Source organism: Taklimakanibacter deserti, from assembly GCA_003574785.1.
Window position 1 is genome coordinate 109763 of record QORU01000002.1, and the last position, 56654, is coordinate 166416.

Genomic DNA, 56654 nt, shown 5'->3' on the forward strand with positions numbered 1-56654 from the left:
CGATCAGCGCGCCGACCGTCCCGGCGCAAGCACCGAACATGAAACCGGGCCTGCGGCCGATCTTCTTCATCAGCATGGCGGCGGGAATGGTCGTCGCCGCGGTGCCGATGACGAAGGCCGATATCGGCAAAGTCGCCCAGGCTTTCGATGGCGCGATCTGCACGCCGATGAGGCCGGCCGTCGTGAACATGATGACGGTGGCCGAGCCATAGAGCGCCTGGCCGATCGCCAGCACGAGCGCATTGCGCCTGGCGCGCGCATCATCGAATCCGATGGCTATGTCGGCTGTGCTCAAATGGGGCCCTCTCTCCTCCCCGATGTGACATGAAGCGCTAGGGGCTGCAATGCCCGTCGGACAATTCAGCTATGACGACGAAAAGCTGTTTGTTTTGGGCATCGGCTTGTTCGAAAAATTTCAGAATTCTTCCGGCCGGCGCTGGCGCGCCAGCGTGTTGAGCACGCCATTCAGGAGCTTCGGCTCCTGATCGTCGAAGAACGCATGCGCGACATCGATATATTCATTGATAGCGACGCGTACCGGCACATTCTCCATGAACATGATCTCGTAAGCGGCGGCACGCAGGATGGCGCGCAAGGTGGCATCGAGCCGGGCCAGCGGCCAGCTCTTGTCGAGAATCCGGTTGACGGCGGGATCGATTGTGCGCTGCTCGCGCACCACGCCGTCGACAACCTCCTTGAGGAAGGGGAAGTCGGCCGGGCCACATTGCCCCTCATCGAAGGCATCGCCCGCGGCGCGCGAGGAAAATTGCGCCAGCACTTCGCCGACATCAGTGCCGGCGAGATCCATCTGGTAGAGAGCCTGCACCGCGCCAAGGCGGGCGGCGGAACGCGCGACGGGCGGCTTGCGGCGCGGAGTGGTCACGATCGGGCCCGCCTCTTCTTGATGGCGCGCGTGAAGCGGATCATCGCCAAAGCCGCATCGGCGGCACCGCCGCCCTTGTCCATCTCGGCGACCCGGGCGCGCGCCCAGGCCTGGGCCTCGGTCTCGCAAGTGAGGATGCCATTGCCGATGGCGAGGCCGGTCATGGTGAGGTCCATGATCCCGCGTGCCGATTCATTGGCGACGATGTCGTAATGCGAGGTCTCGCCGCGCAGCACGCAGCCCAGCGCTACGAAGCCGTCGAAGCGCTTCACCTTGGCGGCGGCCGTGATGGCGCCCGGGATCTCGAGCGCGCCCGGAACGGCGTGGCGCTCCCATGTGGCCCCTGCCCGCTCGATCGCGGCGATGGCGCCCCGCGCCAGCTCATCGCAAAGCTCGCCATAGAAGCGCGCCTCCAGAATGAGGAGATGCGCCTTGGTCCTGATCGCCGCCGTCGCGGCCTTGTCGCGTTTCACTGTCTCGTCTCCGAAAGCCGGGCGACATAGCGCGCCAGCATGTCGATTTCAACATTGACCTGGTCGCCTGCCTCGGCCTTGCCCCAGGTGGTGACGGCCTGGGTATGAGGGATGATGTTGACGCCGAATTCGCTACCCTCCACCTCGTTCACGGTGAGCGAGGTGCCGTCGATCGAAACCGATCCCTTGGGCGCAATGAAGCGGGCGATCTCGGGCGAGACCCGGAAGCGGAAGCGCAGGGAATCGCCTTCCGGCACGATCGAGACGATCTCGCCCACGTCATCGACATGGCCGGACACGACATGGCCGCCCAGCTCGTCGCCTATCTTGAGCGGACGTTCGAGATTGATCCGCGTGCCGATCCCCCAGGCGCCAAGGGTCGAGCGGGCCAAGGTCTCGGCCGAGGCGTCGACGGCGAAAAACCCCCGGCCGTCCTGCAGCCGGCCGGTCTCGACCACGGTCAGGCAGCAGCCGGAACAGGCGATCGAGGCGCCAAGGGCAATCGTGTCGGGGTCGTAGTTCGTCGCGATGGTGAGGCGCGTGTCGCCACGCTTCTCGATGGCGATGACCTCGCCGATATCGGTGATGATGCCGGTAAACATGGGGCTCTCGTGAACGGTCAGGCGCGTACATAGACGCTCATGACGTCATCCCCAAGCCTTTCCTCCCGATCCTTCCGGAAGGCTGCCATGACCGCATCGGGGGGCAATCCGGCAAAAGCATCAACTCCTTTGGCCCCCAGAAGCTTGGGCGAGCGGAACAGCATCAATTCATCCACCAGGCCCTTTTCCAGGAGACCGCGTGCCAAACGCGCGCCCCCTTCGGCCAGGACCCGGCTGATGCCACGCTCCGCCAGCCTCGCCAGGGCATCGGCAAGATCGACATGGCCTTGCACATCGGGCCTGCAGGCAAGGACATCGACACCGGGCGCCACCGTTCCTGGCTGCAGCGAAAGCAGCCAAACCGGGACCTGACCGGCGGTTTTGACCAGATGTGAGGATTTGGGTGTGGCGAGCGCCGAGTCGGCAACAACCCGGATGGGAGACCGGCCCTCCAGCCCGGGAAGCCGACAAGTGAGATCCGGATCATCGGCCAGCACGGTGCCAAGCCCCACCAGGATCGCATCCGACTGCGCCCGGAGCAGATAGGCGCGCGCCTTGACTTCAGGGCCTGTGATCGCGGTCCTGATGCCGGGCGCCTCGGCGATCTTCCCATCCGCGGAAAGTGCAAGCTTCAGAGTGACATAGGGACGTTTTTTGGCAATCCGAGTCAGGAAGCCGGCAAGATCGGGCCCGGCCGCTGTCGCGCCAATGCCGGCGTCGATCGCTATGCCCGCCAGCCGCAGGATGGCGAAGCCTCCGCCCGATACCCGGGGATCCGGATCCTCGAAAGCCGCCACCACCCGGGCGACGCCCGCCGCGACCAAGGCCTCGGCGCAAGGCGGGGTGCGGCCGTGATGGGCGCAGGGCTCGAGCGTCACATAGGCCGTGGCGCCCCGGGCAGCTTCGCCCGCCATCTTCAGGGCCTCGGTCTCGGCATGGGGCCGGCCTCCGGGCTGCGTCCAGCCCAGGCCGACAATGATGCCGTCCTTTACGATGATACAGCCGACGGGGGGATTTTCCCCCGTCGTGCCCAGGGCCCGGTGGCCGAGTCGCGCGGCCAGTGTCATGAAGGTCTCGTCCACGCTCATGTCGGGGACTTTCCGGAAATGCACCATGGTGCCGCCCTTGAACGGCTCCTCGCGCTCGATCTCGTAGCCAAGGCGTTCATAGAAACGCAGATTGGCGGCGAAGAGCTTGTTCGTATAGAGGCGGATCACGGCATAGCCGCGCATGAGCGCTATTTCTTCGGCATGGGCCACAAGCCGCCGACCCAGCCCCCCACCCTGCTCGTCCGGGTCGACACAGACATTCTCGATCAGGATATCGTCCTCACGCGGGATCATCTCGACGAGGCCGACCAGCCGTCCGGCGGTGAAAGCGAGGTCAATCACATGATGGCGCACGGCATGATCGTAATCGGCCGTCATCGGCAGAGGCTCGCGGCCCAGGATCTCGCACCATTTGGCATAGGCCTTGCGCGTCAGCGCGCGCACTCGAGCCGCGTCCTGCGGACCGGCGCGACGAAACTCGATAGTGCCAGGCATGATCAGTCGCGCTTGGGGCTCGCCTCGCCCTCTTCGCCCTCGCCGGTCAATTCGCCGAGCAGCTCCTCGAAATCCTTGGCCTCGCGGAAGTTCTTGTAGACCGAGGCGAAGCGCACATAGGCCACATCGTCGAGCACTTTCAGCGCCTCCATGATGAGCTTGCCGACGGTCTCCGACTTGATGTCGCTTTCGCCCAGGCTTTCGAGCCGGCGCACGATGCCCGACACCATGCGCTCGACGCGCTCGGGATCCACAGGCCGCTTGCGCAGCGCGATCTGCACCGAGCGCATCAGCTTGTCGCGGTCGAACGGCACGCGCCGGCCAGAGCGCTTGACGACGGTAAGCTCGCGCAACTGGACGCGCTCGAAGGTGGTGAAGCGGCCGCCGCAATCGGGACAATAGCGGCGGCGGCGAATGGCGGTCCCGTCCTCGCTCGGACGGCTGTCCTTCACCTGCGTCTCTTCATTGTTGCAAAAAGGACAGCGCATGGAGCCTTGCGACTAGGAATAGATGGGGAAGCGTTTGGTCAGCGCGGCGACCTTCTTCTTGACCGCCGTTTCGACCTTAGCATTGCCCTCTTCGCCGTGCTTCGCAAGCCCATCGAGAACCTCGGTGATGAGGCCGCCGATATCCTTGAATTCCTTGGTTCCGAAGCCGCGGGTGGTGCCGGCGGGGGTCCCTAAGCGTACGCCTGAGGTCACCATCGGCTTTTCCGGGTCGAAGGGAATGCCGTTCTTGTTGCAGGTGATCCAGGCGCGCCCCAAGGCCGCCTCCGCCGCCTTGCCGGTCAGGCGCTTCTTGCGCAGATCGACCAGCATCAGATGGGTGTCGGTGCCGCCCGAGACGATGTCGCAGCCGCCCTCGATCATGGCCTGGCTCAGCACCTTGGCATTGGCGACGACCTGGGCCGCATATTTCTTGAACGACGGCTGCAGAGCCTCACCGAAGGCCACCGCCTTCGCCGCGATCACATGCATCAGAGGACCGCCCTGCAGGCCTGGGAAGACCGATGAATTGATCTTCTTCGCCATTTCCTCGTCATTGGTCAGCACCATGCCGCCCCTCGGGCCTCTGAGCGTCTTGTGGGTCGTCGTCGTCACCACATGAGCGTGACCAAGCGGGTTCGGATGGACGCCGCCCGCGACGAGGCCGGCAATATGCGCCATGTCGACCATGAAGACCGCGCCCACCGCATCGGCGATCTGGCGGAAGCGGGCAAAGTCGATGAAGCGCGGATAGGCGGAGCCGCCGGCCAGGATGAGCTTCGGCTTGTTCTGATGCGCGAGCTCCTCGACGAAATCATAGTCGATGCGCTGGTCGTCCTGGCGCACCCGGTAGGGAACGACATTGAACCACTTGCCCGACTGGTTGACGGGAGCGCCATGGGTCAGGTGGCCGCCGGCGCGCAAGTCGAGGCCCATATAGGTATCGCCCGGCTGCATGCAGGCGAAGAACACCGCCTGGTTGGCCTGGGCGCCCGAATGCGGCTGCACATTGGCGAAGCCGCAATCGAACAGCTTCTTGGCGCGCTCGATGGCCAGCGTCTCGACCTCGTCGACATACTGGCAGCCGCCGTAATAGCGCCGGCCCGGATAGCCTTCGGCATATTTGTTGGTATTGACCGAGCCTTGCGCTTCGAGGACGGCGCGCGAGACGATGTTTTCCGACGCGATCAGTTCGATCTCATGCTGCTGGCGGCCGAGCTCGCGCTTGATCGAGGCGGCAACCTGGGGATCGGCCTTGGCGAGGTTCGACTTGAAGAAGCCGTTGCTGACCACTTTCCAAGACCTGGCCGCCTTTTTCGCGGTCTTGCGAGGCGCCGCTTGCTTCTTCGCCGCCTTCACCTTCTTCGCAACCTTACGGGCCATGATCCCCTCCGTGCTATCCGCAGACGAGCGACATAAGCGGAATTACCCCCCGGGTCCAGTGCCGGACCGGCATGCGACAATAGGTTTGCGTCAGGCCGCCCGCTTCAAGGTCAGCGCCGTCCACAGATGGTCGAGGGCGGCGACGAGACGGGCAATCTCGAGCTCGCCATGGAGCGGTCCGGGCGTCAGCCGGATGCGCTCGGTGCCCTTCGGCACGGTCGGATAGTTGATCGGCTGGACATAGATCTGGAACTCGGCCAGCAGCCGGTCGGTTAGCTTCTTGCACAGGACCGGATCGCCGACGATCACCGGCACGACATGGCTCGGGCTTTCGGCCACCGGCAGGCCCAGGCGCTTGAGCTCGCGCTTCAGCAGGGAAGCATGCTTCTGCTGCAGCATGCGCTCCTCAGCGCTTGCCTTCAGATGGCGAACGCTTGCGAGCGCGCCTGCGGCGAGGACAGGTGCCAGCGAGGTGGTGAAGATGAAGCCGGGCGCGGTGGAACGGATCGCGTCGATGAGGCTCGCCTTCGCGGCCACATAGCCCCCCATGATGCCGAAAGCCTTGGCGAGCGTGCCTTCGATGATGTCGACCTCGCAGAGGACATGATCGCGCTCGGCGATGCCGCCGCCACGCGGTCCATACATGCCGACGGCATGGACCTCATCGAGATAAGTGAGCGCGCCATAGCGCTTCGCCAGCGCGCAGATGCGGCCGATGGGCGCGATGTCGCCATCCATCGAATAGACCGACTCGAAAGCGATGACCTTGGGCCGCGCCAGGTCGAGCGTCTTGAGCTTGGCCTCGAGGTCGTCGAGATCGTTGTGGCGCCAGATCATCTTCTCGCAGCGGCCATGCTTTATGCCTTCGATCATCGAAGCATGGTTGAGCTCGTCCGAGAGGATCACGCATTGGGGCAGCAGGCGGCCGAGCGCCGACAGCGCGGCCTCGTTCGCCATGTAGCCGGAATTGAACAACAGGGCCGCTTCCTTGCCGTGCAGATCGGCGAGCTCGGCCTCGAGCAGGACATGATAGTGATTGGTGCCTGAGATGTTGCGGGTGCCGCCGGAGCCGGCGCCGATCTCGTCCAGAGCCTGGTGCATGGCCGCCACGACCTTGGGATGCTGGCCCATGCCGAGATAGTCGTTGGAGCACCAGACGGTGACTTCCCGTTCGCCCGAGGGACCGCGATGCAAGGCGCGCGGGAACCGGCCCCTGATCCGGCAGATATCGGCGAATTCGCGGTAGCGGCCTTCGCGGCGCACCTGTTCCAAGGCGGCGTCGAAGGCTGCGGAATAATCAAATGTTCTCGTCATGACGTAGCGCAATAGTAAAGGATCAGAGCCCTGCGGCCAGCGTCTCTATTACGCCCGAAAGGCGCCCTTTAGGCCATTGACGAATAGCCGCATGCGCAGATGCGCCGCAGGGCCGTTATCGCGGTCCTGCTGGTGGTTGAGGCCCGGCAGTCGCCGAGGCTTCTTCGACCTTCTTTTTCTTCTTCACCGGCTCGACCGATGCCGCGGGTTGGGGCTTCTTCTGCGCCGCCGCGGTCTGCGCGGGCTTCTTTTTCTTCGCATTCGCCGTCGCGGCAGGCTTTTTCTTGCCGGCTGCGGCCGCTTCCTTCTTCTTGATGTCGGCCTTCTTCTTTTTCTCGAAAAGGCTCTTCTTCTTCGCCTTGGACGAGGACCCGTTGAAGTTGAAGATCACATCGTCATCGTCATCGATATCGGCCAGGCTCTTCTTGGACGTGGTGCCCGTCGTGCCGAAGAAGAACGACTTCGACTTGCTGCGCGTCGTAGCCTTGCGCGGTTTGAAGAAACTGAACGGATCGTTGCTGCCGTAGGAGGTGCGCTCACCTCTCTCCGCGCGGCGCGGGCTGAAGATGCTGAAGGATTCCGGCCGATCGGGAACTTCCTCGACTTTGTACACCTGCGCCTTGAGCACATAGCGCTCGCCATCATCGCTGAGCTCGCCCGGCGCCAGAGGCTGGCCGACGACAAAGCTGGTGTTGTCGAGATCATAGACGTCGGGACGGAAGTTGACCTGCCCTGCCCCATTGACCCAAGAGGTCAGATAGACGGTGCGCACTTGCGGCGGATTCGTCACCTTGACGTCCATGCGTTCTTCACTGGCCGTGACCTGCTCGATACGGCCCGGCGACCACCCCTCCTGACCGTTCAGGATCCAGTTGATCAGTACCGAAACCTGCTCGACGCGCACGCAGCCGGAGCTGAGGTAACGCGCGGCGGTGGTGAACAGGCTCTTCGTCGGCGTATCGTGCAGATAGATGCCGAACGGGCTCACGAAATTGATCTTCACCGACGCCATGGAGTTTTCTTCGCCCGGATCCTGGCGGAAGAAATAGCGATCGGCAGCTACATATTTCCAATTGACGGTTCGCGGATCAACTTCCGGCCCGTTCCAGCCGTCATAGATGCGCATCTTCATCTCGCGGAAGACACTGGTGCCGTTCCTGCGGATGCGCGGCAGGAGATCGCGCTCGACGATCGAAACCGGCACATTCCAGTAGGGATTGAAATTGATGTCCGAGACCTGGGACATGGTCACCGGCGTCGGCCGCTTCGGGCTGCCGGCAATGACATTGTGTCGGGAGAAGACCGTATTGCGATTGACCGCCTCGAGCTGCAAGGCAGGCACGTTGACGATGATGTAGCGGTCCGCGAGCCCCTTGGAATATTCCTCGATGCGCGGGAGATTGGCGCGCATCGTCGCGAGCCGCTTGGAGACCGAGATATTGAAGGTATTGACAGTGGCCTTGTCGAGGCTGCCGGTCGCGGCGAGGCCGTTATTGGCCTGGAACTGGGCGACCGCCTTCTCGACCGCGGCGGTGTACCACCTCGCGGTCTCGCCTGTCAGAGCATCGGCCGCGAGATAGCCCTCGGCGATCAGCCGGCGCTTCAAGGCAACGACGGCATCACCATCATCGCCCTTCTTCAGGCTCTTGTTGGGAACCCCGGCCCAGCCGCCTTGCGCGGCGATGTCTTGATAGCGCGCGATCGCGTTGGTCATGGCGCTGACGCTGTTGACCGAGACCATGGGCGTGACGCTGCGATCGGCGAAAATCTCGGTCTTGGTGACCGCCTTGCCCGCCTTGCTGCCGAAGATGTTGGACGTGGTCGCGGACGGCAGGCTGTTGTTGGAAGCGCCGCTCTCCCGCTTCGCCTTCTGGCGCTGCCACCAGGAATTCTCTTCATTGCGTTCGGCATAGGCCGCAAGCGGCACCATGACCGTGAAGGAGGCCAGGAGGAGAGCCGTGAGGGCCAGTTTGCCGAAGCGGGTCCCGGACATGATACTGTTGATTTTCCCTTCAAATCCCAAGCGCATGCGCATCATCTCACACCAGACGGCCGGAACCAAGACCAAAGCTTCCCTGGCGTGTGGCTAACCACGAAACCGCAAATCGAATCAAGGGGATTGATGCCGGACCCGGCATTTCCCTAGCGGTCAAATGCGGCGCGACTGGGAAAGCCCCGAGATTCTCCGGCACTATGGCAAAAAAGCCACACCCGCTCGGCAGCGGGCATGGCTTTGATGTGGCCTATGACGCGGCTTTTTACAGCCGGTAGAGAATCTGGTCGGTCCAGAAGCGCTCGAGGCGGGTCAGCGCCTTGTTGATACGCTCGAATTCCTCAACCGAGAGGCCGACAACCTCCTCGACCGAATGAAGCTGGCGGTTATAGAGCTGATCGACCCGATCGCGAATCGCCTGGCCCTTGGGCGTCAGCCGCACCCTGACCGACCGCTTGTCCGAGTTCGAGCGCTCGTGATTGACATAGCCCGCTTCGACAAGCTTCTTGAGATTGTAGGAGACGTTCGAGCCCTGATAGTGCCCGCGCGTCTTGAGTTCGCCCGCCGTCAGCTCCGAATCGCCGATGTTGAACAGCAGCAGAGCCTGGACCGGGTTGACTTCCGGCGCGCCGGCACGCTCGAAATCGTCCTTGATGACATCGAGCAGCCTGCGGTGCAGACGTTCGATCAAAGTGAGAGCCTCGAGATAGCGATGCTTGATCTGCTCGCGTCCGGGCTCTGTTCCGGCAGGGCGCACGCCCCCTACGGTTTGAGTACGCATTTTACCACCTCAGCCTTGTTAGCGGAGACGGCTTCTTTTGGCCGTTCTCCTTATGGCGCGAGACTAAGGCGGCGGCCATTAAAAACGGATCAAAAAGGTGAGTAAATTTGTTCTTATATTTCGGCTGATTTGCCGCTTTGTCGAATAGAGTTGACGGAGTCTTGTTAAAGACTTTCGCTGGCCTTAACGGCCTTGCTCCACTGAGCAAACACAGCGGATTCAAGCCTTTTCCCAATACCAGGCGAATCGTCTGGGCCGCCTGGGATCGACGGGTTCAGGGCGCGTCACTGGGTAAGGTAAACGGTCTGGCCCTTGCGTGACCGGTTGCAGCCCTCATAGGCCGTCCCCAGGGGCCGGCTCATGGCACCTTCCGTCTTTATTTCTGACGTTGGGTTAGGCTGGGCGGCCGGCTCGATCACGACCGACGGCTGTGGAGCGGGAGCTGCTTCCACCGTCTTCATCGCGGCATGGCTCTGATGCTGTTCACAGGCCAAGGCGGGTGAGGCAAAGACCGCCGCCGCGGCGGCAATCGAGATAACAGGAAGGATCTTTTTCATGCCCGAATTCCTTTCCGTGATGTCGGTCAGCTTAACCCAGAACGCCGGCGAATGCTGCACCGATGACCTCAACTGTCCGTGATCAGGGAGCCACCTTCACCGTCGCCTGCATATTGGGATGGCGCTTGCAGAAATAGGTGAAGCTGCCGGCTTCGCCGAATGTGTGGCTGAAGCTGCCGCCTTGGGTGAAGAAGCCCGAATCAAAAGCGTTCGCCGGCTTACCGGGCTTGCCGGAGGTGACCGAATGCTCGATGGCATCGCCATTCATCCAGGTCACCGTGTCGCCCTTCTTCACATCGAGCTCCCTTGGCTTGTACTGGAAGAGCTTGATGTCGACGCTCGTCGTGCCCGCGGCAAAGACGGGCGCCAGCGTCAGACACGTCGCAGCAAGGAACGCTGCCAGAAAGATCCTGCTCGGCATCGTAGCGTCTCCGTAAAGCTGGAGCGGCGGTGGCCGCTCCAGCTGCTTTGTCGTTGCTCAGTTGGCCGCGAACTTGTCGGGGAATTGCGCGGCAATGGCATCGGCCAGCGGATCGCCGATCATCTGCATATGATGCGATGCCGTCCTGATCTTCTCGAAGGCCAGCTTGTAGTTGCGCTGCGCCTGCGCATCGATCACTTCCTTCAGGCTCACGATATGGCCCTTCACCAGATCGGCGACCGCATCCTTAGGCAGGGCCGGCGTCGCCGAGTTGAGGAACGCACCGAAGTCCTGAGTGTATTGCAGGAGATCCTGCACCGCCTTGTCCTGCTTCTTCTTCGAGCCGGTCGCCTTGGCGGTCGTATAATCGACGACGAAGCCGATATGCTTGCGCCACAGCGGCAGGAACGCATCGCCCGCATCCTTGCCATAGACCGATGCGATGGCGGCGGCGAGATCCTGCGAATTCTGGTCGAGCGCCCCGGCGGCGGATTCGAATTCGACCTTGCGGCCGCGCAAGGCGGCCTGGGTCGCGGCTGCGGCCAGCGTCACATGCTCGGCGAGAAGCCCGTTGAGCGCGACGCGCAGATCAATGGCGGCCTTGCCTTGCATTTCAGCGGCAATGGCGGAGGAAGCGCCGGTCACATCGCCGCCGGTTAGGCCGGTGACGGCGATGGCGGTTCCGAGCGCCAGGGCCGCAAGCGTTGATTTGAAAGTCTTCATGATCCTCTCCTGATCTCTCGATGATGTGTGGTTTCACCCCGCACATCGCCGATAACGGAGCGATCGCCGGCGCGGACGCTCAAATAACGTTCACAAATTTTTGCGGAAAGAGATCGCAACCTTAGTCGCGCTTGCGCCGTATCTATTCGGGTTAGCAGGTGGGCGCGGAGTTCGCCCCCTCAGACGAACCCCGCGCCATAGATCACGATCAGGTCAGATCGTTCCGATCTGACCTGATGAACGTGATAGAAATCTAGAGTGGGCGCGCGATCGGACGGAAAACCGGTTTCCACTTTTCCTGATCGCGCGCCTCCCCCCGCTCTCCCCTTGGAGCTTGTCAGTTCCCGGCCAGCCTTGTGTATTCGGACCGCACCAGACGGCGGCCTGCCGCATCGCAGCCGATATCGTCGGCCTGCGCCCGCGCGCGGCGCAATGCGCGCGCGACCGCCGGCCCGCCATAGGTGCCGAGTGCGGCTCTGTGCTCGCGGACGATGGCCGTCCAGAAAGTGCGAATGTCGCGGCGCGAAAGATATTCGCAGCGGCGCTCGACATAATAGGCAGAAGCCTGCCGGCCATAGGCGGCAAGGCTGTTGCGGCGTGTCGGCTCCTGCGCAACACGCCCCGCGCGGCGCGGTGAGGGATCGTCCACGGCCTCGGCCTCTTCCTCGGCCGGGCGCGGCTGCTTTGCCGACGCCATGGCCTGGCGGGCGGCGGTGAGCGTGGCGCCGATCTCATCTGTCGTCGCGGCCGAACATGATGCGGTGCCGCCCAGCGCCCTGCCGAGCGCGATGGTCGACTGGACCTCGGAGACCGAGTTGCGGCTCGCAGCAGCGATCTCGGCGCGCGCCAGATAGCCATTGAGCTCGTCCGCGTCAGCGGCCGGGAGAATCTTGCATTTGCCATTGGCGGCCCGGCTCTTGGCCAGGAGCCTGAGCGCATCCAGCTGGGTCATCACAGCCTCGGCCTGAGCCTCCGGCACGACGTCCGAGAGCGGCAGCGCCACCAGCGGCAAGGTGATGAGGAAGTGGGAGAACCGCAGCATTCCGTCCGATCTACGCCCTTGAAAAGGCCCTAATCCATTGCAACGGAGAGGTTAGAGGGCATCGGTTAATTCGATTCAAAAGCGAGGGGCAAGTTCCTCATTTGGTTAACGATTTGCATGTGCGGGACCGGAAGGCCCGGGCCCTTTTCCTGGCCCTGGCCGGGCTCGCTCTTGCGCTGACCCCGGCCCTTGCCACGGCACCCATCCCGCGTGCCAAGCCGCCTTTGCCGTCCGAAATATCCGCGAGCCCCGACCCTGCCCTTGTCCCCTTGCCGCGCGCCAAGCCCGACAAGCCCATCGTTTCCGCCGCCCCTCTCCGGGCCTGGCCCAAGGGCACCGGCGCCTGGCCCAGGGCCGACGTCCTCACCGCCCGGGCAGCCTGCGAGAGGATGCTCCAGGGGCTCGATATCATCTGGCGTCCGGACCAGCCGATCGGTGAGCCCGGCGGCTGCGGCACGCCCGCCCCCATCGCCATCGCGGAAGTGGCCCAGATCCGCATCGATCCGCCGGCGACGGTCGGTTGCGACTTCGCCAAGGCGCTCCATGGTTGGCTCTCGCAATCGGTGCAGCCGCTGGCGAAGAAGCAGGTGGGCGCCAACGTCATCGGCATCCGCAATGCCTCGTCCTATGCCTGCCGGCGGCGCAACAATGCATCGAGCGGCAAGCTCTCCGAGCATGCGAAGGCCAATGCCCTCGATATCGCCGCTTTCGATTTCAGCCGGAAGGCACAAATTACGGTCGCCGGCGGAACGGGCGGGCTCCTCCAGAAGATCGGGCTTTCGGGCAAGGGCAATTTCATGAAAGCGGTGCGCAAGAGCGCCTGCCAGTACTTCAATACCGTGCTGGGGCCGGGCGCCGACCGCCATCATGGCGATCATTTCCATGTCGACCTGATGAAGCTGCGCCCCGGCCGCTTCAAGATGTGCCGTTGAGACCGGGCGAAAACATCTCTATTTTCCTGCCGTCATGACCAATGCCCGTTTTCCCACCACCCGCATGCGGCGCAACCGGCGGACCCCCTGGTCGCGCCGGCTCGTCGCCGAGAACTCGCTCAGCTCTTCCGACTTCATCTGGCCGGTCTTCGTCGTCGAAGGCGCCAAGACCCGTGTGGCCGTCCCCTCGATGCCCAATGTCGAGCGGCTCTCGGTCGATCTCACCGTCAAGGCCGCAGAGGAAGCGGCCAAACTCGGCATTCCTGTCATCGCCCTCTTCCCCTATACCGATGCCGCGTTACGCAGCGAGAACGGCGATGAGGCGCTCAATCCGGACAATCTCGTTTGCAAGGCGGTGCGCACCATCAAGAAGAACGTGCCGGAGATCGGCATCCTGTGCGACGTGGCGCTCGATCCCTATACCAGCCATGGCCATGACGGGCTCCTGCGCGGCGGCGAGATCGTCAATGACGCGACCGTCGAGGTGCTGGTCAAGCAGGCGCTGGTCCAGGCCGAGGCGGGCTGCGATATCATAGCACCTTCCGACATGATGGACGGGCGCATCGCCGCCATCCGCCAGGGCCTTGACGCCAAGGCCTTCGGCGATGTGCAGATCATGGCCTATAGCGCCAAATACGCCTCCGGATTCTATGGACCCTTCCGCGACGCCGTCGGCTCGACGACAGCCCTCAAGGGCGACAAGCGCAGCTACCAGATGGACCCGGCCAATGGCGATGAGGCGCTGCGCGAAGCCGAGCTCGACATCGCCGAGGGCGCCGACATGATCATGGTCAAGCCCGGCATGCCCTATCTCGACATACTGACCCGCATCAAGCAGACCTTCCGTGTACCGACTTTCGCCTATCAGGTGTCGGGCGAATATGCGATGATCATGGCCGCCTGCCAGAATGGCTGGCTCGATCCCGACAAGGTCATCCTCGAAAGCCTGATGGCGTTCAAGCGGGCCGGCGCCGACGGCATCCTCACCTATTTCGCCATGGATGCGGCAAAGCGGCTGAAAGGCCGCTAGTGTGCTGAACGCGAGTTCCTGATACCTAGCCGCCGTTACCGACAGGAACTTCGCGTTCAAAAGCACACTAGACTCATTAAGTTTTCTCGTGTCCTTTCGAATCCGAAGTTCGCTCGGAAGGCGTTGCGGGACAATGCGAACTTCGGATTCGGGACACGAGCCCCTTTTCGCCGTTGTTGACCGCAATGGCGCGCGGGAGGATACTCGCGGGCATCCGCACGGGTGCCCGATGAAGCAGCAACCCGCCATCCAACGCCGTCTGATGGCGATCCTTGCCGCCGACATGGTCGGCTATAGCCGCCTTATGGAAATCGATGAAGCAGGCACGCTGGCGCGGCTCAAGACGCACCGGCTGGAACTCATAGATCCCGCGATCACCAAGACCCATGGCCGCATCGTCAAGACGACGGGAGACGGCATGCTGGTCGAATTTGCCTCTGCCACCGATGCGGTGGAATGCGCGGTCGAGGTCCAGCGCCGGATGGCGAGGCGCAATGCCGATGTGGAGGCGGCACGGCAGATCCGCTTCCGCATCGGGGTCAATCTCGGCGACATCATCGTCGAGGAGGACGATGTGCTGGGCGACGGCGTCAATATCGCCGCACGGCTGCAGACGCTGGCGGAGCCCGGCGGCATCGCGGTCAGCCAGGCGGTCAGGGACGAACTGGCTCACAAGCTCGATCTCAATTTCGAGGACCAGGGCGAGCAGCCGATGAAGAACATCTCGCGGCCACTCAGGGTCTTCCGCATCGCGCTCGACGAGACATTGGTGCCTTCCATGCCGCTCCCCGCTCCCTCCCCCGGCGACGGCGGCCATCTCTCGATCGCGGTCCTGCCTTTCGTCAATATGAGCGGCGATCCGGACCAGGAGTTTTTCGCCGACGGGCTGACCGAGGATATCATCACCGCCCTGTCACGCTTCCGCGACCTCCTCGTCATCTCGCGCAACTCGACCTTCGTCTACAAGGGCAAGGCGGTCAATGTGCAGGACGTCGCCAAAGCCTTCGGCGTGCACTATGTCGTCGAAGGCAGCGTGCGCAAGGTCGCCAACCGCGTGCGCATCACGGTGCAGCTCATCGATGCCCGGACCGACCGGCATGTCTGGGCCGAGCGCTACGACCGCGAGCTCGCCGACATCTTCGCCATGCAGGATGAAGTCACCGCCTCCATCGTCGCGACCGTGTCGGGCCGTGTCGAGGCGGCTGCGGTCGAGCGCGTACAGCGCAGCCCGACCACCAATATGCGCGCCTACGAATACCTGCTCGCCGCGAAGGTGCTGCACCACCGCTCGACCGCGGAAGACAATGCCGAGGCGCAGAAGATGGTCGACAAGGCGCTGGCGCTCGACCCCAACTATGCGCACGCGCATGCCTGGCGCGGCTGCATCGTCGGCCAGTCCTGGGTCTATAGCTGGTGCCCGGATCGTGACACGGCGTGGAACACCATCGTTGCGGAGCTGGGAACGGCGCTCAATCTCGACGACGATGACAGCGACGTCCACCGCATCCTGGCCGCGATCAATCTCAACCGCGGCGACCACGAGGCGGCGCAATATCACCAGGAGCGCGCGCTCTCTCTCAACCCCAATAACGATCTGATCGTCGTCCAGCATGGCGAATACATGACCTGGATCGGTCGCCCTGAGGAAGGCGTCGAATGGATCAGGAAGGCGATGCGGCTCAATCCGCACCATCCCGAGCGCTTCTGGAACCATCTCGGGCGCGCCTACTTCGTTGCCCGCAAATATCCGGAAGCCATCGAGGCGTTCCGCCACATCAGCAAGCCCGACGCGTTTCATCACGCCTTCCTCGCCGCGGCCGCGGCCATGGCCGGCGATCCGGCAACCGCCGAATTGCACCGCAAGCAGGTGCTCGCCGCCGATGCGAGCTTTACCGCCGAGAGCTATCTCGCTACGCTGCATTACAAGCGCCTGGAGGATACCGAGCATCACCGCGAAGCGCTGCTGCGGGCCGGCCTGCCACAGTGATGCACCGCTAGCCCAAGACCGCGTCGTAGATCAGCTTCAGCGAGACGAGAAACAAAGCCCCGATCACCAGGCGATAGAACAGATCTTGCGGGATGATGCGGGTGAGCCGGACGCCGGCGAAGGTCGCCATGACCGCAAAAGGGAAAAGTGCGGCGACGGTCTTGAGATTGACGAGCGAAAGCTGGCCGAGCGCCCAATAAGGCACGAGCTTCACCGCATTGACGACGGCGAAGAGGATCGTCGTCGTCCCGGCAAATATCATCTTGTCGAGCCGCTGCGGCACGACATACATCTGGTAAGGTGGTCCGCCCGCATGGCTCACGAAGCTGGTGAAGCCCGAGACCGTGCCCCAGAACAGCCCGCGCGGGACATCGGCCGAATGCGGTGTCGCGGCATGCCGGCCGCGCAGCCAGTAATGCAGGCTGAAGGTGAGGCCGATCAGGCCGACGATCAGCGTGACCAGGCTTTCCGGGACGATGGACGCCGTCGCCCAGCCGATGGCGATGCCGAGTGTCGTCGCCGGGATGAGAATCAGGAGGTTGCGGCGGGAGAATTCACGCCGATAGGCCAGGAGACCGAAGAAATCGGTGACCACGAAGATGGGCAGCAGCAGCCCCGCCGCATGGACGGGCGACGTCGCCAGCGCCAGCACTGGAACGCCGAGCATGCCGACGATCGGCAGGCCGCCCTTCGAGGCGCCGACCAGGACAGCGGCAATCAGCGCCACCGCATAGAAGAACGGGCCGCCATCCATGGCTCCGAGCCTAGCGCTGGAACCTCGCGATCAGGCTCGACGTGTCCCAGCGCCGCCCGCCCATTTTCTGCACCTCGGCATAGAACTGGTCGATGAGAGCGGTGACCGGCAGCACCGCGCCATTGTTCTTCGCCTCGGCGAGGCAGATGCCCAGATCCTTGCGCATCCAGTCGACCGCGAAGCCGAAATCGAACTTGCCGGCGATCATCGTCTTGTGGCGGTTCTCCATCTGCCAGGAGCCGGCGGCGCCCTTGGAAATCACCTCGACCACGGCGTCCATGTCGAGTCCGGCCTTCATGCCGAAATTGATCCCTTCCGCCAGGCCCTGGACGAGGCCTGCGATGCAGATCTGATTGACCATCTTGGCGAGCTGGCCTGAGCCTGGGCCGCCCAGGAGCCGGCACATGCGCGAATAATGCGCGATGAGCGGGCTTGCCTTGTCGAAATCGCCCGTCTCGCCGCCGCACATGACGGTGAGCACGCCATTCTCGGCTCCGGCCTGACCGCCCGAGACGGGCGCATCGATGAAGCCCACACCTTTCGCCGAGGCGGCGGCATGGAGCTCGCGCGCGACATCGGCCGAGGCCGTCGTGTGATCGACGAAGACGGCGCCCTTCTTCATCGCCTGGAAGGCGCCTTCGGGGCCGATCGTCACCTGGCGCAGGTCATCGTCATTGCCGACGCAGGCGAAGACGAAATCGACGTCCTTCGCCGCCTCGGCCGGCGTCGGGGCCGTCTTGTCCTTGAATTGCGCCGCCCATTTGGCGGCCTTGTCGGCGGTGCGGTTATAGACCGTCACCGGAATTTGGGCCTTGCTCTTGAGATGGCCGGCCATCGGATAGCCCATGACGCCGAGCCCGATCCAGGCTGCTCTTTGGCTCATTCTTCACTCCATGTCGCGGGTTGACGCCGGAACGGCGGATAGAGATGGTGGCAGGGTCGGATAAATATTAGAAAGTGGCGGCAAACACAAACGCTTATGGGAAAAACCCGCAATGGCGGTGACATTCAAGGACATCGAGAAAGCGCGCGCGACGCTCCACGGCAATGTGGTGCGCACACCCCTCCTCAGGGCGCCAAAGCTTTCGGACATCACCGGCGCCGACATCTATGTGAAGTTCGAGAACCTGCAGGTTACGAGCTCCTTCAAGGACCGCGGCGCCTATAACAAGATGTCGAGCCTGACGGCCGAAGAGAAGGCCCGGGGCGTCATTGCCATGTCGGCCGGAAACCACGCCCAGGCCGTTGCCTACCATGCCAAGCGGCTCCAAATCCCGGCCACCATCGTGATGCCGGAGACGACGCCCTCGACCAAGATCGAGCGCACCAGGGCGCACGGGGCGAATGTCATCCTGTCGGGGGAGACGCTGGCCGACAGCCAGATCACCGCCGAGGCGCTGGTTATGGAGAAGGGTTTTCTTCTCATCCATCCTTACGACGACGACAAGGTTATCGCCGGACAAGGCACGATCGGCATCGAGATGCTGGAGGATGCGCCCGACCTCGACTCGATCGTCGTGCCGATCGGCGGCGGCGGCGTCATCGGCGGCGTGGCCATCGCCGCCAAGCATCTGAGGCCCTCGATCGAAATCCTCGGCGTCGAAGTGAAGCTCTATCCCTCGATGTATCACGCCTTGCGCGGCCAGCCCGCCAGATGCGGCGGCTCGACGCTCGCCGAGGGCATTGCGGTGAAGAACGTGACCGAGCGCACCATCGCCATCGCCAAGCAATATGTCGATGACGTCCGGCTCGTCGGCGAGAGCGACATCGAGCGCGCCGTCATGGCCTATCTCAGCCATCAGAAGACGCTGGCCGAAGGTGCGGGGGCCGCCGGCCTTGCCGCCGTCCTCGCCGATCCCGCCCATTTTCGCGGCCGCAAGGTGGGTCTCGTCCTGTGCGGCGGCAATATCGATCCGCGCATCCTCGCTTCCGTCATCCTGCGCGAGCTCGAGCGCGAGCACCGAATCGTCAACCTGCGCATCCAGATCGACGACCGCCCGGGCGTGCTCGGCCGCATCGCCACGCTCCTGGGGCAGCTCGGCGCCAATATCCTGGAGGTCTCGCATCGGCGCATGTTCCTCGACGTGCCGGCCAAGGGCGCCGAGCTCGAGATCATGCTGGAGACCCGCGACGGACCGCATGCCGACGAGATCGTGGCCAGGATCGAGGCTGAAGGTTTTCCCACCCGGGTGCTCGATGCCCCGGGCGGCCGGGAGACCGGCCGGCGCTCCTGACGCAGGGCGCAAAGTTGTAACATGTCAAGCCTTGCATCTGGCAAAAGCCACGGCAAAATAGGCGTATTATGGTGACAGAAGCAGGACGGCCCAGGTGACGATCGAGCGGCGTAATTTTCCGCAGTTCTTCATTACGGCGCCGGCACCGTGCCCTTATTTGCCCGGCCGCATCGAGCGCAAGGTCTTCACCCATCTGATCGGAACCGATGCGCGGCAGCTCAACACGCAGCTGTCGCAGGCTGGTTTCCGCCGCAGCCAGAATATCGCCTATAGGCCCGCCTGCGACGGCTGCTCGGCCTGCGTGTCGGTGCGGGTCTGCGTCAAGGAATTCAAGCTGTCGCCGTCCTTCCGCAAGATCATCAAGGCCAATGACGATCTCACCGGCACGGTGAAGCCGGCCAAGGCGTCGAGCGAGCAATATTCCCTGTTCCGCGGCTATATCGACGAGCGTCACGCCGATGGCGGCATGGCCGACATGACGGCGCTCGATTTCGCGGCGATGGTCGATGACAGTTTCGTCGACACCCGTATCGTCGAATACCGGTCGTCCAACGATATCGGGGAAAATGCGCTGGTGGCCTGCGTCATCACCGATGTCCTGACCGACGGGCTTTCGATGATCTACAGCTTCTATGAGCCCTCTCTCGCCGACCGCAGCCTCGGAACCTATATGATCCTCGATCACATCGAGCGCGCCAGCAAGCTCGGCTTGCCCTATCTTTACCTCGGCTATTGGGTCCTGGGCTCGCGCAAGATGAGCTACAAGGCCCGCTTCATGCCGCAGGAGAGGCTGACGGCGGATGGGTGGGTCCGCCATCTTTGAACCGCCGGTACAATTTTACGAGTGCCTATCTCGTAACACCATTTTAACGTGTAGCATAGTAACGCTGACGCATTAGACCGGGACATTCATGCGACCGCCCCTGCCATCGGCCGGCGAAGGCCACCGCCGAGGACTTTTTCTGACTGCCATTGGCGCGGTCCTCTTCACCTTCGACGTGCCTCTGATCCGCCTCGCCGCGTCCGACAAATGGACATTGATGTTCGCCCGCGGCCTGCTTCTCTTCCTGGCCATGACCGTGCTGTGGATGATCTTCCAGCGCGGCTGGCGCGGCGGCGTGTCCTATATCAGCGGCCGCGCCGGCATCGTCGCGGCGATCTCGAGCACGCTCGCCAATCTCATGTTCCTGGCTGCCGTGACCGAAACCACCGCCGCCAATCTGGTGTTCATCATCGCGCTCAATCCGGTGATCTGCGCCGTGCTCGCCTGGTTCATATTGAAGGAGCGCATCTATTGGCAGACGGCGCTCGCCATCGTCCTGGCGCTCGTCGGTGTCGGCATCATCGTGTGGAACGGCCTTTCGGTGGGCACGACCACGGGCGACCTCCTCGCCTTCGGCGTCGCCACCTGCATGGCGGTCACCCTGACGGCGGCTCGCTGGAGCGGCAAGAACATCATGACCAGCCTTGCCGTCGGCGCCCTGGCCTCGGCCTGTATCGCCGCCTTCTGGGCCGAGCCCGCCACCCTGCCCGCAGTGAGCTGGGGATGGCTTGCCGTCAATGCCTTGCTCGTCGTCCCGGTTGCTATGGCGCTACTGGTCATAGGACCGCGCTACCTGCCGGCATCGGAAGTGGCGATGTTCTTCCTCCTCGAGCTCATCCTGACACCCTTGTGGATATGGCTGATCTTCGACGAGAAGCCGACGCCCCATGCTCTGCTGGGAGGTGCGATCATCTTCGTCACCCTGCTCGCGCACAGCCTGTGGCGACTCAATGGCGGACCTTCCGCTGCGGCACGTCCGCTTTCCCCGGCGGATCAATCGCTCTAGTTTTACCAAATATATAATCAATCGTTGAACGCCGCGCCGGTTAGGGTCGATATGCGCGTGGAGGAACTCGCATGCATTTGGGGCTTACCAACCCGCTCGGCACCGTACGGGTCATCACATCGCTCGTCGGCAAGGCAGAACAGCTCGGCCTCAAGGTGCGATATTCGACTGATTTCGACGAACTCGTCGAGCTCAGATTCAAGGTTCGCGGCGATCGCGTGTCGCCGATGTTCGATCCCGTCGCCTGTCAGCTCGATGAGGAACGGGCCTTCTGGCTGGGTGCCTTCGATGATGCCGGGAATCCCCATTCGCTCCAGGCCTTCAGGCTCGACCTCGTCCATCCCAATCTCGCCGAATGGGCGGTCGGTTGGATGACCGGCCTTTACGTCAAACGACATGAGCTGGTCATGCCGTCGGTGATCGAGCCGCCGCCCCATTCGCGATCCCGCACCTTGAAAGGCGCCCTCGTCTATCACGGCGAAATGTGGATCGACCGCACGGTGAAGAAGCGCGAATATTTCGACACGCTGCCCAAGATCGGCATGCTGCTCGCCCTCATCAAATGGCAGCCCGATGCCTTGTGGGCGCTGACCGGCAACATGTTCGCCACACATGGATTCGTCACACGTTCGGGCTACGCTTTGCAGGAGCACGGTTTCCTGCGCTGGCATCCCGACTGGAAGCCCGCCGGCGCCGATGAAAGCGAGTGGCTGATCATCGCCGAGCGCAGCCATCTCGAATATCTGGCGGCGATGGAAGGCGGCTGATCGCAGCATCGGCCCGAAAAGTTCATGGCCGCCCTTGAGGCGGCCATCCAGTCTTTAACTCGCGCGTGATCGGACGGAAAACCGGTATCCACTTTTCCTGATCACGCGCCGGCGCTTTTCGGATAAGCCGATGCGCCAAACTTCGATAAGCCGAAGATCAGCGTATTAGAGAATCTTGATATCCACCGGCGACTGCTTCGAAACGACGACAACGCCTTTCTTGTTGTCGGTGAAGCGGTGCGGCAGGATCACCCGCTGATAGGTGAACCAGATCACATTGGCGTCGCGCGCTTCCATGGCAGCGCAGACATGATCGTAATGCGGCTTGTTGGTCAAAACCACCTTGCGATAGGCGGCACTCACCACCTGATCATAGGAATGGCCGGTGAGGCAGGGGAAGGACACCGGATTGAGGCCCCACAACCTGGCGATTTCCGACTTCTGGCCGACGCGCTCGACATTGAACTTGCCCGAACTCTCGTCGAGCACGCAATCGACGCCAAAATTCGGGTTCACTTCACCATCGCTCAGGGCGCTCTTCAGCAGGTCCGGAATATTGGCGCGATAGGGATCGACCTCGGTCACGAAAGTGTGCCGCGTCAGATGAATGTCGCTCTTGCCGATGATGATATCGATGCGATTGCGGGCGGCGTTCACATCATTGTATTTCTCGTCGAACCAGCCGGAGAGGTAATAGCGCAGCGTATAGGGCCCGGGATAAGTGTGCAGCCACTCCATGGCGAAATAGAGCGAGGCCCAGTTGGGCGCGAAGACCGACCATTCGATCTGGGTGCCGCCGGAAGTGTTGGTGATCTTGACGAAGCCTTGGCGATCGAGGAGCTGGAAATCGGGCGTAGCGGCATGTGCAAGGGTCTCGTGAGGAGCCAAGGGCTGGCCCCTGTAGATCCAAGTGACTTCAGGCTCTGATGTTGCGCTCGTGCTGCGCATCAACCTTATTCTCCGACTCCCTGCCTAGCCTTCTCCGCGCCTTTTCCACTATCGCCTATGGCTGTAGTAAATACCTATGTTTTCCAGCAACGGATTGAATTTTCCATTAATGCCGACACGTTTAGGAAACGTTAACCGAACTTAGCGGCTCGGGATAGTGTCCGTCGTCCACTCATCTGCGCCATATACATCCAGTATGACTGTATCATTTCGGCCCCGCAGCTGAATGTGGTCCTAGTCACAGCCCCAGGTCTCTGCCGAACTTATTGACCCTGGGGAAGCCCTTCGGCGGCAGCCGTCCAGCTTGCGCCCGCTCGCCGATCCACTCCTTGAGGTCGTTCACGACAAAGGTCCGGCCGGAAGCATCGACCCATTTCAGCCCTTCCTTCAGGTTGAAACCCACGGCGTCGGACAGTCCACCATCTTTGTACTTCTGCAGCCGAACGCCCTTTCCTCTTGTCATTTCAGGTACTTCCGAGCGCTTGAAGATCAAGAGCTTGCGGTTCTCACCGATCGCCGCGATGTGATCGGCATCCTCGCCCAAGATGGCGCAGGCCTGCGCCTCGACCGGCAGCTTCACATTCAGCACCTGCTTGCCCTTGCGCGTATTGGCGAGGCACTCGTCCTCGGGAACGATGAAGCCCGAGCCGTCGGACGCCGCCACCAGGAGCTTCCGCCCTTCCCTATGCACGAACAGTGCCACGATCTGGTCCGTCGCCTCGAGATCGGCCATCAGCCTGACCGGCTCGCCATGGCCGCGTCCTCCGGGCAATTTTGCCGCGTCCAGGGTGAAGAACTTGCCGGACGAGGCGAAGAGCATGATGCTGTCGGTGGTCTCCGCCTTGACGATGAACTTGCCCTGATCGCCGTCCTTGTAGACGAGGCTTGATGTGTCATCGAGATGGCCCTTCATCGTCCGGATCCAGCCCTTCTCCGAGCACACGACGGTGACCGGCTCCTTCTCGATCATCGCCTGCTCGAGATCGAGGTCGATCTCGGGTGCGGCAGCGAAGTCGGTGCGGCGCTTGCCCAACTGCGTCTTCTTGCCGAACTTCTCCTTCGTCTCCTTGATCTCAGCAGCGATCTTCTCCCATTGCGCATCGTCCGACTTGACCAGCTTCTTGAGGCCCGACTGCTCCTTCTTGAGCGCGTCATGCTCGCGGCGGATCTCCATCTCCTCGAGCTTGCGCAGAGCGCGCAAGCGCATGTTGAGGATGGCCTCGGTCTGCGTGTCGGTGAGCTTGAAGCGCTGCATCAGAACCGGCTTCGGCTCATCCTCGTTGCGGATGATGCGGATCACCTCGTCGAGATTGAGATAGGCGATGAGATAGCCTTCGAGGATCTCGAGCCTGCGGGCGATCTCGGCCAGGCGGAAATTCGAGCGGCGGACCAGCACGACCTTGCGGTGATCGAGCCATTCGCGCAGGACGTCGCGCAGCGACATCACCTTGGGCACGCGGCCTTCCGACAGCACGTTCATGTTGAGCGGGATGCGCGCCTCGAGCTCGCTGTTGCGGAAAAGCTGCTCCATCAGGAGCTGCGGGTCGACGGTGCGGCTCTTCGGCTCGAAGACGATGCGGATGTCTTCCGCCGATTCATCCCTGAGATCGGCGAGCAGCGGAAGTTTCTTGGCCGCGATCAGCTCGGCGATGCGCTCGATCAGCCGGCCCTTCTGGACCTGGTACGGGATCTCGGTGACGACGATCTGCCAGGTGCCGCGGCCGAGATCCTCCTGGCTCCAGCGGGCGCGCACCCGGAACGAGCCGCGGCCGGTCTTGTAGGCCTCGAGGATCGTCGCGCGGTCATCGACGATGATGCCGCCGGTCGGGAAATCCGGACCGGGCATGAGCTGCACCAGCTTGTCGACCGTGGCATTGGGGAATTGGATGAGATGGAGGGCCGCCTCGCAGAGCTCGGCCGCATTGTGCGGCGGAATCGAGGTCGCCATGCCGACGGCGATGCCGGATGAGCCGTTGGCGAGCAGATTGGGGAAGGCGCCCGGCAACACCACGGGCTCGCGGTCCTCGCCATTATAGGTGTCGCGGAAATCGACCGTGTCCTCGTCGATGCCTTCGAGCAGCGCCATGGCGACGTCGGTAAGCCTCGCCTCGGTGTAGCGATAGGCGGCGGCATTGTCGCCGTCGATATTGCCGAAATTGCCCTGTCCCTCGATGAGTGGATAGCGCACGGCGAAATCCTGGGCCAAGCGCACCAGCGCGTCATAGACCGCCTGGTCGCCATGCGGATGATACTTGCCGATGACGTCGCCCACCACACGGGCGCATTTCTTGAAGCCGGAGGCCGGGTCGAGCTTCAAAAGCCGCATGGCATAGAGCAGCCGGCGGTGCACCGGCTTGAGGCCGTCGCGCACATCGGGCAGCGCCCGGTGCATGATGGTCGAGAGCGCGTAGGCCAGATAGCGCTCTTCCAGCGCATCGCGCAGATTGATGGATTCGATGTCTTTCGGCCCTTGCGGGGGTGTTACGTGCTTGCTCATGATTCGGTCAGTATAGCAGAGGCGAAAGGGCGGGAATTAGCCCGGATTCGGCCCCTTTTTTGAGGTTTTGCGCCGTTCGGAACGGCCTCTCATTCCCCTTCGGCCGGCCTGACCGACCTGTCGCACCTCTCCGCATTGGGACTGACGCAGACACGGGCCACGAGCATATCGGCAGCGGTCGTCGTCCTGTCGCGATAGTGGCCGAACTTGAACTTCACTTGATTGCCAGGCGGCACATCGGCCTGACGGGCATATTTGGCGCGCACGATGAAACGCCCATCGGCATAGATTTCATAGAGAGTGTCGTTTTCACCGCCGGCCTTGACACGATACGTCATCGTCACCCAGTCCTTTTTGGGATCAGGCAGTTGCTCGAGATCCCCTCGACTATAGGCATAGAGCTTCAGCCGGGGCGGCTTGCACTCCGTTGCCGGCTCGCCCTTTTTGTTCAGGCGGCATCGGAGCGGATCGACTTCACCGAGCGCCGATCCAGGCGCGTTCGCCATGTTCGGCAAGCTTCCGGCTTTCGCGATCATGCATCGGCAAAAGCCGTCCTCGACGGTCACATGAAGAATGCCGTCGTCGAACCTTTGCGCCAGGAGGGGGCTCTTATTGGGGCCCAGGTGCTTGTACTTCCATTGAGCTGTGATCCAGCGAATCGCGCCGGAACTGGGAATCTGATCGCCCTCGGCTCCTGTGACTTTGAAACGCAAGCTGTACCAATGCGTTTCCGCTGGTTTCTGCCAATCTGCCGTGTCGGCAAAGCGGAACTCGTTGCGCTGAAGCGGCGCGTTAGGCTCCGCTTCATCGCCCGCCGGCGCGACCAAGCTGGCCGAATAGCCGTCATCAAAGTCGGAGTCGGACTCCTTTTCGCACTTCTTGTCAGGTGTGCTTGCATCGATGCGGTTGCGCAAATAGGTCACGGGCTCGTGCTCACTCTTCTCGAACCAGAGCATATTCATCTCGGCCTCGCATAGATTCCACAACCGATACGAATAGTTCTGGTCTTTGAACGTATCATCCCTGTCTATCGCCCAGGCCCATGGCGCTATTGCAACAAACGAAAGCCCGGCAAGCAGGATCCGCCCTATCGTTTTCATCTGGAGCTCCCCAGGCCGGATGGCCTCTCCCACGTTAGCAGATCGGCGACCTCGCCCACAGGGGCGGCCAATGACCGGCTCCCTTGTCATTCGCCAACATAAACAGGCCCTAGAGAGCGATAGCGCTGGCGATCACCCCTGCCAGGGCAAGCAATATCCCCGACAGGAACCACTTGAGCGTCCGGCGATAGACAGGCTCATCATCGTCGGCCACCTGCAGCGACCGCCAGAGTGCGACAGCAAGGCACGCTATCGAAAGAATGGTCGGTACCGCCGCGCAGACGGACGCCCATGTCCAATCCCCCTCCGCTTCGAGCGACCAGAAGCGCAGGAAATACAGCGCGAAACCCAATATCACGGATATGGCCGTGACCACGCCCTGGCGATAGCCGGCCGGCAAGGGCTTGCCCGTGACCTGAGCTTCGGCTCTTGGTTCATCCTCGTTGCTCGCCATGTGACTCCTCCCCTTCGCCGCAATGGCGCAGATCGGCTCAGATCCTATGGACCAGCACCCGGCAGATTGGCTTCTTGCCCCATTCGGCATCGGCCGCCCGGCGGATGGCGGTGCGCAAGGTCTCGGTGACCACATCATCGGCTTGCCGGCGCGGCCGCGGCATGGATGAGAACGCTTCCTCGGCGGCCGCCCGGAGCTTGTCCTCGAGGCCCGCCGGCAGGCCGTCGGCGATGATGCCGATATCGGAGACGAGCGTGCCCTTGCGGTCGATCGCCAGGCTCGCCACCACGATGCCGACAAAGGAGAGCTTGCGGCGGAATTTCGCCGGCCCTTCGACCGCCGGCACGATGAGCTTGCCGTCGACATGGAGGCGGCCCGATGGCGCCTCATCGACGATCTGCGCCGGTCCCGGGCAGAGGCGGATCAGATCGCCATTCTCCGCCATCAGCGTCTCTTCGATGCCCGCCTCCTCGGCGAGCTCGACATGGCGCAAGAGATGGCGCGGCTCGCCATGCATGGGAATGAGCGCCCGGGGCTTCAGCCAGTCATAGAGAAGCTTGAGCTCGTCCTGGCGCGGATGGCCCGAAGTATGGACCAGCGCCTCGTCCGAGGTCATCACGTCGACACCGAGCCGGGCCAGATCGTTCTGGACGGCGCTCACCGCCTTCTCATTGCCGGGAATGGTTTTCGACGAAAAGACGACAAGATCGCCGTCATCGAGGGCGATGGTCGGGTGATTGTCCTCGGCGATGCGGGCGATGGCGGCGCGGGGCTCGCCCTGGCTGCCGGTGCACAGCAGCATGACCTTGTCGGGCGGCAGATAGCCAAAGGCCTCCTCGTCAAGGAAGGCGCCGGCATCGCGCAGATAGCCCGTCGCTTGCGCCGCCTCGATCGTCTGGCGCATGGCGCGCCCGGCCAGGACCACCTCGCGGCCGGCCTTGCGCGCCGCCGCCACGGCGGACGAGATCCGCTCCACATGCGAAGCGAAAGTGGTGATGGCGACGCGGTTCTTCGCCTCGGCGACGATGCGCCAGAGAGTGGCCGCAACTTCCGCTTCCGACACCGAAAAACCTTGGCGCAGCACATTGGTCGAATCGCAGACCAGCGCGTCGACGCCTTCTTCGCCGATGGCGCGCAAGCGCTGCTCGTCGAAACGGTCGCCCATCACCGGCGTGCGGTCGATCTTCCAGTCGCCGGAATGAACCACCCTTCCCTGCTTCGTTTCGATGAGCAAGGCCGTGGGCTCCGGGATCGAGTGGGTGACGCTCACATATTCGAGGTTGAAGGGACCGGCGGAAAAGCGCGTGCCGACCGGCTTGATGCGGACCGGCACGTCATTCTCGAGGCCCGCCTCCTTGAGCTTGTTGGCAAGGATCGCCGCGGCGAAGGGGGTGCAATAGACCGGACAGCGAAGCTGCGGCCACAGCCAGGCCACGGCACCCAGATGGTCCTCATGCGCGTGGGTCAAGACCAGCCCCGCGAGCCGCTTGCGCTCGCCAATGACATAGCCGAGCTCGGGCAGCACGATATCGATGCCGGGCTCGCTCTCCTCGCCGAACTTGACGCCGAGATCGACCATCAGCCAGTCACGGGTCTCGGCGGGGCCGATGCCATAGCAATAGCAGTTCATGCCGATCTCGCCGACGCCGCCCAAGGGCAACAGGACGAGGTCGTTGCTGTGATCGAACTTCTTCTTCGCGTTCATCGCCTGGCCTGCACCTCGCCGGAATGAATGGGCCTCAGGCTGCCATCGGCGAGAACGAGGATCATGGCGCCGTCATCGCCGAGATCGGTGAACCTGCCCTTGATTTCCTTTTGGTTCACCACGCCGACGAAATCTTGGCCGAGACCCGCAGCATGCGCCAGCCAGTTTTGCCTGATCTCGGCAAAGCCCTGGCCCTCGCGCCATTGGGCGAGCCAATGCGCCAGTGAACGGTCGAGCACATCGAGGCACGCCCTGGGCGTGATGCTGGCGCCATGGCGGGCCAAGGCGGTCACCGGGTAAGGCGTTCCCTCCGGCGCATGAGCGATATTGAGCCCCATGCCGAGCGCCACCGTGATCCGCCCTTCCGCTGCTTGCGCGACCGTCTCGGGCAGGATGCCGGCGAATTTGGCGCCGGCGAGCTGCACGTCATTCGGCCATTTGATCTTGATCGGACCCGTGCCCCTGGGCAGCAAGCCTAGCGCCGTATCGCGAATGGCAAGGGCCGCGACGAAGCCGATCTGGCTGGCGATCAGCGCCGAGCCCTGCAGCGTGAAGACGAAGGTCGCATAGAGATTGCCGGGCTCCGACACCCAATGGCGGCCGAGCCGGCCGCGGCCTTGCGACTGGAGGTCGGCTGCGATCCACAAGGGACCGCGCTCGCCCTCCTTGGCGAGGCGGTGCGCTTCCGCATTGGTCGAGTCGATGGCCTCGAAGTGAAGGAGTCTGCCCAGCAATCCCATCAGAACAGAGATGCCGCGGCCGCCTGTGCGAGGCTGCTCAAGGGCTGCGGGAAGAGCGCGAACAGCAGCACGAAGAGGCCCGCCAGCACGATCACCGCCTTGACCTCGGTCACCATCGGCTCGAACGCTTGTGCCGGCTCGTCGAAATACATGAGCTTGACGATGCGGATGTAGTAGACCGCGCCGACGACGCTGGCGAGGACGCCGATGATGGCGAGCGTCACCAGGTTCGCCTTGATGGCCGCCATGAAGATGAAATATTTCGCGAAGAAGCCCGCCAGCGGCGGGATGCCGGCCAGCGAGAACATGAACACGGCGAGGAAGAAGGCATGGAGCCCGTTGGTGCGGGCAAGGCCTGCGAGATCGCCGATCGTCTCGATCTGACCGTCCTTGCGGCGCATGGCGAGCACGCAGGCGAAGGAGCCCAGCGTCATGATCAGGTAGATCGCCATATAGATGATGACGCTCTGCACGCCCTCGGGGCTGCCGGCGGCGAGGCCGATCAGCGCATAGCCCATATGGCCGATCGATGAATAGGCGAGCAGCCGCTTGATGTTGGTCTGGCCGATGGCGGCGAAGGCGCCGAGCACCATGGAGGCGATCGAGATGAAAACCAGGATCTGCTGCCAGTCGGGCAGGATCGCGGGGAACGGCGCCAGCATGGCGCGGATGAAGAGCGCCATGGCGGCGATCTTGGGGGCTGCGGCGAAGAAGGCGGCGACCGGCGTAGGCGCCCCCTCATAGACATCGGGCGTCCACATATGAAAGGGCACGGCCGAGACCTTGAAGGCAAGGCCGGCAATGAGGAAGACGAGGCCGAAAATGAGACCGAGGCCGGGCTCGCCCGTCACCGCGGCGGCGATGCCCGGGAAGCTGACGCTGCCGGTAAAGCCATAGATGAGAGACGCGCCATAGAGCAGCATGCCGGAGGAGAGAGCGCCAAGGACGAAATATTTGAGACCGGCCTCCGACGACTTGGCCCGGTCGCGGTCGATGGCGGCGACGACATAGAGCGCGAGCGACTGTAATTCGAGGCCCATATAGAGAGCCACCAGGTCGTTGGCCGAGATCATGATCATCATGCCGGCGGTGGCGAGCAGCACGAGTATGGGATATTCGAAGCGCTCGATCTTCTCGGTCTTCATGAAATTGACCGAGAGCACGATGGCGACCGCCGAGCCGAAGAGGGTCAGAACCTTCATCAGCCGGGCGAAAGTGTCGATGACGAGCGAGCCGCCGAAGGCTTCCTGCCGCGCCCCTCCGCCCGTGATCACCATCACCACGGCGAGGCCAAGCACGACGATCGCCGCGATATTGATGATGTCGGCCGATTTCTCGCGGAACACGCCGAACATGAGCAGCGCCATGGCGGCGACGACCAGGAAGATTTCCGGCGCTGCGGCGGTAGCCTGGACCTGGTCGAGAAGTGACATCATCTTAGAGCCCCGCCGCCTGGATTGCGCCCGCCGCGGCAAGCGATTTCTGAACCCCCGCCATCAGGCCTTCGACCGATGCCCCGAAGACGTCGAGAATGGGCGACGGGAAGACGCCGAAGAGGATGGTGAGGATGATCAAGGGTATGAGAGCCGCCGCCTCGCGCGGCGTCATGTCGGTGATATGCGCAAGGCTCGGCTTCTCGAGATTGCCGAAGATCACGCGGCGATAGAGCCACAGCGCGTAAGCCGCCGACAGGATGACGCCGGTCGCGGCAAGGAAGGCGACCCACGTGTTGTTCTGGAAGGCGCCGAAGATGGTGAGGAACTCGCCGATGAAGCCCGAGGTGCCCGGCAGGCCGACATTGGCCAGGGTGAAGACCATGAAGGTCAGAGCGTAGAGCGGCATGCGGTTGACGAGCCCGCCATAGGCCGAGATCTCGCGCGTATGCATGCGGTCATAGACGACGCCGACGCACAGGAACAAGGCGCCGGAGACGAGGCCGTGCGAGATCATCTGGAACAAAGCGCCATCGATGCCCTGGCGCGTCATGGTGAAGATGCCCATGGTGACGAAGCCCATATGCGCCACCGACGAATAGGCGATGAGCTTCTTCATGTCGTCCTGCATCATCGCAACCAGCGAGGTGTAGACGATGGCGACGATGGAGAGCGCGAAGACGAGCGGCGCAAACTGGTCGGAGGCCAGGGGGAACATCGGCAGCGAGAAGCGCAGGAAGCCATAGCCGCCCATCTTCAGGAGGATGGCCGCCAGGATCACCGAGCCCGCCGTCGGCGCCTCGACATGGGCGTCGGGAAGCCAGGTATGGACCGGCCACATCGGCATCTTCACCGCAAAGGAGGCGAAGAAGGCGAGCCACAGCCAGGTCTGCATCTCGGCCGGGAAGTTCGCCGTCTTGTAGAGCACCGCGATGTCGGTGGTTCCGGAATACCAGTACATGGCGATGATGGCGAGCAGCATCAGCACCGAGCCCAAGAGCGTGTAGAGGAAGAACTTGAAGCTCGCATAGACGCGGCGCGGCCCACCCCACACGCCGATGATGAGGAACATCGGGATGAGGCCGCCTTCGAAGAAGAGATAGAAGAGCACCAGGTCGAGGGCGCAGAACACGCCGATCATCAAGGTCTCGAGCACCAGGAAGGCGATCAGATATTCGCGCAGGCGCGTCTTCACCTGCCAGCTCGCCAGGATGCAGATCGGCATCAGGAAGGTGGTGAGGATGACGAACAGCATCGATATGCCGTCGACGCCCATGTGATAGGAGGCGGTATTGCCGAGCCAGGCGAGCTTCTCGACGAACTGGAAGTCGGGATTGCGCAGATCGAAATAATACCAGATCAGGAGCGACAGGACGAAAGTGACGATCGTCGTCCATAAGGCGGCCCAGCGCATGTTGCGCAAGGCGACCTCGTCATTGCCGCGGATCGCCAGCACGAAGGCCGCACCCACCAAGGGCAGGAAGGTGACGACGGAGAGGATCGGCCAGCCGGACATCAATGCGCGCTCCCAAACATGAACCATGTCACGAGGGCGGCGACACCAATCAGCATGGCGAAGGCATAATGGAAAAGATAGCCGGTCTGCAGCCGGATCACCCTCTGGGTGACATCGACGACCCAGGCCGAGACGCCGTCGGGCCCGAAGCCGTCGATCAGCCAGCCGTCGCCCTTCTTCCACAGGAAGCGGCCGAGCCACTTGGCCGGATTGACGAAGATGAAGTCGTAGAGCTCGTCGAAATACCACTTGTTGAGGAGGAACTGGTAGAGCGGCCAGTTCTGCTCGGCGAGCTTGCGCGGCAGATCGGTGCGGCGGATGTAGAAGAGATAGGCGAGCGCGAAGCCCAGCACCATCGCCACGAAGGGCGACCATTTCACCCATGAGGGCACGTGGTGCATCTCCTCGATGATCTTGTTCCCGGGTGCCCGGAAGATCCCCTGCGCCCAGAAATGCGCCTCGTCATGGCCGATGAAATAGGGCGCGAAGAGAAGGCCGGCAAAGAGCGCCCCCGCCGCCAGGACATAGAGCGGCACCAGCATGACCTGGGGCGATTCATGCACGTGGCTCATGACTTCGGCCGAAGCGCGCGGCTTGCCATGGAAGGTCATGAAAACCAGGCGCCAGGAATAGAAGGCGGTGAAAAAGGCGGCGATCACCAGGAGCGCGAAAGCGAAGCTTGCGGCGGCGGCATGCGAGACGAAGGCCGATTCGATGATCGCGTCCTTGGAGAAATAGCCGGCGGTGTAGGGAAAGCCGGTGAGCGCCAGGGTGCCGATCAGCATCATCACCCAGGTGATGCGGATATGGGGTGCCAGGCCGCCCATCCTGCGCATGTCCTGCTCGTCCGACATCGCATGGATGACGGAGCCTGAGCCCAAGAACAGCAGCGCCTTGAAGAAGGCATGGGTGAAGAGATGGAACATGCCCACCCCATAGGCGCCGACGCCCATGGCGACGAACATGTAGCCGAGCTGCGAGCAGGTCGAATAGGCGATGACGCGCTTGATGTCGTTCTGGACGAGGCCGACGGTCGCGGCGAAGAAGGCGGTGATGGCGCCGATGACGATCACCACTTCCTGCGCGGTGGGAGCGAGCTCATAGAGCGGCGACATGCGCGCCACCAGGAACACGCCCGCCGTCACCATGGTCGCGGCATGGATCAAGGCCGAGACCGGGGTCGGGCCTTCCATGGCGTCGGGCAGCCAGGTGTGCAGGATGAACTGCGCCGACTTGCCCATGGCGCCCATGAACAGCAGGAGGCAGATCAGGGTCAGCACGTCGACCTGCCAGTTGAGGAACTGCATGGTCTTGCCGACCTGGCCGGAAGCGGCGCCGAAGATCGTGTCGAGCTCGATCGAGCCGAAGATCAGGAAGGTCGCGGCGATGCCGAGGATGAAGCCGAAATCGCCGACGCGGTTGACGATGAAGGCCTTGATCGCCGCCGCATTGGCGGAAGGCTTCTGGTACCAGAAGCCGATCAGGAGATAGGAGGCAAGACCCACCCCTTCCCAGCCGAAGAACATCTGCAGGAGGTTGTCGGCGGTCACCAGCATCAGCATGGCGAAGGTGAAGAGCGACAGATAGGCGAAGAAGCGCGGCTGATACGGATCGTGGCTCATATAGCCGATCGAATAGATATGGACGAGCGAGGAGACGGTGTTGACCACCACCAGCATCACCGCCGTCAGCGTATCGACCCGGAAGGCCCAGTCGGCGCTGAGCGCGCCAGAATTCACCCAGCGCAGCACCTCGACCTTGAAGGGTGCCGCCTCATGCATGTACTGCCACAGCGCCACCCAGGAGAGGATCGCCGAGACCACCAGGAAGCCGCAGGTCAGATAGGCGGCCCAGGGTGTCGGATAGACGTGATGGGCGTGATCGTCATGGCCGTGGCCGTGATCGCCATGGACCGCATGCCCGTCGCCATGGGGAGGATGCGAGTCGATCGTCGTGCCCATCATGCGGAACGCCTTGGTTCCGATGAGGCCCGCCAGTATGGCGCCGATGAGGGGAAGGAATACGATGAGCTGATACATGGTGCGGCGTCAGCCCTTCATGAGATTGATGTCTTCGACCGCGATGGTGCCGCGGTTGCGGAAATAGACGACGAGGATGGCAAGGCCGATCGCCGCCTCGGCGGCGGCGACGGTCAGCACGAAGAGCGCGAAGACCTGGCCCATCAGGTCGTTGAGATAGGCCGAGAAGGCGACGAAATTGATGTTGACCGCGAGCAGCATGAGCTCGATCGACATCAGGATGATGATGACGTTCTTGCGGTTGAGGAAAATGCCGAAGACGCCGATGGTGAAGAGGATGGCGGCGACGGTGAGAAAATGTCCGAGCGTGATTTCCATCGTCAGATCCCCTGCCCCGGCTTGACCTGGCGGACTTCGATAGCGGTGGCGGGGCCCCGCGCTACTTGATCGGCGACGTTCTGGCGCTTGACGCCCGCCTTGTGGCGAAGGGTGAGCACGATGGCACCGATCATCGCGACCAGCAGCACCAGTCCCGCCACCTGGAAATAGAAGAAGTATTTCGTATAGAGGATCAGGCCGAGCGCCTCGGTATTGGTCACCCCGTTCTGGGTGGCGATCGGCTCGGCGATCTTACCGCCCGAGCCTGAGAAATGCCAGGAGCCCAGCACCAGCAGCAATTCGACGAGCAGGATCATGCCGACGGCGCCGCCGATCGGCAGATAGCTCAGCATGCCTTCGCGCAATTCGGCGAAATCGACATCGAGCATCATCACCACGAAGAGGAACAGCACCGCGACCGCGCCGACATAGACGACGACCAGGATCAAGGCCAGGAATTCGGCGCCCATGAGGATGAAGAGGCCCGCGGCATTGAAGAAGGTCAGGATCAGGAACAGCACCGAATGGACGGGATTGCGCGATGAAATGACCATCACCGCGGCGGCGCAGGCCACCACGGAGAACAGATAGAAGAACAAACTCGCGACCGTCATAGTCCCCTCAATCCTTAAGGCCTGCCCTTAGCGATAGGGTGCGTCGAGCGCAAGATTCCTGGCGATCTCGCGCTCCCAGCGATCGCCATTGGCCAGAAGCTTGTCCTTGTCGAACAGAAGCTCCTCGCGGGTTTCCGTGGCGAACTCGAAATTCGGTCCCTCGACGATGGCATCGACCGGGCAGGCCTCCTGGCAGAAGCCGCAATAGATGCACTTCACCATGTCGATGTCGTAGCGCGTGGTGCGCCTGGTGCCGTCATTGCGCCTTGGCCCCGCCTCGATGGTGATCGCCTGGGCCGGGCAGATCGCCTCGCAGAGCTTGCACGCGATGCAGCGCTCCTCGCCATTGGGATAGCGCCTCAGCGCATGCTCGCCGCGGAAGCGCGGCGAAACCGGTCCCTTCTCGAAGGGGTAGTTCAGCGTCGCCTTGGGGGCGAAGAAGTAGCGCAGCGCCAGCCAGGTGGCGGAGACGAATTCGCGCAGGAACAGCTGGCGGCCAGCTTGAGCCAGTCTCATGACATCACCCATTCAGGAACATATTGCCCAGCAGGAACCCGGCGACCGGGAACAGCACGAGGCTCACCACATAGATAACCCGCGAGACCTTGATCGGATCCGGTCCTTGCGTTCCGGTCACCTTCGCTTTTTCGTACCTGGCGCTGAGTATGGGATAGATGAAGCGATGGAATATCCACAGGCACAGCAGGCCCAGGACCGAGAAAACCAGGAGCCCCAACACATTGCTGAAGGAGAAGTCCATGCTCCGCACCCCTCATGGCAGCCACCCGAAAGTCACCAGGACGCCCGCGGTCAGCGCCACCCAGAACAGCGACAGCGGCAGGAACACCTTCCAGCCGAGGCGCATGAGCTGGTCGTAGCGGTAGCGCGGGACGATCGCCTTCACCATGGCGAACATGAAGAAGACGAAGCACAGCTTGATCAGGAACCAGATGACGCCCGGCACCAGGTTGAGAGGCCAGATGTCGATCGGCGGCAGCCAGCCGCCGAGGAACAGGATGGTCGTCATCGCGCACATCAGGATGATGGCGATGTATTCACCCAGCATGAAGAGCAGATAGGGCGTCGATGAATATTCGACCATGAAGCCGGCCACGAGCTCCGATTCCGCCTCGCCCAGGTCGAAGGGCGGACGGTTCGTTTCCGCCAGCGCCGAGACGAAGAAGACGATGAACATCGGCAAGAGCGGCAGCCAGTACCAGTTGAGGAAGGCGAGCCACGGCAGGCCGATCATGGTGGCAAGCCCGGTCTCCTGCGACTTCACGATGGCGGTGAGGTTGAGCGAGCCGGCGCAGAGCAGCACCGTGATGATGACGAAGCCGATCGAGACCTCGTAGGACACCATTTGCGCCGCCGCACGCAGCGCCGAGAGGAAGGGATATTTCGAGTTCGACGCCCAGCCCCCCATGATCACGCCATAGACGCCGAGGGACGAGATGGCGAGGAGATAGAGGATGCCGACATTGAGGTCGGCGATCGCCCAGCCCTGATCGAGGGGGATGACGGCCCAAGCGGCAAGCGAGAGAAGTGCCGTGACCAAGGGTGCGATGATGAACACGCCCTTGTTGGAGCCATCGGGAATGATGACTTCCTTGAACACGAATTTGAGCAGGTCGGCGAAGGACTGCAGCACGCCCCAGGGCCCGACGACATTGGGACCGCGGCGCATCTGCACCGCCGCCCAGACCTTGCGGTCGGCATAGAGCAGGAAGGCAGTCACGATCAGAAGTGCTACGAGGAGCGCCACGCTCTGCAGCGCGATCAAGCCGACGGTGAAAATAATCTCGTTCATGTCACTCCGCCGCCTCGAGCCGGACCTCGTTCCGCAAGGCCGAACATTCGGCCATGATGCGCGATGCGCGCGCAATGGGATTGGTCTGATAGAAATCCTTGACCGGCGAGACGAAGGCCTCGCCCGACATCTCGCCGCCTTGGGCAAGCGCGTCGAGATCGCCCGCGTCTGCCTTCGCCACGTGATCGAGGCGGACGAGATGCGGGACTTTCTCATACATCGCGCGGCGAAGCTCGGCGAGCGAGTTCCAGGGCTGGGTTGCGCCCAGTACTTCCGACAGGGCGCGCAGGATCGCCCAATCCTCGCGCGCCTCGCCCGGCGGGAAGGTGGCGCGCCGCGTCATTTGCGGACGGCCTTCGGTGTTCACATAGGTGACCGACTTCTCGGTGTAAGCGGCGCCCGGAAGAATGACATCGGCGCGATGGGCGCTCCTGTCGCCATGGCTTCCCTGATAGACGACGAAGCACGACCCTTGCGGCGGCAATTCCACCTCATCGGCGCCGAGGAGGAAGAGCATGTCGAGCTCGCCCGCTTGGGCTGAAGCGAGAATGTCGCGCGTGGACTTGCCGCCATCGCCCGGCAGAGCGCCAACGTCGAGCGCGCCGACGCGGCCCGCCGCCGTATGCAGCACGTTGAAGCCGTTCCAGCCGTCCTTGACGGCACCCACGGCCTTGGCCGCCTTGAAGGCCGCGGCGAGCACGGCCGCGCCATCGGGACGGGCGATTGCGCCCTGCCCCACAATGAAGATGATCTTCTGGCCCTTCACCCGCTCGTCACTGGCAAGGCGGGCGAGGCTCTCGGGGCCGGCGCCCAGATGCGTGTAGCCATAATTGAGATCGGTCTTCTCGCCGATGACGCCGATGAAGACATTGCCCCTGATCCAGCGCTTGCGGATGCGGGCATTGAGGACCGAGGCTTCGAAGCGCGGATTGGTGCCGATGAGCACGATCGAATCCGCTTCCTCGATGCCGGCAATGGTCGTGTTGAAGAGATAGCCGGCGCGGCCACCCTTGTCGCCGAGCGGCGTCCCGTCCTGACGGCAGTCGATATTGGCGATGCCGAGAGACGTCGCGAGCTCTTTGATCGAGAAAGCCTCCTCGGCGCCCACGAGATCCCCCAGGATGATGCCGATGCGCTCAGGGCGCGTGCCTTTGACCTTTTCGTCGATGCGGGCGAAGGCCTCGGGCCATGAGGCAGCCCGCAGCTTGCCGATCTCGCGGATATAGGGCCGGTCGAGACGCTGGGTTCTGAGACCATCCCACACGAAGCGGGTCTTGTCCGAGATCCACTCCTCGTTCACGTCCTCATGGGTTCGCGGCAGGATGCGCATCACCTCGCGCCCCCTCGAATCGACGCGGATATTGGAGCCCACCGCATCCATCGCATCGATGGTCTCGGTCTTGGTCAATTCCCAGGGACGCGCCTTGAACTCATAGGGCTTCGACGTCAGCGCGCCGACCGGGCAGAGATCGATCACATTGCCCTGGAGCTCCGACGTCATGGCGCGCTCGAGATAGGTGGTGATCTCCATGTCCTCGCCGCGGCCGATGGCGCCCAGTTCCTCGACGCCGCCGACCTCCGTCGTGAAGCGCACGCAGCGGGTGCACTGGATGCAGCGGTTCATCGAGGTCTTGACCAGGGGCCCGATGAATTTGTCCTCGACCGCGCGCTTGTTCTCGGCGAAGCGGTTCTTGTCGATGCCATAGGCCATGGCCTGGTCCTGCAGGTCGCATTCGCCGCCCTGGTCGCAGATCGGGCAATCGAGCGGATGGTTGATGAGCAGGAATTCCATCACCCCTTCGCGCGCCTTCTTGACGACGGGGGTCCTGGTGTTCACTTCCGGCGCTTCGCCATTGGGACCCGGCCGCAAGTCGTTGACCGACATGGCGCAAGAAGCCTGCGGCTTCGGCATGCCCTTCACCTCGACCAGGCACATGCGGCAATTGCCGGCGATCGACAGGCGCTCGTGATAGCAAAAGCGCGGCACTTCGGCGCCCGCCATCTCGCAAGCCTGCAGCAGCGTCGTGCCGTTCTCGACTTCGATCTCGGTGCCGTCGACTTTCAGTTTCGGCATAGTGTCCTCACTCGGCGGCCTGAAGGCGCACAGCGCCCTCATGGTCGGGATTGGCCGAATATTGATCGATGCGCTCCTCGATCACATGGCGGAAATGGCGGATGAGGCCCTGGACCGGCCAGGCCGCGGCATCGCCAAGCGCGCAGATCGTATGGCCTTCGATCTGGTAGGTCACATCGAGCAGCATGTCGATCTCGCGCTTCTCGGCGCGGCCTTCGGCCATACGGGTCAGGACGCGCCACATCCAGCCCGTGCCTTCGCGGCAGGGCGTGCACTGGCCGCAGCTCTCATGCTTGTAGAAATAAGCCAGGCGGGCAATGGCGCGGATGATGTCGGTCGACTTGTCCATGACGATGACGGCCGCGGTGCCGAGGCCCGATTTGAGATTGCGCAGCGAATCGAAATCCATCGGGCAGTCGATGATCTGGTCGGCCGGCACGCAAGGCACTGACGCGCCGCCCGGGATGACCGCGAGCAGATTGTCCCAGCCGCCGCGGATGCCGCCGCAATGCTTGTCGATGAGCTCGCGGAAGGGAATGCCCATCGCTTCTTCGACATTGCACTGCTTGTTGACGTGGCCCGAGATGCAGAAGAGCTTGGTGCCGACATTGTTGGGCCGGCCGATCGAGGAGAACCAGGCGGCGCCGCGGCGCATGATGGTGCCGGCGACCGCGATCGATTCGACATTGTTGATGGTGGTGGGCGCGCCATAGAGGCCGACATTGGCCGGGAATGGCGGCTTCATGCGCGGCAGGCCTTTCTTGCCCTCGAGGCTTTCGAGCATCGCCGTCTCTTCGCCGCAGATATAGGCGCCGGCGCCATGGTGGACATAGAGGTCGAAGTCCCAGCCATGGATGTTGTTCTTGCCGATAAGGCGGGCCTCATAGGCCTGGTCGATCGCGGCCTGCAAGCGCTCGCGCTCGCGGATGAATTCGCCGCGCACATATATATAGCCGACATGGGCGGCCATCGCGGCGCCCGCGATCAGGCAGCCTTCGACGAGCAGATGCGGATCATGGCGCATGATCTCGCGGTCCTTGCAGGTGCCGGGCTCGGATTCATCCGCATTGACCACCAGGTAATGCGGCCGCTCGCCGATCTGCTTCGGCATGAAGGACCATTTGAGGCCGGTCGGGAAGCCGGCGCCGCCGCGCCCGCGCAGCCCCGAGGCCTTCATCTCGTTGACCATCCAGTCGCGGCCCTTGTCGATGAACGACCTCACGTCCACCCAGCAGCCGCGCTTCCTCGCGCCATCGAGGCCCCAGTCATGGAGGCCATAGAGATTGGTGAAGATGCGATCCTTATCTGCGAGCATCGTTCATCACTTTCCCGGTTTCTCGCCGACGGCATTGTCGGGCCGCCAGCCTGTCGCAAGCTTCTGCGCCTGCTTCACCCATTCGTCGCGCTCGGCCCGGCCCTTGAAGCCTTCGAGCCTGGCATCGACCCATTTGAGCTCCGCCCTGGTCCATGAGGCGATCTGGTCGAAATGCCACACGCCCATGTCATGCAGCATCTTCTCGAGCTTGGGACCGACGCCCCAGATGAGCTTGAGATCATCGCCCTTGCCCGAGCGCGGCTGTGTAAGAAGCTCGGGCTTGCTTTCCACTCTATCGGCCGGAGCGGCCGTTTCGGGCTTCTTGGGCTGCGCCCCGGCCTTCTCTTCCATCTTTGCCAGCGCTACCGGCGCCTCGGCGGTCTTGACCGGTGACGGCGACTTCACCGCGGGTGCCGTCTCGGCTGCGGCGGGCTGCGGCTTGGCCGCATTCGATGGCGGTGCCGCAGCCGCGGGCTGGGCCGGAGGCGCAGGCGGCGGCGCTTCCATGCGCGTGAAGGTCCGCTCCTTGCCGTAGAGCGCCTTGTCGGTGAGGCTCGTCAATTCGCCTTCGGGAGCCGAGAACTGGCGGCCATTCTGCGGGCCGGGCTTCGGCCTCTTGCCGTTCGCATAGAAGTCGAGCACCTTCTCGAAGGTTTCGGGCGTCAGGTCCTCGTAAGTGTCGCTCCAGATCTGCACCATCGGCGCATTCACGCAGGCGCCGAGGCATTCGACCTCTTCCCAGGAGAAATCGCCATCGGCCGAGAGATGATGCTGCTCGGGGCTGATACGATGACGACAGACCTTCATCAGCTCTTCCGAGCCTCTCAGCATGCATGGCGTCGTGCCGCAGACCTGGACATGCGCCTTCCGGCCTACCGGCGAGAGCTGGAACATGGTGTAGAAGGTCGCGACCTCATAGACGCGGATGAAGCTCATGCCGAGCATATCGGCGACATATTCCATCGCCGGCCTGGACACCCAGCCCTCATTTTGCTCCTGGGCGCGCCACAAAAGCGGGATCACGGCGGAAGCCTGCTTGCCTTCGGGATATTTCCTGATCGCCTCCTTGGCCCAGATGAGGTTCGCCGGGGTGAAGGCAAAGCTCTCCGGCTGAACGGGATCGAGACGGCGCACGCTCATCTATCAACCTCACCAAACACGATATCGAGCGAGCCGAGCACGGCGCTGACATCCGCCAGCATGTGGCCGCGGCACATGAAGTCCATCGCCTGGAGATGGGCGAAGCCCGGCGCCCTGATCTTGCAGCGATAGGGCTTGTTGGTGCCGTCGGAGACGAGATAGACGCCGAACTCGCCCTTGGGCGCCTCGACCGCGGCATAGACCTCGCCGACCGGCACCTTGTAGCCCTCGGTATAGAGCTTGAAGTGATGGATGAGCGCTTCCATCGAGCGCTTCATCTCAGCCCGCTTGGGCGGCACCACCTTGCCGTCCATCGAGGTGATCGGCGTCTTGCCGTCGGCCGAATTCAGCTTCTCGATGCACTGCTTCATGATGCGCACCGACTGGCGCATCTCTTCCATGCGGATCAGGTAGCGGTCGTAGCAGTCGCCGTTCTTGCCGATCGGGATATCGAAATCGAGCTCGCTGTAGCACTCATAGGGCTGCGCCTTGCGCAGGTCCCAGGCGGCGCCCGAGCCTCTCACCATCACGCCGGAAAATCCCCAGGCGAAGCAGTCATCGAGCTTGACCACGCCGATATCGACATTGCGCTGCTTGAAGATGCGGTTGTCGGTGAGGAGCCCCTCGATGTCGTCGAGCACCTTGGGATGATGCTCGCAGAAGGTCCAGATGTCGTCGACGAGCTTCTGCGGCAGGTCCTGGTGCACACCGCCGGGGCGCACATAGGCCGCATGCATGCGCGAGCCCGAGGCCCGCTCATAGAAGACCATGAGCTTCTCGCGTTCCTCGAAGCCCCAGAGCGGCGGCGTCAAGGCGCCGACGTCCATGGCCTGGGTCGTGACATTGAGGAGATGCGACAGCAACCGGCCGATCTCGGAATAGAGCACGCGGATGAGCTGGCCGCGCTTCGGCACGGTGATGCCGAGGAGGCGCTCGACGCCGAGCGCGAAAGCATGCTCCTGGTTCATCGGTGCGACATAGTCGAGCCGGTCGAAATAGGGCACGGCCTGGAGATAGGTCTTGTGCTCGATCAGCTTCTCGGTGCCGCGATGCAGCAGGCCGATATGCGGATCGACGCGCGTCACCACCTCGCCGTCGAGCTCGAGGACGAGGCGCAGCACGCCATGGGCCGCCGGATGCTGCGGCCCGAAATTGATGGTGAAGTTGCGGATGTCGGCTTCGGCGGTCGTCGCGGTCGTCATGGCTTGGCCTTCTCGTCGCCGGGAAGGACATAGTCGGTGCCTTCCCAGGGCGACAGATAGTCGAACTTGCGGAATTCCTGGACGAGCTTCACCGGCTCGTAGACGACGCGCTTCTGCAAGTCGTCATAGCGCACCTCGACATGGCCGGTGAGCGGGAAGTCCTTGCGCAAGGGGTGGCCTGAGAAGCCATAGTCGGTCAGGATGCGGCGCAGGTCCGGGTGCCCTGAGAACAGCACGCCATAGAGATCGAAGGTCTCGCGCTCATACCAGTCGGCGGCCGGAAAAACGCTGATGACGCTCGGCACCGGCGTTTCCTCGTCGGTCCTGACCTTCACGCGGATGCGCTGGTTCTTGTAGGGGCTGAGCAGATGATAGACGACATCGAAGCGCTTCTCGCGCTCGGGGTAGTCGGCGCCGCAAATGTCGATGAAGCAGACGAAGCGGCATTCGGCGTCATCGCGCAGGAAGCGCAAGGTCTTGATGATCTGCTGGGGCTCCGCCTCGATATTGAGCTCGCCATAGGTGATCGAGCTCTCGAGGACAGCCGGGCCCATCCGGCCGGCGATGTGGGCGCTCAAGGCTTTCAGGCTTTCCGACATCAGCGCTCCAATGTACCGACGCGACGGATCTTCTTTTGCAGCTGCAGGATGCCGTAGAGCAGCGCCTCGGCGGTCGGCGGGCAACCCGGCACATAGATGTCGATCGGCACGATGCGGTCGCAGCCCCTCACCACCGAATAGGAATAGTGGTAATAGCCGCCGCCATTGGCGCAGGAGCCCATGGAGATCACATAGCGGGGCTCCGGCATCTGGTCATAGACCTTGCGCAAAGCCGGGGCCATCTTGTTGGTCAGCGTGCCGGCGACGATCATGACGTCCGACTGGCGGGGCGACGCCCTGGGCGCGAAGCCGAAGCGCTCGACGTCATAGCGCGGCATCGAGACCTGCATCATCTCGACGGCGCAGCAGGCGAGCCCGAAGGTCATCCACATCAGCGAGCCGGTGCGGGCCCAGTTGATGAGGTCGTCGGAAGCGGTGACGAGGAAGCCCTTGTCGGCCAATTCGGCATTGATGCCGCTGAAATAGTCCTGCTGGCCCGGCGTGAGGATGCCCCCCTGCCCGGTTTTCGGAGTCTCGATCAATCCCATTCGAGCGCTCCTTTCCGCCACTCATAGATGAAGCCGATGGTGAGAACGATGAGGAAGATCATCATCGACCAGAAGCCGAGAATGCCGACCTTGCCGAGCGACACCGCCCAGGGAAACAGGAAGGCGACCTCGAGATCGAAGATGATGAAGAGGATGGAGACGAGATAGAATCGCACGTCGAATTTCATGCGCGCGTCGTCGAAGGCCTTGAAACCGCATTCATAGGCCGAGAGCTTTTCGGGGTCGGGCTTCCTGACCGCGATGATGATCGCCGACGCCATCAGGGCCAGGGCGATCGCTGCGGCAATGGCCATGAAAATGACGACCGGCAGATAGTCCTTGAACAGTTCGGGCATGTCCCTTGCCTCTTATTGCGCCTCAGTAAAGCGGCGTATTTCGCTGCCGTGGTAGCGCACCAAATGCTGCACTGCAAGCCAATTAGACCAATTCCAAAACTGGCGTCGGGAAAAGGTCCTTGTGACACTTTGTCATGGCCGCACAACGGTTTGGTGAAGCGCAAATCTTGCGCTTCCGATGCTTCGCCGGAAGCCCCTTAGGGTCATCCGGGACACTGCCGTCTGCTCTCCTTCTTGGACCTGTGAAGCAGATCGAATCGGCTCGCATCACCGCCTCAGCCTGTGCGGCCAAGACTCTGTGATATGAAAACGCCCGACCCGCCGCAAAGATCGATCGGCGGCATCGCGCAATGCTTGAATGGGAAGAAAGAGATAGCGCCTAAGCTCTTGAAATGCTTGGCGCGAGTGACGGGGCTCGAACCCGCGACCTTCGGCGTGACAGGCCGACGCTCTAACCAACTGAGCTACACCCGCTTTTGGCGTGGCGCGGTGATAGGGCAGGCTAACGCGGGTGTCAAGCAACGGCGCCTATTTTACCGGAACCAGCGGAATGCCCGCCTCCTTGAGCGTGTCCCAGACCAGGAAATGGACGTCCGAGGAATGTTTTTCGGCTCCCGATACCCAATAAGCCAGCTCGAATATGATGCCCTTGTCGCCGAACTGCCTGAGCGCGCAGGCGGGCCCCGCGGGCTTGGCCAGGATATGCGGATGCTTGGCCGCCGCCTCGGCGATCAGATCCGGGATGCGGTGGATATCGGCGTCATAGGGCACCGAGAACTCTACCTCGTGACGCTGCTCATGGGGCTCTTCGGTGCCTTCGGATTTCGCCCAGGTGATGAAGGCGGAGGTGATGAACTTCTCATTGGGCACGGTGATGGCCTTGCCGTCGCCGGTCTCGAGCGTGCTCGAGCGCATATTGATCTCGCGCAGCGTCCCCGCCATGCCGCCGCCGAGTTCGACATAGTCGCCGACCTTCATCGAGCGCTCGAACAGGAGAATCATGCCTGAGATGAAGTTGGAGGCGATCTGCTGCAGGCCGAAGCCCAGGCCGACGCCGACCGCGCCGCCGAAGATGGTGAGCGCCGTCAGATCGAGGCCCAGGACCTGCAGAAGCAGGATGAAGAGCAGCACGAATAGGATGATCTGGAAGATATTGGCCAGGAGCTCGCGAGTCGGGATATCGAGCGTCTCCTGCTTGCGGATGACCTTCTGGCCGGCATCGTTCGACAGCCGCCCGAGCCAGAACAGGATGCCGCCCGCGACCGCCGCCTTGATCAGGGTGAAGAGCGACAGCCGGATATTGCCGGCCTCGAGCGAGACCGAATCGAGATAGCGGGTCACGTCGCCCAGGACGCCGAAGACTTGCAGCGTCGCGATCGGGATGCCGATCCAGCGTACCGCCGCATTGACGAGCGGATGGGTGATGAAGCGGTTGATCGCCGCATAGAGGACGGCGATGACGCCGATGCTCTGGGCGATGCGGGCGAGCCAGGACGAGCCGACGACAGTTTCCAGCACCTGCACGGCGATGGCGAGCATCAGCACGCAAAGGATCGGGAACAGCAGGTCGCGGCAGCTATGGATCCAGCGCCTCACCTTGAGGAGCGCCCCCTGCTCGGGCGAGCTCCTGAAATAGGGCGTCTTCGTCTTGATCTGCCGGTTGGCGAAATGAGCGAGCGCCACCGCGACGATGATGGCGCCGACCTGGGCATAGAATTGCGGGCTCACCAGCCAGCCCACGAGAATTTGAAGAAGCTTCGTGGCTTCCAGCTCCGCTTGGTCGATGGTCATCAATTCTCTCGCAGTTTCAACGTTTTTTCGGCCATCCCAAGCCCGCTTAGAATGTTTCCAAATGGCTGTCGGGACAAGGTTTTTCTTGACGCTGACGCGCTTTTCCCTGAAAACCCGACAGTAACAGTCGGATTTATGCCCGACGCGGACTTTGAACTGGATTCGAGGGGAAGCTCAAGATGATCAAATCCTTCACGAAAACTTTCTCCCTTGCCGCAGCGGCACCGCTGGCCGCGGCTTTTCTGGCGACCAGCGCCTTGGCCGACGGGGTGGTCAATGTCTATTCCTACCGGCAGCCGGAGCTGATCAAGCCGCTGCTCGATGCCTTCACCGCCGATACCGGCATCAAGACGAACGTCCTGTTCCTCGATAAAGGCCTCGAGGAGAAGATCGCCGAGGAAGGCGCCAATTCGCCGGCCGATGTGATCCTCACCGTCGATATCGGCCGCCTCCAGGCCGCCGAGGACAAGGGCGTCACCCAATCGCTCACCAGCGATCTCATCAACAAGGACATCCCGGCGCAGTATCGTGATCCCGAGGGCAACTGGTTCGGCGTCACCACCCGCGCCCGCGTCGTCTATGCCTCCAAGGAGCGCGTGGGCCAGGACGCGATCACCTATGAAGAGCTCGCCGATCCCAAATGGAAGGGCAAGATCTGCACCCGCTCCGGCCAGCACGTCTATACGATCGGCCTCATCGCCTCGATGATCGCCCATAACGGCCCGGAGAAGACGGAGGAATGGCTGAAAGGCGTCAAGGCCAATCTCGCCCGCAAGCCCGATGGCGGCGACCGCGAGCAGGCCAAGGCGATCTTCGCGGGCGAATGCGACATCGCTCTCGGCAACACCTATTATGTCGGCCAGATGCAGACCAGTGAGAAGAACCCCGAGCAGAAGGAATGGGCCGCTGCGATCAAGGTTCTGTTCCCCAATGCCAATGACCGCGGCACGCATGTGAATATCTCCGGCATGGCGCTGGCCAAGAATTCTCCCAACAAGGAGAATGCCGTGAAGCTCATGGAATTCCTGGCCAGCGACAAGGGCCAGACGCTCTATGGCGAGCAGGTCTTCGAATATCCGGTCGAGCCCGGCATCAAGCCGTCCGAGATCGTCCAGGGCTGGGGCACGCTCAAGCCCGACCCGCTGCCGCTCGCCGACATCGCCAAGAACCGCAAGGCCGCGTCCGAGCTCGTCGATAAGATCGGCTTCGATGAGGGGCCCGCCACCTGACCAGTTTCTCCCCACGATGAGTGTGGCACTTCAAAAGGGGCGTTCGCGTCCCTTTTCTTTATGGGGCGAGCACCGCCTCCTCATTTTGGGCGCGCTGCTGGCGAGCCTCGGCGTCCTCATCCCCCTCCTCGCCCTCATCGCTCTGTCGCTCACCGGCGCCGGTGCCGATTGGAGCCATCTCATCCGTAATGTGCTGCCCGTCGCGGTCCGTACCACCTTCTGGGTCATGGCGGGTGTGGCGCTTCTCACCGCCAGCATGGGCATCATCCCCGCCTGGCTCACCGCCTATTACGACTTCCCCGGACGGCGCGTCCTGATCTGGGCGCTGGTGCTGCCGCTCGCGGTGCCGACCTATCTCGCGGCTTACGCCTATGCCGAGTTCTTCACCTTCACCGGCCCGCCCCAGACCTTGATCCGCGCCCTTTTCGGCTTCCGCTCGGCGCGCGACTACTGGTTTCCCGATGTGCGCTCGCTCTGGGGTGCCGTCATGATCCTGTCCTTCGTCCTCTATCCTTATGTCTATCTGACGACCCGCGCCGGCTTCCTGATGCAGGGCCGCAATGCCACCGACGTGGCGCGCACCTTGGGGGCCTCGCCGGTGCGCGCCTTCTTCCAGGTGCTTTTGCCGATGACGCGACCCGCCATCATTATCGGCGTGACGCTGGCGCTCATGGAGACGCTGAACGATATCGGCGCCGTTGAATATCTCGGCGTCAAGACGCTGACCTCGACCGTCTATACGACCTGGCTCAACCAGGGCAGCCTGTCGGGCGCGACGCAGATCGCCTGCGTCATGCTGGTCGTCGTCTTGGGCGTGATCCTCGCCGAGCGCTGGGCGAGGCGCAAGCAGCGCTTCAATCTCGGGCGCAGCACCGCCATGGCGCAGCGCGGCGCGCTCACGCATCTCAGTGGCGTTCCGGCGGCCATCGCCGTCTTCGCCTGCCTCATGCCGATCGTCGCCGGCTTCGGCCTCCCCGTCTATGTGCTGGGCGCCTATGCGCTGAAGCGGCTCGACCAGCTGTCCGATCCCGTGCTCCAGGAAGCGATCCTCACCAGCGTTCTGGTGGCGGCGGCGGCGGCCACCGTCACCGTCGCCATCGCTTTCCTGCTCACCTATGCGGTGCGCGTGACGCGGAGCCGCAACATGCTCCTCCTCAACCGCTTCGCGGCGCTGGGCTATGCCATTCCGGGCACCGTGCTGGCGCTCGGCATCCTCATTCCGCTGGCGCGCTTCGACAATCTCCTCGATCAGTGGATGCAGGCGGCCTTCGGCATCAGGACCGGTCTTCTCCTCACCGGTTCGGCGCTGTGCATCGTCTATGCGATGAGCGTGCGCTTCCTTGCCATGGCGGAAGGCGCCATCGAGGCGGGCTTCCACAAGGTGCCGGCCCATGTCGACATGGCGGCGCGCACGCTGGGGCGCAATGCGCGCGAGACACTGATCCAGATCCTCGTGCCGATCTTGAGGCCCGCTTTCCTCACCGCCTTCCTTCTCGTCTTCATCGACGGCGTGAAGGAACTGTCGGCGACGATCCTGCTTCGGCCCTTCAACTACAATTCGCTCTCGACCTATGTCTATGAGCGGGCCTCGCGCGCCGCGGTCGAGGATGCGTCCGTCGCCGCCCTCCTCATCATGCTCGCCGGCATCCTGCCGGTGATCCTGCTCTCGCGCAGCATCAATGCCGGCGTGGCCAGGACGGAAGAAATCTAGCGGGAATGTAGGAGTATCAGCGTCTCGGCTTCATGTAGACGGTTTCGCACTGCTCTCCGAGCGCTGAATAGAAGCATTGAGTATAGTAGCCGCTTCTTTTCTTGAGCGGTCCGTTCTTGGCCTTGACACGCTGAAGCTTGGAGGAGGAGCCGTTGGACGTCGGCACCCTGGAATAGACATATTCACAGATCTCCCCGAGCCCTGAATAATAGCACTGGATGTAGTAGCCGCTCTTGTTCTTGAGCACGACACCACTCGGGACTTTTTGATACGCCCGAGACGTGGCGCTGCCGGCGGGACCGGCGAAAACGGCGGCAGAGACGACCGCGACGGCGGCCAATACAGTCAGAAATGGCTTGGACATGAGTGCTCCTGAGTTTCGACTCGTCGACCCGCCTCGATCGTCAGTTCTAGAGTCGCCTAAGGTCACTTTCAAAGGGCATGACGGGACATTTTAGGACTTCGGTCCTGCACATCAGGCCGTCTCAGGATCGTGAGGCGGTTGACCGGGCGGCGCTGCAGCAGCGCCATCACGGTGCCGATCAGGCTCCCGACCCGGTAGTTGAAGCGAATGGCGCGGGGCGCCGTTCGAGGCGGCACCGCCACAAATCCCCAGCTCGCATAGTGATCCGCATGTTTCCTGCGGGTGATCACATAGACTGTCCCCGTCTCGCTTTTGAGGAGGGTGCCGATGATCCTGGCCGAGATGCCGCGGCCGCGCCACGGACGGGCGACCACGACCGAGCCGAGCTCGCGCGAGCCGTCGGGATGACGCCGGATCTGGCTTGCCCCGATGAGCTCATCGCCCCTCACCGCCACGGCGAAATTCTCGAAATGGAGATGATGCGGGTTGAGCCTTTCGCCGCGCACGAGTCTGCAAATGGCCTCTTGCTCGCGCGCAACGGCGCGGCGGATGACATAGTCCGGCTGGACGACGGTAAGCATGGCGCAGGCTTCCCAGTAGGGTGTTCAACTGCGCCACATACGTTCCATGCCTGCGGTCTATGCCGGGAAAGTCCGGTTTCGCCCTTCTTCCGCTTGCTTGCGGGAGAAGACACGATCAGTTAGCCCCGTGGCACTTCTTGTATTTCCTGCCGGACCCACAAGGGCACGGATCGTTCCGGCCGATATTCTTGAAGCTGCTTTCGCCGGCGCTGGAGCGATGGGGTTTCGTTTCCACCCACTCAGGAATGAGGTCCGGCGCTCCAGCGATGAGGCGGTCTTGTTCTGGCTTGGGCAGCGTGCTTTTACCGCCGGCTATCGCGATGAGGGAGCGCAGCCCGGCAAGGGCGTCGATAGCATCCTTGTCACCGCTCTCGACGATGGCAAGCCAGCTTGTGGGCGAAAGCGCCATGGCACGCTCAAAGCCCTCGACCCAGATTTCCCAGAGAACCTCGCCGGTGCGGTTGTAAACGGCAAAGACAGGCTCATAAGGTTTGGAATTCGGAAGCAGGCTCAACGCGATGCTGTTGTAGTGGTCCTTGATCAGATCGAAGACATACTGGGCTTCCGCCAGGTCCTTGAAGACGGGAGCTTGGTCGTCGCTGCCTCTCTTGCTCCAGATGTACGGCATCCAACCGCTGAAGAGGATCAACTCGGGGCAAACGAGTACGCCGGCCAGGAAACCATCGAGCTCTTCGACCAGCATCCACTCGTCATTCTCGTCCGGCAGGCCAAGCAGGAAGTCCTGAAGCTGGTCGAGCTTGCTCTTGACCATCAGCGTCCCATTCCATGGTGGAGTTAAGCGCGGTGATTGATGGGATAATCGACGGACGGGGTCAAGGCGTCAGTGCGCCGTGAAATGCACGATGATGGCGAAGATCGACATGCCGAAGGCGACGGCCGCGATGGGAAGGAGGATTTCGATTGCCGCATTCCTGGCCCTCACCCGGTCCTGCCAAGTGCTGAATTCGCTGGCCGACAGCCATTCCCGGAAAGAGCCTTCGGAGCTTTCCTTTTCGTGCGGATGATGGCGCCAGATGCGCCACAGGGCGGCCGGAATGGCAATGGCGATGAAGATCAATCCAGTGGCGACGACCAGCAGATAGTCCGTATACCCATCGCCGCCGAAGGCCCAGGACGAGACCACGAACCACAGACCCAGCGCGACCAGCGCCAGATAAAGACCGGGATGGAGGTGATCGGTGACCCGCACTGTCGGGCGGTATTCTCTTCTGCTCATGGGCTGCTCCTCAAGGATGGAGATGCGGCGGAGCGCTATTGAGACAACGTGGGAATGCGGTCGATGTTCGATCATGCGTCGGGATGCCGCGAGCGCCCCGGCCGGCAACGCCGGCATCCGGTAATCATGAACGGTTCCATGGATTTATCACCGACATGAATATTTGGTATGATAGCCTGCTTCGCGAAGGATGAGGGGGCTTTGGCTATGGCAAGGATCGCTGCAAGGGGATGGCCGGCGCTCTTCGCCCTGATTTACCTGGTCGGCACGCCTGTTTCCGCCCCGGCACAAGAGGTGGGCCAGAGCTTCATCGATCACCTGGCGCGCCAGATCATTTGCCAATCACCTCCCGACCCCACGCCGGCGCTGCTCTATTTGAGCCGGAACAGGCATATCGACGCGAAGAAGGGCCAGCGCGCGGACAGCGAAACCTGCTGGATCATCTATCCGCCGCTCAAGATCGACGGCATAGGCTTCACGCATGTTTGCGCTTCGGCCGATGATCCCCTGCTGATCGAGCTCTTTCCGCTTCTCTACTATCGCGGTCCCGGAACCTCGCCCGGCACCGGGTTGCGGCTCGTCACCAATGACGATGAGGCGGCCGTCGACGACTGGATCGAGCGCGCCAAGGCCCGCCTCGGCCTCAGCGGCGAAACCAAGCTCGATATCGGCGAACCGACCTTCGTCAAGGGCAAGACGGAAATCTCCTGCAACAGCACGAGCTTTCTTTCGGGCAAGTGACCTAGAAAGGGCGCGACATAGGATCAGGATGATGGGCGGTGAGGGCACCAAATCCTTCTTTCCTCAGCCCATCCTGTCCAATGAGGGCTTGGCTATTGTCAAAGCCACTGTTGCTGAACCGCTAATCTTACCCGATGGCTGACGCTGGACGAGGACTATCTCGTAGTCCCCGGGCTTGGCGCTCTTTCCCACAACTCCACCCAAGACGATTGTGCTGAGCCGACCCTGCCCGCCGTATACAGGGACCTGCACCCGTGGTCGGGCTCGCAAGGAAACAACTTCCCGACCCTTGTACCAGGCGAAGCGCCAGTCTTGTTGCTGGGGCTTCGGAGGCATTGGGCGTAGGTTGCCCGCCAGCGCGCTTACCGACCGATCGCTGCTGTCTGCGAGCGCTTCCTCGAGGCGGGCTCGTTCACGGGCCCCCGCAGACAAGGATTCGCGAATCCGGCGGCGAAGTATCGGATCCAACAAATCCAAATAAAGCTCGACTTCGCGCGGCAGGTGGCCGCGGTTGATTTCGACCAATACGTATTCTGCCTTGTTCTCCTCGTTGCCGACCACCGTGGCGACTGTGAAATCTGCCCCTGCGTCGGTTCCGATGATCGATATGTTCTTTTGCGCGAGATTATTGTCGTCCCAAACGTGATTGCCGGTCGGCGGAGGTCCGTCGTGAGGGGTCACCTCCGCGAGCAGGCAGGGATGCCAATGCACCGGTCCTGACGGTGTCGCGACATCGGCTGGCGGGATCAGTGCAGTTGGCCACCGGACGTTGATGATCTGCTCGCCGCCTGGCGGCACCGCCGTGATCTTCGCTTCTGCGATGAAGTATGTGCCTGGCACCATCGGGAAAGGAACCGGATCGCCCGGGCCATTGATGGGCTGGAACGAAGCGGGATAGGTGAACTCCATCCCGGGATAATGGGTAACCGAAATTCGCACCCACGCATCGAGCGACGCCAATGTTCCGTTGTTGCGGACCCGCGCATATACCCAATTGTCTTGTCCCCGCATCGGAACCTCGTGCGGTCCCGCGGTGGCATAGTTGGGTGGAAGGGGACTTGGGTCAACCGCAGGATCGAGGCGCCGGCACCAGATATCGGGGCTGTTCCAGAAGGCGCCCGTCGAAGCGACCGCTCCTGTGTCGGCAAGGTTGTCACGAAGGACGAGATCGCGGGTCCCCGCGAACATGATGGCGGCATCGACGGCAGCACCTGCGTTCACGCGCCCATAGCCATACCAGCCGCTGCGCACCGGCGGTTGGCCTGAGCCTACCGATGGATTGCCGTTGGCATCAAGCCACTGCCCTACGGGATCGGTATTGGCTAGATCGAACTTGACCGCCGTGTCGCGAAGAATCTGGCGCGCCTCGATATATGTGAGGGCCGGATTGGCCGACAATACGAGAGCGGCCGCGCCGGCGCACAATGGCGTCGCAGACGATGTTCCGCCGAAGTTGTTGCGGTGGTTGTTCGGCCCCGTCACGACCATGTCGCCGACAACATGGGCATTGAGCAATCCGCCGCCGAAGCCGTTGTTGAACCCCTGAACCGTGAGCTGATTAGTCATTGCGTTCACCGCGGTGATGCGCGCCGGCTCACTTCCAAGGCCGCCGAAGGGTCCGACGTGAATGACGGCGTTGACCGCGAAACCTGCAACACTGGCGACGGTCAACGATGTTGCCCCGACCGCCGATGCGGCCGTCAGGGTCGTCTGCGACTGGACATAGCTGATCAGATTTCCATCACCTTGATGGGCTGCGCTCCAGGGCATGAATCCAGTCGGTGGATTGTGTACGGTCGGGGATTGATCCTGCGTCGGCGAGCAAAGGGCGATCTGACCCCACCCTGAGAATGGAGCACGGATTTCGGTCACCCCATCATTCGCGAACGAGGTGCCGGCAATGCCGAAGCATTTCTCGTATGCACCGTATGGACGTGCCGTCACATTGTTTTGGTTTTGGTTGCCGGTGGAGAAAAAGCACATTGTACCCTTTCCTCCGCGTCCGAACGTCGTGACGAAGTCGAGCGTTGCGCGAGCGGTGCCAGACAGAGGCGCACCCGCGCCGGGCGTCAAGCTGCAGGTGATGACGTCGGCTCCCCGCGCCGGCGGAGCTGCCGGGAAACCGGCAAGCGGGCTCTGCGGATCGAACCCCGCCATCCAAATATATTGGTCGGCGACCTCGAGATCGATGTAAGGCGTGCGGCCGGCGATCGTCATGATCTGGACGTTGGGAGCGCTGCCCGCGAGACCGTGGGCCTGACCGGGGATCGGCGATGGATTGTTCGCCAGCGCCACGGACACTCCCGCGACGCCCGATCCGTGATCATCCCATGGGTTGTCGTTGTTGGCCACCATATTGTCAAAATCGAAGGTCGCGAAGACCTTCGGCGCGCCGTTGCTCACCGTTCCGGAGAAGTCGCTGTTCGTCGGCACCCCGCCCACGGATTGAACGCCCGAATCCCAGACTGCAAGGATGATGTCGGGATCGCCAAACGTCTCCAGTCCGGCATCTTGGAGGTGCTGCCAGGCATCCTGAACGGTTATGAGCTGCCGGTCCCATAGACCGGGCCACAGCGGATCCGTAGGGATGATTGCATCGACTTCGGGTGTGACAACCAGGCTGGGTTCCGCCCATTCCACGTCGTCGCGCGCGGCTATCGCTGCGATGCTATCGAGGATGTCCAGCGTCGCCGGCTTATTCCACCGCAGCACGTATGTTCTTGGAGCAAATGAAAGTTCGCGAACGACCTCGTAGCCGTGTTCCTCGGCAATCGGCCTGATGTCCTTCTGCTCGCGGAGCTGCACGACGATTTCGCGAGTAAGATGAGTGAACCCCGCTTGGCGCATGCTGACCACCGCACCCGCATGTTCGACGAGCGGATGCTCTGACAGCTGCGCCAGGGCCCTGAATGCGTCGATCCCGCCGGAACGAAAGAGTTGGACACCCGCTTTTTCGGCCAGCGGTGGGACGTCCTCGGGTTGGAGGCCCAGACGCGCAGTTAGTTGTATTACTGCGTCTCTGGCCCCACGTGCCCTGCGAACCAGCGTGACGCCGATGAGATCTCCGTCGGCATCCACGGGCACTCTGACCTTTTCCCGAAAATACGTCTTGACTCCTTTCGCTCCCAGGATGAACAGCTCCCGATGCTGATCGCCGCCCACATGGATCTTGCGGGTCTGACTTTGCAGTTGGCTGTGCCTGACGTCGAGAACGCCATCGCCTCGCGGAATCTCATTCGCAACGTAGAGACCGGCCTTGTCGTCAAACGGAACTGAGATCGCGTTCCTGCTACCAACGGATTGCAAGGTGACGGTTGCGTCCTTGACAATATCTCCCGTTGCATTGCGCACCTCGACCTGAAACGATGAGTCACTCTTGTTGTACTGCATCACGTCCTCCCAAGTTCTACGTTGAACTTCGAGTGTCTCGGCTAGGTAATTCGAGAAGGACACCCGGTGCCCAAAGCGCCCGCGGTTGCGTCAGTCCGACCAGGTGTTTCATTCGCAGGCCGGTCCAGTACGTCGACCCTAATGCCAGCCTGCTTGAGCAACGCGATTTTGCTCTTGCTCAAAACGGCGATGCCATGGTTCTTGCTTGGCAGCGTGTGGTCCGCACAAAGCAGGCCTTGCCCCTGACAGGGCCGGGTCACGTCCGCGGCACTGTCGTCAATTGGCAAAGCGCACCGAAAGAACTTTTTGCCACTCATACGCTACTCCGCGTATGCTCGTTTCTCAGGCACAGACTTGCTTCAAACCCGTCAATCTTTCGAGCGGCAGCCGCGCGCAACGCTCTTGCGGACGATCAATCCCAACCTCAAGCCTTCTTTGCAACTCATCGAAGGCCGCTTACCTATCGTAAGTTACCCAGTAGCGGTGTTCAAGAACATTCTCCCGTGAGTAGCTCGACGAGAGTGTCGGAGCGTCCCCCGCTTTCATCCGATGCACAACGTGATGAACAAAATCATTGCTTTCACGCAACACATTGAAATTCATCTATTTATTTTTGATGAATGGTGGGCGGTGAGAGAGACTCGAACTCCCGATTCCGCCCATCCGGAGGGTCGTGCTATTGGCCAGCCATGGAACCCTGGTTCATTGCAACAGAAACCTTTGGCCCCGCCGATGGCGACAAATGGACCGGCTATGTGAAGTGGTCCGGTTTAGGCCAGCTCGATGAACTCATCTCGCTCGACACAATGCTGTGCCCGACACTGCTCCCCGAGATCAAGGATGACTATTGGCCTCACATCGTCAATGCGGACGGCTGTCTGCGTTTCTTCACCGACCTCTCCTTCCTGCGCCGGCAAGTCGCCGATATCGCCGACGGCCGCATTCTGTGCGTCTACAGGAACCCGGAGAGTCCACCCATCCTCCCTGCCGGATTGAGCGGCTTCAGCCTCGTCGGCTACGATCTTCTCGATGAATGGGCGAGCATCAGTGCGCTGTCGAATTGCGGCGGCTGGCCGGGCATCCTGGACAATTCGGAACTCTCACCCAACGGTCTCATCACGAGCCACACGCGGGCGCTGCAATTGCGCGACCTGCTGGCGCGCCAATTTCCGCAAGAGCCTCACGCTCAGTGCGATGTCTGGGCGATCTTTGTTTGAAATAAAGTCAGCCCTGCTTGAACGCGCGCACCACTGCGTAGGCGTCGAGCGACAGCGTCTGCCCTTCGACCGGCGTCAGCCTGTCGAGCAGATCCGCCTGTCGGGATGCCGCGACAAAGGATGATGCATCGAGCAGCGCGATGTTCGCGAAACCGTCGGGAAGGCGCACTTCCAGCACATTGGGCGAGGGATTGCAGAGCCACAGCTCCGTGCCTTTTTGCGTATCAGCCGCAATTCCGCGTACCGCGCCG

55 protein-coding genes and 1 tRNA gene (2 of these 56 running past the window's edge) are annotated in these 56654 nt (G+C 62.5%); 11 read left to right on the forward strand and 45 right to left on the reverse strand.

Annotated features, from left to right (window positions below; genetic code table 11):
* The 14 genes from DS839_RS03775 to DS839_RS03840 form a co-directional block, all read right to left on the reverse strand.
* Positions 1-295, reverse strand: partial view of an MFS transporter gene (locus DS839_RS03775; protein ID WP_119268951.1) — the 5' portion only. 914 nt of this gene lie to the left of the window's left edge; the window shows 295 of its 1209 coding nt (coding positions 1-295); it begins with the start codon at positions 293-295; its stop codon lies beyond the left edge, outside the window.
* Positions 296-415: 120 nt separating this feature from the next.
* Positions 416-883 carry a transcription antitermination factor NusB gene (gene nusB / locus DS839_RS03780; RefSeq protein ID WP_368911139.1) on the reverse strand — a complete coding sequence of 156 codons (468 nt, stop codon included), beginning with the start codon at positions 881-883 and terminating at the stop codon, positions 416-418.
* Complete coding sequence (ribH, locus tag DS839_RS03785) at positions 880-1356, reverse strand: 6,7-dimethyl-8-ribityllumazine synthase (RefSeq protein ID WP_368911141.1); 477 nt, start codon at positions 1354-1356, stop codon at positions 880-882. The genes nusB and ribH overlap by 4 nt, the downstream gene beginning before the upstream one ends.
* A complete protein-coding gene (locus tag DS839_RS03790) occupies positions 1353-1958 on the reverse strand; it encodes a riboflavin synthase (RefSeq protein WP_119268952.1) in 606 nt (201 codons plus the stop codon). The genes ribH and DS839_RS03790 overlap by 4 nt, the downstream gene beginning before the upstream one ends.
* 17 nt (positions 1959-1975) lie before the next feature.
* Positions 1976-3502: a bifunctional diaminohydroxyphosphoribosylaminopyrimidine deaminase/5-amino-6-(5-phosphoribosylamino)uracil reductase RibD gene (ribD, locus tag DS839_RS03795; protein WP_162918284.1), complete on the reverse strand. Its 1527-nt coding sequence runs from the start codon at positions 3500-3502 to the stop codon at positions 1976-1978.
* A 2-nt stretch (positions 3503-3504) separates the two neighbouring features.
* On the reverse strand, positions 3505-3990 hold the full coding sequence (gene nrdR / locus DS839_RS03800) for a transcriptional regulator NrdR (protein WP_119268953.1): 486 nt from the start codon (positions 3988-3990) through the stop codon (positions 3505-3507).
* Between the two features lie 12 nt (positions 3991-4002).
* Positions 4003-5370, reverse strand: coding sequence for a serine hydroxymethyltransferase (gene glyA, locus DS839_RS03805; RefSeq protein ID WP_119268954.1), 1368 nt, complete (start codon positions 5368-5370; stop codon positions 4003-4005).
* Between the two features lie 90 nt (positions 5371-5460).
* The gene (hemA, locus tag DS839_RS03810) at positions 5461-6684 is read right to left on the reverse strand and encodes a 5-aminolevulinate synthase (RefSeq protein ID WP_119268955.1); all 1224 of its coding nucleotides are present in this window, start codon (positions 6682-6684) and stop codon (positions 5461-5463) included.
* A gap of 115 nt (positions 6685-6799) precedes the next feature.
* Positions 6800-8677 (reverse strand): L,D-transpeptidase family protein, encoded by a 1878-nt coding sequence (locus DS839_RS03815; RefSeq protein ID WP_162918285.1) that lies wholly within the window; start codon positions 8675-8677, stop codon positions 6800-6802.
* A gap of 265 nt (positions 8678-8942) precedes the next feature.
* The gene (gene ldtR / locus DS839_RS03820) at positions 8943-9458 is read right to left on the reverse strand and encodes a transcriptional regulator LdtR (RefSeq protein WP_119268957.1); all 516 of its coding nucleotides are present in this window, start codon (positions 9456-9458) and stop codon (positions 8943-8945) included.
* Between the two features lie 284 nt (positions 9459-9742).
* Positions 9743-10075, reverse strand: coding sequence for a hypothetical protein (locus tag DS839_RS03825; protein WP_162918286.1), 333 nt, complete (start codon positions 10073-10075; stop codon positions 9743-9745).
* Between the two features lie 22 nt (positions 10076-10097).
* Positions 10098-10436: a cupredoxin domain-containing protein gene (locus DS839_RS03830; RefSeq protein ID WP_119268959.1), complete on the reverse strand. Its 339-nt coding sequence runs from the start codon at positions 10434-10436 to the stop codon at positions 10098-10100.
* Positions 10437-10493: 57 nt separating this feature from the next.
* Complete coding sequence (locus tag DS839_RS03835; protein WP_119268960.1) at positions 10494-11159, reverse strand: hypothetical protein; 666 nt, start codon at positions 11157-11159, stop codon at positions 10494-10496.
* Positions 11160-11496: 337 nt separating this feature from the next.
* A complete protein-coding gene (locus DS839_RS03840) occupies positions 11497-12201 on the reverse strand; it encodes a hypothetical protein (RefSeq protein ID WP_119268961.1) in 705 nt (234 codons plus the stop codon).
* Positions 12202-12320: 119 nt separating this feature from the next.
* On the opposite strand from DS839_RS03840, the gene DS839_RS03845 reads away from it, so the two are divergent.
* The 3 genes from DS839_RS03845 to DS839_RS03855 all read left to right on the forward strand — a co-directional run bounded on the left by DS839_RS03845 (position 12321) and on the right by DS839_RS03855 (position 16150).
* Entirely contained in the window at positions 12321-13133 is an 813-nt protein-coding gene (locus tag DS839_RS03845) for an extensin-like domain-containing protein (protein ID WP_162918287.1), read from the forward strand.
* 34 nt (positions 13134-13167) lie between these two features.
* Positions 13168-14163 carry a porphobilinogen synthase gene (hemB, locus tag DS839_RS03850; RefSeq protein ID WP_119268963.1) on the forward strand — a complete coding sequence of 332 codons (996 nt, stop codon included), beginning with the start codon at positions 13168-13170 and terminating at the stop codon, positions 14161-14163.
* 247 nt (positions 14164-14410) lie between these two features.
* The gene (locus DS839_RS03855) at positions 14411-16150 is read left to right on the forward strand and encodes an adenylate/guanylate cyclase domain-containing protein (protein ID WP_119269377.1); all 1740 of its coding nucleotides are present in this window, start codon (positions 14411-14413) and stop codon (positions 16148-16150) included.
* Positions 16151-16157: 7 nt separating this feature from the next.
* Here the strand turns inward: DS839_RS03855 and DS839_RS03860 are convergent, their stop codons facing one another.
* Positions 16158-16904 carry a sulfite exporter TauE/SafE family protein gene (locus DS839_RS03860; protein ID WP_119268964.1) on the reverse strand — a complete coding sequence of 249 codons (747 nt, stop codon included), beginning with the start codon at positions 16902-16904 and terminating at the stop codon, positions 16158-16160.
* 10 nt (positions 16905-16914) lie between these two features.
* Positions 16915-17787, reverse strand: a complete 873-nt coding sequence (locus tag DS839_RS03865; RefSeq protein WP_119268965.1) for an NAD(P)-dependent oxidoreductase — start codon at positions 17785-17787, stop codon at positions 16915-16917.
* A gap of 112 nt (positions 17788-17899) precedes the next feature.
* Here DS839_RS03865 and DS839_RS03870 point away from each other — a divergent pair, with 112 nt between their 5' ends.
* From DS839_RS03870 to DS839_RS03885, 4 genes are all read left to right on the forward strand, one after another.
* Positions 17900-19138: a threonine ammonia-lyase gene (locus DS839_RS03870; protein ID WP_119268966.1), complete on the forward strand. Its 1239-nt coding sequence runs from the start codon at positions 17900-17902 to the stop codon at positions 19136-19138.
* Between the two features lie 94 nt (positions 19139-19232).
* Positions 19233-19961, forward strand: coding sequence for an arginyltransferase (locus DS839_RS03875; RefSeq protein WP_119268967.1), 729 nt, complete (start codon positions 19233-19235; stop codon positions 19959-19961).
* 88 nt (positions 19962-20049) lie between these two features.
* On the forward strand, positions 20050-20967 hold the full coding sequence (locus tag DS839_RS03880; RefSeq protein ID WP_119268968.1) for a DMT family transporter: 918 nt from the start codon (positions 20050-20052) through the stop codon (positions 20965-20967).
* Positions 20968-21038: 71 nt separating this feature from the next.
* Complete coding sequence (locus DS839_RS03885) at positions 21039-21734, forward strand: hypothetical protein (RefSeq protein ID WP_119268969.1); 696 nt, start codon at positions 21039-21041, stop codon at positions 21732-21734.
* Between the two features lie 165 nt (positions 21735-21899).
* Here the strand turns inward: DS839_RS03885 and DS839_RS03890 are convergent, their stop codons facing one another.
* The 23 genes from DS839_RS03890 to DS839_RS04000 form a co-directional block, all read right to left on the reverse strand.
* A complete protein-coding gene (locus DS839_RS03890; RefSeq protein ID WP_162918288.1) occupies positions 21900-22622 on the reverse strand; it encodes a hypothetical protein in 723 nt (240 codons plus the stop codon).
* A gap of 298 nt (positions 22623-22920) precedes the next feature.
* Positions 22921-25179, reverse strand: coding sequence for a DNA topoisomerase IV subunit A (parC, locus tag DS839_RS03895; RefSeq protein WP_119268971.1), 2259 nt, complete (start codon positions 25177-25179; stop codon positions 22921-22923).
* 89 nt (positions 25180-25268) lie between these two features.
* Positions 25269-26279, reverse strand: a complete 1011-nt coding sequence (locus DS839_RS03900) for a heparin lyase I family protein (RefSeq protein WP_162918289.1) — start codon at positions 26277-26279, stop codon at positions 25269-25271.
* A 109-nt stretch (positions 26280-26388) separates the two neighbouring features.
* A complete protein-coding gene (locus tag DS839_RS03905; protein WP_119268973.1) occupies positions 26389-26733 on the reverse strand; it encodes a hypothetical protein in 345 nt (114 codons plus the stop codon).
* A 37-nt stretch (positions 26734-26770) separates the two neighbouring features.
* The gene (locus tag DS839_RS03910; RefSeq protein WP_119268974.1) at positions 26771-28438 is read right to left on the reverse strand and encodes a ribonuclease J; all 1668 of its coding nucleotides are present in this window, start codon (positions 28436-28438) and stop codon (positions 26771-26773) included.
* The gene (locus DS839_RS03915) at positions 28435-29172 is read right to left on the reverse strand and encodes a biotin--[acetyl-CoA-carboxylase] ligase (protein ID WP_162918290.1); all 738 of its coding nucleotides are present in this window, start codon (positions 29170-29172) and stop codon (positions 28435-28437) included. Before DS839_RS03915 ends, DS839_RS03910 begins: the two co-directional genes overlap by 4 nt.
* Before the next feature lie 5 nt (positions 29173-29177).
* Positions 29178-30611, reverse strand: coding sequence for an NADH-quinone oxidoreductase subunit NuoN (gene nuoN, locus DS839_RS03920; protein WP_119269378.1), 1434 nt, complete (start codon positions 30609-30611; stop codon positions 29178-29180).
* 4 nt (positions 30612-30615) lie between these two features.
* Positions 30616-32127 (reverse strand): NADH-quinone oxidoreductase subunit M, encoded by a 1512-nt coding sequence (locus tag DS839_RS03925; protein WP_119268976.1) that lies wholly within the window; start codon positions 32125-32127, stop codon positions 30616-30618.
* Positions 32127-34166 (reverse strand): NADH-quinone oxidoreductase subunit L, encoded by a 2040-nt coding sequence (gene nuoL / locus DS839_RS03930; protein ID WP_119268977.1) that lies wholly within the window; start codon positions 34164-34166, stop codon positions 32127-32129. The genes DS839_RS03925 and nuoL overlap by 1 nt, the downstream gene beginning before the upstream one ends.
* A gap of 9 nt (positions 34167-34175) precedes the next feature.
* A complete protein-coding gene (gene nuoK / locus DS839_RS03935; RefSeq protein WP_119268978.1) occupies positions 34176-34484 on the reverse strand; it encodes an NADH-quinone oxidoreductase subunit NuoK in 309 nt (102 codons plus the stop codon).
* A gap of 2 nt (positions 34485-34486) precedes the next feature.
* The gene (locus DS839_RS03940) at positions 34487-35098 is read right to left on the reverse strand and encodes an NADH-quinone oxidoreductase subunit J (protein ID WP_119268979.1); all 612 of its coding nucleotides are present in this window, start codon (positions 35096-35098) and stop codon (positions 34487-34489) included.
* Positions 35099-35125: 27 nt separating this feature from the next.
* Positions 35126-35614, reverse strand: a complete 489-nt coding sequence (nuoI, locus tag DS839_RS03945; RefSeq protein WP_119269379.1) for an NADH-quinone oxidoreductase subunit NuoI — start codon at positions 35612-35614, stop codon at positions 35126-35128.
* 4 nt (positions 35615-35618) lie between these two features.
* Entirely contained in the window at positions 35619-35858 is a 240-nt protein-coding gene (locus DS839_RS03950; protein ID WP_119268980.1) for a hypothetical protein, read from the reverse strand.
* Between the two features lie 12 nt (positions 35859-35870).
* The gene (gene nuoH, locus DS839_RS03955) at positions 35871-36908 is read right to left on the reverse strand and encodes an NADH-quinone oxidoreductase subunit NuoH (protein ID WP_119268981.1); all 1038 of its coding nucleotides are present in this window, start codon (positions 36906-36908) and stop codon (positions 35871-35873) included.
* 1 nt (position 36909) lies between these two features.
* Positions 36910-38982 (reverse strand): NADH-quinone oxidoreductase subunit NuoG, encoded by a 2073-nt coding sequence (gene nuoG / locus DS839_RS03960; RefSeq protein WP_119268982.1) that lies wholly within the window; start codon positions 38980-38982, stop codon positions 36910-36912.
* Positions 38983-38989: 7 nt separating this feature from the next.
* The gene (gene nuoF, locus DS839_RS03965) at positions 38990-40297 is read right to left on the reverse strand and encodes an NADH-quinone oxidoreductase subunit NuoF (protein ID WP_119268983.1); all 1308 of its coding nucleotides are present in this window, start codon (positions 40295-40297) and stop codon (positions 38990-38992) included.
* A gap of 6 nt (positions 40298-40303) precedes the next feature.
* Positions 40304-41437, reverse strand: coding sequence for an NADH-quinone oxidoreductase subunit NuoE (gene nuoE, locus DS839_RS03970; RefSeq protein WP_119268984.1), 1134 nt, complete (start codon positions 41435-41437; stop codon positions 40304-40306).
* Complete coding sequence (locus tag DS839_RS03975) at positions 41434-42639, reverse strand: NADH-quinone oxidoreductase subunit D (RefSeq protein ID WP_119268985.1); 1206 nt, start codon at positions 42637-42639, stop codon at positions 41434-41436. The genes nuoE and DS839_RS03975 overlap by 4 nt, the downstream gene beginning before the upstream one ends.
* The gene (locus tag DS839_RS03980; protein ID WP_119268986.1) at positions 42636-43238 is read right to left on the reverse strand and encodes an NADH-quinone oxidoreductase subunit C; all 603 of its coding nucleotides are present in this window, start codon (positions 43236-43238) and stop codon (positions 42636-42638) included. Before DS839_RS03980 ends, DS839_RS03975 begins: the two co-directional genes overlap by 4 nt.
* A complete protein-coding gene (locus DS839_RS03985) occupies positions 43238-43786 on the reverse strand; it encodes a NuoB/complex I 20 kDa subunit family protein (protein WP_119268987.1) in 549 nt (182 codons plus the stop codon). The genes DS839_RS03980 and DS839_RS03985 overlap by 1 nt, the downstream gene beginning before the upstream one ends.
* A complete protein-coding gene (locus DS839_RS03990) occupies positions 43777-44142 on the reverse strand; it encodes an NADH-quinone oxidoreductase subunit A (protein WP_119268988.1) in 366 nt (121 codons plus the stop codon). Before DS839_RS03990 ends, DS839_RS03985 begins: the two co-directional genes overlap by 10 nt.
* Positions 44143-44539: 397 nt before the next feature.
* A tRNA-Asp gene (locus DS839_RS03995) sits at positions 44540-44616 on the reverse strand.
* 54 nt (positions 44617-44670) lie between these two features.
* Positions 44671-45933: a mechanosensitive ion channel family protein gene (locus DS839_RS04000; RefSeq protein ID WP_119268989.1), complete on the reverse strand. Its 1263-nt coding sequence runs from the start codon at positions 45931-45933 to the stop codon at positions 44671-44673.
* A gap of 179 nt (positions 45934-46112) precedes the next feature.
* Here DS839_RS04000 and DS839_RS04005 point away from each other — a divergent pair, with 179 nt between their 5' ends.
* A complete protein-coding gene (locus DS839_RS04005; RefSeq protein WP_119268990.1) occupies positions 46113-47162 on the forward strand; it encodes a Fe(3+) ABC transporter substrate-binding protein in 1050 nt (349 codons plus the stop codon).
* Positions 47163-47178: 16 nt separating this feature from the next.
* Positions 47179-48873, forward strand: coding sequence for an ABC transporter permease (locus DS839_RS04010; protein WP_162918292.1), 1695 nt, complete (start codon positions 47179-47181; stop codon positions 48871-48873).
* Positions 48874-48889: 16 nt separating this feature from the next.
* Here DS839_RS04010 and DS839_RS04015 read toward each other — a convergent pair whose 3' ends face one another.
* The 4 genes from DS839_RS04015 to DS839_RS04030 form a co-directional block, all read right to left on the reverse strand.
* Complete coding sequence (locus DS839_RS04015) at positions 48890-49237, reverse strand: hypothetical protein (RefSeq protein ID WP_119268992.1); 348 nt, start codon at positions 49235-49237, stop codon at positions 48890-48892.
* A gap of 68 nt (positions 49238-49305) precedes the next feature.
* Positions 49306-49818: a GNAT family N-acetyltransferase gene (locus DS839_RS04020; protein WP_119268993.1), complete on the reverse strand. Its 513-nt coding sequence runs from the start codon at positions 49816-49818 to the stop codon at positions 49306-49308.
* Positions 49819-49933: 115 nt separating this feature from the next.
* Entirely contained in the window at positions 49934-50590 is a 657-nt protein-coding gene (locus tag DS839_RS04025; RefSeq protein WP_119269380.1) for a UPF0149 family protein, read from the reverse strand.
* A gap of 69 nt (positions 50591-50659) precedes the next feature.
* A complete protein-coding gene (locus tag DS839_RS04030) occupies positions 50660-51055 on the reverse strand; it encodes a hypothetical protein (RefSeq protein ID WP_162918293.1) in 396 nt (131 codons plus the stop codon).
* A gap of 207 nt (positions 51056-51262) precedes the next feature.
* Between DS839_RS04030 and DS839_RS04035 the strand changes: the two genes are divergently transcribed.
* A complete protein-coding gene (locus tag DS839_RS04035) occupies positions 51263-51796 on the forward strand; it encodes a hypothetical protein (protein WP_162918294.1) in 534 nt (177 codons plus the stop codon).
* Between the two features lie 63 nt (positions 51797-51859).
* On the opposite strand, the gene DS839_RS04040 is transcribed toward DS839_RS04035, so the two are convergent.
* Positions 51860-55186, reverse strand: a complete 3327-nt coding sequence (locus DS839_RS04040) for a S8 family serine peptidase (protein WP_119268996.1) — start codon at positions 55184-55186, stop codon at positions 51860-51862.
* Positions 55187-55875: 689 nt separating this feature from the next.
* Between DS839_RS04040 and DS839_RS04050 the strand changes: the two genes are divergently transcribed.
* Positions 55876-56403, forward strand: a complete 528-nt coding sequence (locus DS839_RS04050; RefSeq protein ID WP_119268998.1) for a hypothetical protein — start codon at positions 55876-55878, stop codon at positions 56401-56403.
* Positions 56404-56410: 7 nt separating this feature from the next.
* On the opposite strand, the gene DS839_RS04055 is transcribed toward DS839_RS04050, so the two are convergent.
* Positions 56411-56654: the end of a D-apionate lactonase family protein gene (locus DS839_RS04055; protein WP_119268999.1), read on the reverse strand. It continues 1712 nt past the right edge of the window; 244 of the gene's 1956 nt are visible here — the last part of the coding sequence; its start codon lies beyond the right edge, outside the window — the gene reads right to left on this strand; it ends in the stop codon at positions 56411-56413.

Excerpts from the sequence above, each read along its gene's own strand:
- DS839_RS04005 (WP_119268990.1), top strand. The coding sequence starts at position 46,113 with ATGATCAAATCCTTCACGAAAACTTTCTCCCTTGCCGCAGCGGCACCG.
- DS839_RS03980 (WP_119268986.1), bottom strand. The coding sequence starts at position 43,238 with ATGTCGGAAAGCCTGAAAGCCTTGAGCGCCCACATCGCCGGCCGGATG.
- DS839_RS03790 (WP_119268952.1), bottom strand. The coding sequence starts at position 1,958 with ATGTTTACCGGCATCATCACCGATATCGGCGAGGTCATCGCCATCGAG.
- DS839_RS04035 (WP_162918294.1), top strand. The coding sequence starts at position 51,263 with ATGGCAAGGATCGCTGCAAGGGGATGGCCGGCGCTCTTCGCCCTGATT.
- DS839_RS04000 (WP_119268989.1), bottom strand. The coding sequence starts at position 45,933 with ATGACCATCGACCAAGCGGAGCTGGAAGCCACGAAGCTTCTTCAAATT.
- DS839_RS03975 (WP_119268985.1), bottom strand. The coding sequence starts at position 42,639 with ATGACGACCGCGACGACCGCCGAAGCCGACATCCGCAACTTCACCATC.
- DS839_RS03865 (WP_119268965.1), bottom strand. The coding sequence starts at position 17,787 with ATGAGCCAAAGAGCAGCCTGGATCGGGCTCGGCGTCATGGGCTATCCG.
- nuoH (WP_119268981.1), bottom strand. The coding sequence starts at position 36,908 with ATGAACGAGATTATTTTCACCGTCGGCTTGATCGCGCTGCAGAGCGTG.
- hemB (WP_119268963.1), top strand. The coding sequence starts at position 13,168 with ATGACCAATGCCCGTTTTCCCACCACCCGCATGCGGCGCAACCGGCGG.
- DS839_RS04040 (WP_119268996.1), bottom strand. The coding sequence starts at position 55,186 with ATGCAGTACAACAAGAGTGACTCATCGTTTCAGGTCGAGGTGCGCAAT.
- nuoK (WP_119268978.1), bottom strand. The coding sequence starts at position 34,484 with ATGGAAATCACGCTCGGACATTTTCTCACCGTCGCCGCCATCCTCTTC.
- DS839_RS03840 (WP_119268961.1), bottom strand. The coding sequence starts at position 12,201 with ATGCTGCGGTTCTCCCACTTCCTCATCACCTTGCCGCTGGTGGCGCTG.
- DS839_RS03815 (WP_162918285.1), bottom strand. The coding sequence starts at position 8,677 with ATGTCCGGGACCCGCTTCGGCAAACTGGCCCTCACGGCTCTCCTCCTG.
- DS839_RS03860 (WP_119268964.1), bottom strand. The coding sequence starts at position 16,904 with ATGGATGGCGGCCCGTTCTTCTATGCGGTGGCGCTGATTGCCGCTGTC.
- nuoE (WP_119268984.1), bottom strand. The coding sequence starts at position 41,437 with ATGAGCGTGCGCCGTCTCGATCCCGTTCAGCCGGAGAGCTTTGCCTTC.
- nuoG (WP_119268982.1), bottom strand. The coding sequence starts at position 38,982 with ATGCCGAAACTGAAAGTCGACGGCACCGAGATCGAAGTCGAGAACGGC.
- DS839_RS03985 (WP_119268987.1), bottom strand. The coding sequence starts at position 43,786 with ATGGGATTGATCGAGACTCCGAAAACCGGGCAGGGGGGCATCCTCACG.
- parC (WP_119268971.1), bottom strand. The coding sequence starts at position 25,179 with ATGAGCAAGCACGTAACACCCCCGCAAGGGCCGAAAGACATCGAATCC.
- ldtR (WP_119268957.1), bottom strand. The coding sequence starts at position 9,458 with ATGCGTACTCAAACCGTAGGGGGCGTGCGCCCTGCCGGAACAGAGCCC.
- nuoN (WP_119269378.1), bottom strand. The coding sequence starts at position 30,611 with ATGTCACTTCTCGACCAGGTCCAGGCTACCGCCGCAGCGCCGGAAATC.
- DS839_RS03885 (WP_119268969.1), top strand. The coding sequence starts at position 21,039 with ATGCATTTGGGGCTTACCAACCCGCTCGGCACCGTACGGGTCATCACA.
- DS839_RS03990 (WP_119268988.1), bottom strand. The coding sequence starts at position 44,142 with ATGCCCGAACTGTTCAAGGACTATCTGCCGGTCGTCATTTTCATGGCC.
- DS839_RS04025 (WP_119269380.1), bottom strand. The coding sequence starts at position 50,590 with ATGGTCAAGAGCAAGCTCGACCAGCTTCAGGACTTCCTGCTTGGCCTG.
- DS839_RS03940 (WP_119268979.1), bottom strand. The coding sequence starts at position 35,098 with ATGACGGTCGCGAGTTTGTTCTTCTATCTGTTCTCCGTGGTGGCCTGC.
- DS839_RS03835 (WP_119268960.1), bottom strand. The coding sequence starts at position 11,159 with ATGAAGACTTTCAAATCAACGCTTGCGGCCCTGGCGCTCGGAACCGCC.
- DS839_RS04020 (WP_119268993.1), bottom strand. The coding sequence starts at position 49,818 with ATGCTTACCGTCGTCCAGCCGGACTATGTCATCCGCCGCGCCGTTGCG.
- DS839_RS03870 (WP_119268966.1), top strand. The coding sequence starts at position 17,900 with ATGGCGGTGACATTCAAGGACATCGAGAAAGCGCGCGCGACGCTCCAC.
- DS839_RS03880 (WP_119268968.1), top strand. The coding sequence starts at position 20,050 with ATGCGACCGCCCCTGCCATCGGCCGGCGAAGGCCACCGCCGAGGACTT.
- nuoI (WP_119269379.1), bottom strand. The coding sequence starts at position 35,614 with ATGAGACTGGCTCAAGCTGGCCGCCAGCTGTTCCTGCGCGAATTCGTC.
- nuoF (WP_119268983.1), bottom strand. The coding sequence starts at position 40,297 with ATGCTCGCAGATAAGGATCGCATCTTCACCAATCTCTATGGCCTCCAT.
- glyA (WP_119268954.1), bottom strand. The coding sequence starts at position 5,370 with ATGGCCCGTAAGGTTGCGAAGAAGGTGAAGGCGGCGAAGAAGCAAGCG.
- nuoL (WP_119268977.1), bottom strand. The coding sequence starts at position 34,166 with ATGTATCAGCTCATCGTATTCCTTCCCCTCATCGGCGCCATACTGGCG.
- hemA (WP_119268955.1), bottom strand. The coding sequence starts at position 6,684 with ATGACGAGAACATTTGATTATTCCGCAGCCTTCGACGCCGCCTTGGAA.
- DS839_RS03910 (WP_119268974.1), bottom strand. The coding sequence starts at position 28,438 with ATGAACGCGAAGAAGAAGTTCGATCACAGCAACGACCTCGTCCTGTTG.
- DS839_RS04050 (WP_119268998.1), top strand. The coding sequence starts at position 55,876 with ATGGAACCCTGGTTCATTGCAACAGAAACCTTTGGCCCCGCCGATGGC.
- DS839_RS03905 (WP_119268973.1), bottom strand. The coding sequence starts at position 26,733 with ATGGCGAGCAACGAGGATGAACCAAGAGCCGAAGCTCAGGTCACGGGC.
- DS839_RS03830 (WP_119268959.1), bottom strand. The coding sequence starts at position 10,436 with ATGCCGAGCAGGATCTTTCTGGCAGCGTTCCTTGCTGCGACGTGTCTG.
- DS839_RS03950 (WP_119268980.1), bottom strand. The coding sequence starts at position 35,858 with ATGGACTTCTCCTTCAGCAATGTGTTGGGGCTCCTGGTTTTCTCGGTC.
- DS839_RS04010 (WP_162918292.1), top strand. The coding sequence starts at position 47,179 with ATGAGTGTGGCACTTCAAAAGGGGCGTTCGCGTCCCTTTTCTTTATGG.
- DS839_RS03925 (WP_119268976.1), bottom strand. The coding sequence starts at position 32,127 with ATGTCCGGCTGGCCGATCCTCTCCGTCGTCACCTTCCTGCCCTTGGTG.
- DS839_RS03900 (WP_162918289.1), bottom strand. The coding sequence starts at position 26,279 with ATGAAAACGATAGGGCGGATCCTGCTTGCCGGGCTTTCGTTTGTTGCA.
- DS839_RS04030 (WP_162918293.1), bottom strand. The coding sequence starts at position 51,055 with ATGAGCAGAAGAGAATACCGCCCGACAGTGCGGGTCACCGATCACCTC.
- DS839_RS04015 (WP_119268992.1), bottom strand. The coding sequence starts at position 49,237 with ATGTCCAAGCCATTTCTGACTGTATTGGCCGCCGTCGCGGTCGTCTCT.
- ribD (WP_162918284.1), bottom strand. The coding sequence starts at position 3,502 with ATGCCTGGCACTATCGAGTTTCGTCGCGCCGGTCCGCAGGACGCGGCT.
- nrdR (WP_119268953.1), bottom strand. The coding sequence starts at position 3,990 with ATGCGCTGTCCTTTTTGCAACAATGAAGAGACGCAGGTGAAGGACAGC.